This is a genomic window from Streptomyces sp. MUM 203J (genome assembly GCF_022414595.1).
In the GTDB taxonomy this organism is placed as follows: Bacteria; Actinomycetota; Actinomycetes; order Streptomycetales; family Streptomycetaceae; genus Streptomyces.
This window is the reverse complement of the sequence record NZ_JADWYO010000010.1, coordinates 57,185-114,582: the sequence shown is the minus strand read 5'-3', so window position 1 is coordinate 114,582 and position 57,398 is coordinate 57,185. Positions and strand designations below refer to the sequence as shown.

Here is a 57,398-nt window from a genome sequence, read left to right as displayed (position 1 = left end):
GGCCCCTTGAAGCAGCTGCTGACCAACAAGCAGTCGATGACCGGGCAGTACCTGGCCGGGAAGAGGTCCATCGCCCTGCCGGACGTGCGGCGGCCCGTGGACCCGTCCCGGAGGCTGACCGTCCACGGGGCGCGGGAGAACAACCTGCGGGACATCGACGTGTCGTTCCCGCTGGGGGTCCTCACGGCGGTCACGGGCGTCTCCGGCTCCGGCAAGTCGACACTGGTCAACGACATCCTCTACACGCACCTCGCACGCGAGCTGAACGGTGCGAAGTCCGTGCCCGGGCGGCACACGCGCGTGGCCGGGGACGACCTGGTCGACAAGGTCGTGCATGTCGACCAGTCGCCCATCGGCCGTACGCCGCGGTCCAACCCGGCGACGTACACCGGGGTCTTCGATCACGTCCGCAAGCTGTTCGCGGAGACGATGGAGGCGAAGGTCCGCGGGTACCTGCCGGGCCGGTTCTCCTTCAACGTGAAGGGCGGGCGCTGCGAGAACTGCTCCGGCGACGGCACCATCAAGATCGAGATGAACTTCCTCCCCGACGTGTACGTCCCGTGCGAGGTCTGTCACGGGGCGCGCTACAACCGGGAGACCCTGGAGGTCCACTACAAGGGCAAGTCCATCGCGGAGGTGCTGGACATGCCCATCGAGGAGGCCCTGCACTTCTTCGAGGCGGTGCCGACGATCTCCCGCCACCTGAAGACCCTCAACGAGGTGGGGCTCGGGTACGTGCGGCTCGGCCAGTCCGCGCCGACACTGTCGGGCGGTGAGGCGCAGCGGGTGAAGCTCGCGAGCGAGCTGCAGAAGCGGTCCACGGGGCGGACGGTGTACGTCCTGGACGAGCCGACGACGGGCCTGCACTTCGAGGACATCTCGAAGCTGATCAAGGTGCTGTCGAACCTGGTCGACAAGGGCAACACGGTGATCGTCATCGAGCACAACCTCGATGTCATCAAGACGGCGGACTGGATCGTCGACATGGGGCCCGAGGGCGGGAGCGGCGGCGGGCTCGTGGTGGCCGAGGGCACGCCGGAGCAGGTCGCGGGGGTGCCGACGAGTCACACGGGCAAGTTCCTGCGCGACATTCTGGACGCCGACCGCATCAGTGACGCCGCACCCGTGAAGGCCAGGCCCACCCGCCGCTCCCGCAAGTGAGGGCGGCCCCGGCGCCCGGGGTGCCGGTGGGTGCGGGGCGTTCGGGCCCCAGGGCCCGTTCCGCCGTGTCCACCGCCCCCGGGCTCTTGCGCTGCGTTCGAGCGGCAGGACCCCCATGGTCCTCGGCGGAACGCCGGCCCCGCGGCCCGGGATGCCCGCGCCTGCACCGGCGTGCGGCCGCCGGTCCGGCGGAAGGGGCGCGGAGGGAGCGGCCCCGGCGGCGGTGAGGGGAGCCGCCCGGGACATGGGCCCGCAGGAGCCTTCGTGAGGCGGTGAGCCCCCGGAACAGCCCGACTCGTCCACCCGGAAGGTGGCGCGCGGCCCGGGGTGGCGGCAGGCCGCACAGGGCGGAACGGAGTACGGCGCCAGGGGCGGCCGGGCACGTGTGGGTGGGACCTCCGGGCCTGGTCGGGCCGGAGGTCCCACCCGGGGGGAGCCGTGGCGGTCTGGGTGGGTATCGTCGGGGCCGGTTCACTTCCCCGCCTTTCGATGGAGCAGCTCATGTCCGGTCTGCCTGCCGCCCGCCGTACCGTGCTGAAGGGCGCCGCGCTCGCCGGAGTCGGCGGGCTCGGGGCCGCCGCCTGCTCCACCGACTCCAAGGTCGGCCACGCCCAGACCCCCACTCCCACCGCCCCCGTGGACCTCGGCGCCCCGGAGGGCATCCCCGTCGGCGGCGCGAAACTCTTCCGGGAGCAGCGGCTGCTCGTGCACCGCCCGGCCCAGGGCGAGTACAGGGCCTTCAGCGCCCAGTGCACCCACGCCGGGTGCGTACTCGACAAGATCGTGGAGAACGAGGGCAACTGCCCCTGCCACGGCAGCCGCTTCGACGTGACGACCGGCAAGTCCCTCAAGGGACCCGCCACGGTTCCGCTGCCCGAGGTGCCTGTACGTGTGGAGGGCGGGAAGCTGATCGCCGGTCCTGAGGCCTGAAGCCGGGGCGTTCCGCCTAGTCCCAGTCCCAGGCGATGCCCAGGATCCCGGGGCGTACCCCCTGCTCCACCAGGTGCACCGTGCGGTGCCGTCCGGTCAGCGTCAGGTCGCCCCGGGCCCCGCGCGGCGACCCCGCGGACGCCTGGGCGAAGCGGAGGCACCGCACCGGGAGGGCGTCCTCGTGGAACCCCACCTGGAGCACGTACTGCCCGCCCGCGAAGCTGAACCCGCGCACGTACTCCGTGCTCACCCCGCCCGTGCCGTCCTCGAACCCGTACCCGAAGACGTACGTGTCCCCGGAGCGGAGCCGGGTGTCGAAGAGCAGCTCGGCCACCACCACCCCGGTCTCCGGGTGGGTCCGCACCCGGCCGGTGCGGCAGTTGTCACCTGCCGGCACCGCGACCCGCGCCGGATCGCACCCGGGGTCCCCGTGGTGGATGGCCAGATAGCGGTCCACCCCGTCCCGGTGCGCCCGCACCACCTGGAGCGAGTCGCGCCTCAGCAGCCGGCGGTCGGCCCCGATCCGTACCCGCTCGTGGTGACCCACCGTGTGCAGCCCGCCGTCCGCGGGGGCGCCCAGCTCCGCGATCAGCCCCTCCACCGCGCCCGAGGCCGCGACCAGCGCCCGGTACGAGCGGGCCGGCGGGCGGTCGGCCCCGGTCCGGGCGCCGTCGCCGTTCCCGTACGGAGGGGTCTGCAGCAGCCGGATCAGTGAGCCGGACGGAAGCTGGAGCAGTTCCTCCAGCGCCCGCACCGCCCGCAGCGACTCCGGCCGCTGCGGCCGGCGCGCCCCCTGCTGCCAGTAGCACAGGCTCGTCACGCCCACGCTGATGCCGCGGTGCGCCAGATGGTGCCGGACCCTCTGCAGCGGCAGCCCGCGCAGCGCGAGGGCGGCACGGAGCGCCAGGTGGAAGGGGCCGGTGCGCAGCAGCTGCGCCAGATCGGCCTGGGCGTCGTGGTGCGCCACACGGGCTCCTCGGTGAACGTTCACGTACGGGAGGCGGGGCATCGCGCCGCCACGGCGGCGGGTGGCAGGTCGGGCAGGGGCGGTCGTTCACATGTCAACCGGTTCCGCTCACACCGCGATGTCATCCCGCATTCAAGCGTGTTGACCTGTCCCCGACAACAATTGATGCTTCGGTACACGCGTCCGGACGCGCTCCTCCCTCCCCACATCCCCACGGAGGAAACGCGATGCGCAACCCCATCACGTTCATCACGGCGGCCCTCTGCGCCGCCGTCCTCGCGGTCCCCGCCGCCGCCACCGCCACCGCCGCCCCACGCCACGACGAGCAGTCCGCGCTCGCCTACAAGCGACTCGGCATCACCATGCAGGCCCAGCAGAAGAGCAACTGGTGCTGGGCCGCCGCCGGGAACACGATCGCCACCTGGTACGGCCGCCGGTACAGCCAGAACCAGTTCTGCAACGCCGCCTTCAACCGGCGGCAGGGCTACGACTGCCCAAACTGGCAGGCCACGCTGGGCAACGTCCAGACCGGTCTGCGCTGGGCGGGGATCAGCCCCGGCTCGTACGTCAACGGCTGGCTGCGCTACTCGACCGTGCAGAGCGAGATCAACGCCGACCGGCCCGTCGAGACCCGCATCCAGTGGTCGAGCGGCGGCGGCCACATGCACGTGATCTACGGCTACGACGACTCGCGCAGCTGGGTGTACTGGGGCGACCCCTGGCCCTCCAGCGACCGCTACAACTGGGCGTCCCACGCCTGGTACGTCGACAACGGCTCCTTCTCCTGGACCCACTCGCTCTACCGGATCGGGGCGTGAGACGGATGACCCGCAGCATCTGGCCGCGAGCGGCCTTCACCGCCGCCCTGCTCCTCGCGCTGGGCGCGCCCACCGCCCTCGCCGCGCCCACCCCCGGCAGTGCGTCCGAGGACCCCGGCACCCTCGCCACGCTGTCCCGGTTCTTCGCGCGGGACGGCGCGGTCGGTGCGGCGGCAGCCGGGCCGCCCCGCATCGAGGGCGCTCCCGTTCCGGTCCGCGTCCTGTCGCCCGACTTCGTCGCGGGGCGGCCCGGCGCGCCCGTCGCGAGGGTCGAGTTCCACGCCGCCCGCGCGGTGTCCGCCGACGGGCGGAAGGCGTCCGTGTGGACCGCCCGGCAGAGTGACGGGAAGGGATGGCGGGTCGTGAACATCGCGACCGGCGACGACGAGATCCGGTACGCGGAGGAAGGCGCCCGGCTGCTGCCCGGCGGCACGGTGTTCCGTGAGCCGCAGATCGACGCCTGGTACGTCCGCGAGGGGGCGAGGGTACTGCCCCTGGACGAGGACGCGGTGCGCGCCGTCGGCGCGGACGGGACGACGCTGGAGGCGTACCGCGCCCGCGTGGCCGCCGCGTACGGGGACAAGCTGCCGGGGTCGGCGTACGCCCGGAAGGGCGCGGCCGGCGGCTACGGGCCCCCCTCGGAGGCCGGGCCCTCCGGTCCGGGGTCCGTCGGCCTCGGTGCCGGAGCGGCGCTGCTGGCGGGTGCGGGCGCGGTGACGGCGGTGCGGCTCCGCCGCCGTGGACGGCGGTAGAACCCCCACCGCGCTCTCCCGGAAGCGGGGGCTCCGCGATGATCCCCCCCTGGCCGCGGCTTCGCGACCGTTCGTCGTTGATAACCGGACGGGCTGAAACCGGCCCGTCCGGTGACCGGGTGGGTTGTCAGTGCCCGCAAGTAGGCTGTGGGTCATGGCAGACCCCTCCAGTTACCGACCCAAGCCGGGACAGATCCCCGACTCGCCGGGGGTCTACAAGTTCCGCGACGAGCACCGCCGGGTGATCTACGTCGGCAAGGCCAAGTCCCTGCGCCAGCGGCTCGCCAGCTACTTCCAGGACCTGGCGGGTCTGCATCCGCGTACCCGGACGATGGTCACCACGGCCGCGTCCGTGGAGTGGACGGTGGTGTCCACCGAGGTCGAGGCGCTCCAGCTCGAATACTCCTGGATCAAGGAGTTCGACCCCCGCTTCAACGTCAAGTACCGCGACGACAAGAGCTATCCCTACCTCGCCGTCACCCTCGGCGAGGAGTTCCCGCGCGTTCAGGTCATGCGCGGCCAGAAGCACAAGGGAACGCGGTACTTCGGGCCGTACGCGCACGCGTGGGCGATCCGCGAGACCGTCGACCTGCTGTTGCGTGTGTTCCCCGTCCGTACGTGCACCTCGGGCGTCTTCAGGAACGCGGCCCGCACCGGGCGGCCCTGCCTGCTCGGCTACATCGGAAAGTGCTCCGCCCCCTGCGTCGGCCGGATCAGCCCCGAGGGCCATCGCGAACTGGCCGAGGAGTTCTGCGACTTCATGGCCGGCCGCACCGGCACCTACATCCGCCGTCTCGAGAAGGACATGACGGCGGCGGCCGACGAGATGGAGTACGAGAGGGCGGCGCGGCTGCGCGACGACATAGAGGCCCTGCGCCGGGCCATGGAGAAGAACGCCGTCGTCCTCGCGGACGCCACCGACGCCGACCTCGTCGCCGTCGCGGAGGACGAGCTGGAGGCCGCCGTCCAGATCTTCCACGTCCGCGGCGGCCGGGTGCGCGGCCAGCGCGGCTGGGTCACGGACAAGGTCGAGGCCGTCGACACCGCCGGGCTCGTCGAGCACGCGCTCCAGCAGCTGTACGGCGAGGAGAGCGGCGACGCCGTCCCCAAGGAGGTCCTCGTACCGGCGCTCCCCGACGACCCGGAGGCCGTCAGCCAGTGGCTCGGTGACCGGCGCGGCTCCCAGGTGTCCCTGCGGGTGCCGCAGCGCGGCGACAAGAAGGCCCTGATGGAGACCGTGGGCCGGAACGCCCAGCAGTCCCTCGTCCTCCACAAGACCAAGCGCGCCAGCGACCTCACCACCCGCTCCCGGGCTCTGGAGGAGATCGCGGACGCCCTCGGGCTGGACGGGGCGCCGCTCCGTATCGAGTGCTTCGACATCTCCCACCTCCAGGGGGAGGACGTCGTCGCCTCCATGGTCGTCTTCGAGGACGGGCTGCCGAGGAAGAGTGAGTACCGGCGGTTCCAGATCAAGGGCTTCGAAGGGCAGGACGACGTCCGGTCCATGCACGAGGTCGTCAGCCGCCGCTTCCGCCGCTATCTCGCCGAGAAGGAGCGGACGGGGGAGTGGGTCGGCCGGAACGGGGAGGGCTCCGGGACTTCCGGCGACGCCGGGCCCGGGGACACCGTGCCCGCCGACGTGTCGCTCCCCGAGGACGAAGGGCGGCCCCGGAAGTTCGCCTACCCCCCGCAGCTCGTCGTCGTCGACGGCGGGCAGCCGCAGGTCGCCGCGGCCCGCCGGGCCCTGGACGAGCTGGGGATCGACGACGTGGCCGTCTGCGGCCTCGCCAAGCGGCTGGAGGAGGTCTGGCTGCCCGGCGAGGACGACCCCGTCGTCCTGCCCCGTACGAGTGAGGGCCTCTACCTGCTCCAGCGGGTCCGCGACACCGCCCACGACTTCGCGATCCGCTACCAGCGCAGCAAGCGCGCCAAGCGCCTCAAAGCCGGGCCCCTGGACACCGTCCCGGGGCTCGGGGAGGCCCGCAGGAAGGCGCTGATCAAGCATTTCGGCTCGGTGAAGCGGCTCCGGCAGGCGACAATCGAGCAGATCTGCGAGGTCCCGGGGTTCGGCCGCAAGACCGCCGAGGCCGTCGCCGCGGCCCTCGCCCAGGCCGCTCCGGCCGGTCCCGCCGTGAACACGGCCACAGGAGAGATCATTGAAGAGTGACAACGTGGGGGGACCACGCACGGACGGGGACCGGACATGAACGACCAGCCGCAGCAGCCAGACCGCAGAGAAGACGGAGCAGCACACGTGAGTACGGGCAGCAGTACGGGCACGCCGGCCGAGGCCGCGGCGGCAACCGAGACGGCGGCCATCCCCGAGCTGGTGATCATCTCCGGCATGTCCGGGGCCGGCCGCAGCACCGCGGCGAAGTGCCTGGAGGACCTCGGCTGGTTCGTCGTCGACAACCTGCCGCCCGCCCTCATCCCCACCATGGTGGAGCTGGGCGCCCGCTCGCAGGGCAACGTGGCCCGGATCGCCGTCGTCGTCGACGTGCGGGGCCGCCAGTTCTTCGACAATCTGCGGGAGTCCCTCGCCGACCTGGACGCCAAGCACGTCACGCGCCGGATCGTCTTCCTGGAGTCCTCCGACGACGCCCTCGTGCGGCGCTTCGAGTCGGTACGCCGCCCGCACCCGCTCCAGGGTGACGGCCGCATCGTCGACGGCATCGCCGCCGAGCGCGACCTGCTGCGTGAACTGCGCGGCGACGCCGACCTGGTGATCGACACGTCCAGCCTGAACGTGCACGAGCTGCGCGCCAAGATGGACGCCCAGTTCGCCGGGGACGAGGAGCCCGAGCTGCGGGCCACCGTGATGTCCTTCGGCTACAAGTACGGCCTGCCGGTCGACGCCGATCTGGTGGTGGACTGCCGCTTCCTGCCGAACCCCCACTGGGTGCCGGAGCTGCGCCCCTTCACCGGCCTCCACGACGAGGTGTCCGGTTACGTCTTCAACCAGCCGGGCGCCAAGGAGTTCCTGGACCGCTACACGGAACTCCTCCAGCTCATCGCCGCGGGCTACCGCCGTGAGGGCAAGCGGTATGTGACGATCGCCGTGGGCTGCACCGGCGGCAAGCACCGCTCGGTCGCCATGTCCGAGAAGCTCGCCGCGCGGCTCGCCTCGGAGGGCGTCGAGACGGTGGTCGTCCACCGGGACATGGGGCGCGAGTGAGGCGCCCGTACCGACGGCGTACGAGCACCCTCTCCGCCCGTGCGCTCCGCCGGCGCGGCGCCCAGCCCAAGGTCGTCGCCCTCGGGGGCGGCATGGGCCTGTCCGCGTCCCTCGCCGCGCTGCGCCGGATCACCGGCGACCTGACGGCGGTCGTGACCGTCGCGGACGACGGGGGCTCCAGCGGCCGGCTCCGCGAGGAGCTGGGCGTGCTGCCGCCCGGGGACCTCCGCAAGGCGCTGGCCGCGCTGTGCGGCGACGACGACTGGGGACAGACCTGGGCCAGGGTCATCCAGCACCGCTTCCAGTCCAAGGGCGACCTGCACGAGCACGCGGTCGGCAACCTGCTGATCGTCGCGCTGTGGGAGCAGCTCGGGGACCACGTCCAGGCCCTGGACCTGGTGGGCAGGCTGCTGGGCGCGCACGGCCGGGTGCTGCCCATGTCCGCCGTACCGCTGGAGCTCCAGGCCCTGGTCAGGGGGCACGATCCGGAGCGGCCGAAGGACGTGGACCTGGTGCGGGGCCAGGCGACCGTGGCGCTCACGCCCGGCGAGGTGCAGTCGGTTCACCTGGTGCCGAACGACCCGCCGGCCGTCCCGGAGGCGGTGGCCGCGGTACGGGACGCGGACTGGGTGGTGCTCGGGCCCGGCTCCTGGTTCTCGTCGGTGATCCCCCATCTGCTGGTGCCGGAGCTGCTGGAGGCGCTCACCGAGACCAAGGCCCGGCGGGTGCTGTCGCTGAACCTCGCTCCGCAGCCCGGGGAAACCGCCGGGTTCTCTCCGCAGCGTCATTTGGAGGTTTTGGGCCGACACGCCCCTAAACTCTCGCTGGACGTGGTGCTGGCCGACGAGGCCGCCGTGCCCGACCGCGAGTCGCTGTCCGATGCCGCGAAGCGGCTCGGCGCCGCGGTCGAGCTGGCGCCGGTGGCCAGGGAGGACGGGCTGCCCAGGCACGACCCGGAGCTGCTGGCCGCCGCGTACGACCGTATTTTTCGGATGCATGGAAGGATCGGCCCATGGCGATGACGGCAGCGGTGAAGGACGAGGTCTCCCGGCTTCCCGTCACCCGCACGTGCTGCAGAAAGGCGGAGGTCTCGTCGATGCTGCGGTTCGCCGGGGGCCTGCACCTGGTCAGCGGGCGGATCGTGATCGAGGCCGAGCTGGACACGGCGATGGCGGCGCGCCGCCTGAAGCGGGACATCGCGGAGATCTTCGGACACGGCTCCGAGCTGATCGTGATGGCCCCGGGCGGGCTGCGCCGGGGCTCCCGGTTCGTGGTGCGGGTCGTGGCGGGCGGCGACCAGCTGGCCCGGCAGACCGGGCTGGTCGACGGGCGGGGCCGTCCCATCCGGGGGCTGCCGCCGCAGGTGGTGTCCGGTGCCACCTGTGACGCGGAGGCGGCCTGGCGCGGGGCGTTCCTGGCGCACGGCTCGCTGACCGAGCCGGGGCGTTCCTCGTCCCTGGAGGTCACCTGTCCGGGCCCGGAGGCCGCGCTCGCCCTGGTGGGCGCCGCACGACGGCTGTCCATCGCCGCGAAGGCCCGCGAGGTGCGCGGCGTGGACCGGGTCGTCGTCCGGGACGGTGACGCGATCGGCGCGCTGCTGACCCGGCTCGGCGCGCACGAGTCGGTACTGGCCTGGGAGGAGCGGCGGATGCGGCGCGAGGTGCGCGCCACCGCCAACCGGCTGGCCAACTTCGACGACGCCAACCTGCGCCGCTCGGCCCGTGCGGCCGTCGCGGCCGGGGCCCGGGTGGCGCGCGCCTTGGAGATCCTCGGGGAGGACGTGCCCGAGCACCTCGCCGCGGCCGGTCGGCTGCGCATGGAGCACAAGCAGGCGTCGCTGGAGGAACTGGGCGCGCTCGCGGACCCGCCGCTCACGAAGGACGCGGTCGCGGGCCGGATCCGGCGGCTGCTGGCGATGGCCGACAAGCGCGCGGCGGACCTCGGCATCCCCGGCACGGAGTCCAACCTCACCGAGGAGATGGCCGACGGCCTGGTGGGCTGAGGCGGGAACGCCCGGGGCGCCGAAAAAATCACGGGCCGCATATGAGCGGGCCTCTTCACATACGTGCTTCGCATATGAGCTGGGGCGGGCGCATATGTGTTCAGCATATGTAATGCGAATATGTGCCCCGTCTCCGACGGGCGGGCGTTTCAAGCCTGTTGGGGGCGGGGGGTGAGGTGCTTCCGGGTGGGTCCGGGTCGACCCCTCGTCACCTCGGATGAGCGCTGAAATGCCCCTTTGTGCTACTCGCCGGTAGCTTGCGGGAAAGGGGGTTTTCCCGCTGCGCGCGGTGTCACTTCAGGGCTCTGGGAGAGGTAGGGTCATAGGCGGTCGGGGACATCCCAAATAATGCGTGCCGGGCGTCGAAACCCGGCGTACCTAACGAGGAGATCGGTTCGTGACGATCCGCGTAGGCATCAACGGCTTCGGCCGCATCGGTCGTAACTACTTCCGCGCGCTGCTGGAGCAGGGTGCTGACATCGAGATCGTGGCTGTCAACGACCTGGGCGACACCGCGACCACCGCTCACCTGCTGAAGTACGACTCCATCCTGGGCCGTCTGAAGGCCGAGGTCAGCCACACCGCCGACACCATCACCGTCGACGGCCACACCATCAAGGTGCTCTCCGAGCGCGACCCGGCCGACATCCCCTGGGGGCAGCTGGGCGTCGACATCGTCGTCGAGTCCACCGGCATCTTCACCAACCGCGACGACGCGGCCAAGCACCTCGCCGGCGGCGCGAAGAAGGTCCTCATCTCGGCCCCCGCCAAGAACGAGGACGTCACCATCGTGATGGGCGTCAACCAGGACAAGTACGACGCCGCCAACCACCACGTCATCTCCAACGCCTCCTGCACCACCAACTGCGTGGCGCCGATGGCCAAGGTGCTCGACGAGAGCTTCGGCATCGTCAAGGGCCTCATGACGACGGTCCACGCCTACACCAACGACCAGCGCATCCTGGACTTCCCGCACAAGGACCTGCGCCGCGCCCGCGCCGCCGCGGAGAACATCATCCCGACCTCCACGGGTGCCGCGAAGGCCACCGCGCTGGTCCTCCCGCAGCTCAAGGGCAAGCTGGACGGCATCGCCATGCGCGTCCCGGTCCCGACCGGCTCCGTCACCGACCTCGTCGTGGAACTGGACCGCGAGGTCACCAAGGACGAGATCAACAGCGCCTTCCAGAAGGCGGCCGAGGGCGAGCTGAAGGGCGTCCTCGAGTACACCGCCGACCCGATCGTCTCCTCCGACATCGTCAACTGGCCCGCGTCCTGCACCTTCGACTCGTCCCTGACGATGGCTCAGGGCAGGCAGGTGAAGATCGTCGGCTGGTACGACAACGAGTGGGGCTACTCCAACCGCCTCGTCGACCTGACCGTCTTCGTCGGCAACCAGCTCTGATCGGCGGCACCGCTACGATCAGCAGCAGGGCAGGCACCTCGATGTGAGCACAGGGCTCGGGCAGCGCAAGGCCGCGCTGCGCGGGCCCTGTCGCTTGCGCCGAACCCCGAGCCCCCGTCCCTCCCAAGGAGCACGAAACCGATGAAGACGATCGACGAACTTCTCGCCCAGGGTGTCCAGGGCAAGCGGGTCTTCGTCCGCGCCGACCTCAACGTCCCGCTGGACGGCACCACCATCACCGACGACGGCCGCATCCGCGCCGTTCTGCCCACCCTCAAGGCCCTGATCGCGGCCGGTGCCAAGGTCGTCGTGGCCTCGCACCTCGGCCGCCCCAAGGGCGAGCCCGACCCGAAGTTCTCGCTGCGCCCCGCCGCCGCGCGGCTCGCGGAGCTGCTGGGCCGGTCCGTGGCCTTCGCCGCCGACACCATCGGCAGCGAGGCCCACGACGCCGTGAACAGCCTGGAGCCCGGCGAGGTCGCGGTCATCGAGAACCTGCGCTTCCACCCCGGCGAGACCTCCAAGGACCCGGCCGCCCGCGCCGAACTGGCCGCCCGCCTCGAAGCGCTCGCAGACGTGTACGTCGGTGACGGCTTCGGCGCCGTCCACCGCCAGCACGCCTCCGTGTACGAGCTGCCGCGCCTCATGCCCTCCTACGCCGGGTACCTCATCGCCGGCGAGGTCGGCGTCCTGAAGAAGCTCACCGAGGACGTCAAGCGGCCGTATGCGGTCGTCCTCGGCGGCGCCAAGGTCTCCGACAAGCTGGGCGTCATCGACAACCTGCTGGAGAAGGCCGACCGCATCCTGATCGGCGGTGGCATGGCGTACACCTTCCTCAAGGCCAAGGGCCACGAGGTCGGCATCTCGCTGCTCCAGGAGGACCAGGTCCCGGTCTGCCTGGAGTACCTCGCCCGGGCCGAGAAGCGCGGCGTGGAGTTCGTCCTCCCCGTCGACGTCCTCATCTCGTCCGAGTTCCCCGACCTGAAGACCAAGGCGCCCACCAGCCCCGGCACCGTCGGCGCGGACGCCATCCCCGCCGACCAGGAGGGCCTGGACATCGGCCCGCGGACCCGGGAGCTGTACGCCGCGAAGCTCGCGGACGCCGGCACCGTCTTCTGGAACGGCCCCATGGGTGTCTTCGAACACCCCGACTACGCCGAGGGCACCAAGGCCGTCGCCCAGGCGCTCCTCGACTCCCCGGCATTCAGCGTCGTCGGCGGCGGGGACTCCGCCGCCGCCGTCCGCACCCTGGGCTTCGACGAGAACGCATTCGGCCACATCTCGACGGGCGGTGGAGCCAGCCTCGAATACCTCGAAGGCAAGACGCTTCCCGGCCTCGCCGCACTGGAGGACTGAACACCGTGAGCGCACGCACCCCGCTGATGGCGGGCAACTGGAAGATGAACCTCAACCACCTGGAGGCCATCGCCCACGTCCAGAAGCTCGCCTTCGCCCTGACCGACAAGGACTACGACGGCACCGAGGTCGCCGTTCTGGTGCCGTTCACCGACCTGCGGTCCGTCCAGACCCTCGTCGACGGCGACAAGCTGAAGATCAAGTACGGCGCCCAGGACCTGTCGGTGCACGACTCCGGCGCCTACACCGGTGAGATCTCCGGCGCCATGCTCGCCAAGCTGGCCTGTGCCTATGTCGCCGTGGGCCACTCCGAGCGCCGCCAGTACCACGGCGAGACCGACACCACCTGCAACGAGAAGGTGAAGGCCGCCTACCAGCACGGCCTGACCCCGATCCTCTGCGTCGGCGAAGGCCTCGACGTCCGCAGGGCAGGCGACCAGGTCGCATACACCCTCGCCCAGCTCGACGGCGCGCTGAAGAGCATCCCCGCCGAGCAGGCCGCGTCCATCGTGATCGCGTACGAGCCGGTGTGGGCCATCGGCACCGGCGAGGTCGCCACCCCCGAGGACGCCCAGGAGGTGTGCGGCGCGATCCGCGGGCGCCTCGCGGAGCTGTACTCGCAGGAGCTGGCCGACGGCGTCCGCATCCAGTACGGCGGCTCGGTCAAGGGCGGCAACATCGCCGCGATCATGGCTCAGCCCGACGTGGACGGCGCCCTGGTCGGCGGTGCCTCGCTGGACGTCGAGGAGTTCGTCAAGATCGTCCGCTTCCGCGACCAGTGACCCGAGGGGTCGGTTGACCGGTGAGTATGCGGTAGGGCGGATCCGTCGTACCCTTGCGGGGGTCCGGGCAGTGCGTCCCGGGCCCCCGTCGTCCAACCAGTCCGATGAGAATTGCCAGGAAGTAGGGTCCAGTCGTGATTATGGGGTTCTCGATCGCCCTGATCGTGCTCAGCCTGCTGCTGATGCTGCTGGTGCTGATGCACAAGGGGAAGGGCGGCGGTCTCTCCGACATGTTCGGTGGCGGCATGCAGTCCTCCGTCGGCGGCTCCTCGGTCGCCGAGCGCAACCTCGACCGCATCACCGTCGTGGTCGGCCTGCTCTGGGTCGCCTGCATCGTCGTCGTCGGCCTCCTCATCAAGATGGGATCCTGACCAGGCAGGGCCTTCGTCAGGCAGGGGCTTCGTCGGGGAGGGCCCCGGCCGAAGGGGTAACTCCGCTCACTGGACGCGCGTTGGGCCTTACGTAGACTGGGGCATCCGCGAGCACCATCACGCAGGGAGTGACGACCGTGGCAAGTGGCAACGCTATCCGGGGCAGCCGGGTGGGAGCGGGGCCGATGGGGGAGGCCGAGCGCGGTGAGTCCGCACCCCGGCTCCGCGTTTCCTTCTGGTGCTCCAACGGGCACGAGACACAGCCGAGCTTCGCCAGCGACGCGCAGGTCCCGGACACCTGGGACTGCCCGCGCTGCGGTTTCCCGGCCGGCCAGGACCGAGACAACCCGCCGGACCCGCCGCGCACCGAGCCTTACAAGACGCACCTCGCGTACGTGAGGGAACGGCGCAGCGACGCGGACGGCGAGGCCATCCTGGCCGAGGCGCTCGCCAAGCTGCGCGGCGAGATCTGAGCGCGGCGCCGACCGGCGCGACATGGGCCCTGCCCGCGAAAACCCCTTTCGCAGGCGGGGCTTCTTCGTGTCCGCTCCCCTTCACGCACGCACCTTCTCGGGCCTGTGGACAACTCCGCGCCAGCCGCCTGTGGACAAGTCCGGTGTGCACCCTCCGATCAATTAGGTTTGAGGGGCAGCGGGGCAAGCAGGCAGGTTCGAGAAGAAGTGGGCTGATGTATCAGTGAACGCACAAGGCCGTACGAGGCTCCACCAGACGCCCGAGTGGACCGCTCTCGGCAAGCACCGCGAGCAGCTCGGCGGAACGCATCTGCGCGAACTGTTCGCCGCCGACCCGCAGCGGGGCACCACCTGCACCCTGCGCGTCGGTGACCTCCACCTGGACTACTCCAAGCACCTCGTCACCGGCGAGACCCTCGCACTGCTGCGCGACCTGGCCGCCGCCACCGGTGTCGCGGAGCTGCGGGACGCCATGTTCCGCGGCGAGAAGATCAACACCACCGAGGACCGGGCCGTCCTCCACACCGCGCTGCGCGCCCCGCGCGACGCCGTCGTCGAGGTGGACGGCGAGAACGTGGTGCCGGGTGTGCACGCCGTCCTCGACAAGATGGCCGCCTTCTCCGAGCGGGTACGGTCCGGTGAGTGGACCGGGCACACCGGAAAGCCCATCAGGAACGTCGTCAACATCGGCATCGGAGGCTCCGACCTCGGCCCGGCGATGGCCTACGAGGCCCTCCGCTCCTACACCCGCCGTGACCTGACGGTCCGTTTCGTGTCGAACGTCGACGGCGCCGACCTGCACGAGGCGATCCGCGACCTGGACGCGCAGGAGACCCTCTTCGTCATCGCGTCCAAGACGTTCACCACCATCGAGACCATCACCAACGCCACCTCCGCGCGTGACTGGCTGCTCACCGGGCTGAAGGCCGGCCAGGAGGCCGTCGCCAAGCACTTCGTGGCCCTGTCGACGAACGCCGAGAAGGTCGAGGACTTCGGCATCGACACGGCCAACATGTTCGAGTTCTGGGACTGGGTCGGCGGCCGCTACTCGTACGACTCCGCGATCGGCCTCTCCCTGATGATCGCCATCGGTCCGGACCGCTTCCGCGAGATGCTCGACGGCTTCCGGCTGATGGACGAGCACTTCCGCACCGCCCCGCCGGAGGAGAACGCCCCGCTGCTGCTCGGCCTGCTCGGCGTCTGGTACGGCGCGTTCTTCGACGCCCAGTCCCACGCGGTGCTGCCGTACTCGCACTACCTGTCCAAGTTCACGGCGTACCTCCAGCAGCTCGACATGGAGTCCAACGGCAAGTCGGTGGACCGCGAAGGCGACCCCGTGGAGTGGCAGACCGGCCCCGTCGTGTGGGGAACCCCCGGCACCAACGGGCAGCACGCCTACTTCCAGCTCATCCACCAGGGCACCAAGGTCATCCCGGCCGACTTCATCGGCTTCGCCCGGCCGGTCGACGACCTGTCCCCGGGACTCGTCGCCCAGCACGACCTGCTGATGGCGAACTTCTTCGCCCAGACCCAGGCCCTCGCCTTCGGCAAGACCGCAGCCGAGGTCCGGGCCGAAGGCGTCGCGGAGGAGCTGGTGCCGCACAAGACGTTCCGCGGCAACCACCCGACGACCACGGTCCTCGCGGACGCGCTCACCCCGTCCGTGCTCGGCCAGCTCATCGCCCTGTACGAGCACAAGGTCTTCGTCCAGGGCGCCGTCTGGAACATCGACTCCTTCGACCAGTGGGGCGTCGAGCTGGGCAAGGTCCTCGCCAAGCGGATCGAACCCGTGCTCACCCAGGGCGTGGGCGGCGAGGGTCTCGACAGCTCCACCGCGGCGCTGGCCGCCGCCTACCGGGCGCTGCGGGCGCGGTGACGCCATGACGGGGGAGCGGGGGAACCCGGAGGAGCACGCACGATGACGGGGGAGAACACGGTGCAGGAGACGCGACAGGTGCGGCTGCGCCCGCCGGGCAACAGCCTCGACGAACGTGCGGTCACCTGGTGGCGCACCCAGTGGCTGCTGACCACGGCCGTCCTGGGGGCCGCTCTCGCCGTGCCGGGCTGGCTCTTCGAACCGGCCCGGCCCTGGCTGACGGCTGCCGCGGGAGCGGTGGCCGTCGCCGGGCTCGTCTGCAGCGTGCTTCTCCCCCGCTGGTGGTTCCGGATTCACCGCTGGGAGGTCACGGACGACGCCGTGTACGTCCGGACCGGTTACTTCTGGCAGGAGTGGCGGATCGCTCCGATGTCGCGCATCCAGACCGTGGACACCGTCCGCGGGCCTCTGGAACAGGCGTTCCGGCTCGCCACGGTCACAGTGACCACCGCGTCCGCCAAGGGCGCCCTCACCATCGCCGGGCTCGACCACGAACTGGCCGCCGACCTGGCGCAGCGCCTCACCCGCATCACCCAGGCCACCCCCGGGGACGCGACATGAGCACCCCGGCGGCGAGCGCCGACGGGTGGCGGCGGCTTGACGGGCGGGTCGTTCTGATCACCGCGCTGCTCGGTGCGGGCCTGACCATCGGCTCGTTCCTGCCCCTGGCCCTCATCCTGGTGGTCAGGAAGCCAGAGGCCGTGCCCTTCCTGCCGCTCTGGTTCGTGCTCCCTCTTCTCGGCGGGGCCGCCGCCGGATACGTCAAGTGGCGGCGCACCCGCTACCGGCTCGGGCCCGAGCGGGCCGAGCTGCGCTCCGGGCTGCTGCTGGTCAAACGGCGCTCCCTGCCCAGGGAACGCATCCGCAGCGTCGACCTGACAGCCCATCTGCTGCTGCGGGTCCTCGGACTGGTCAAGGTGCGCATCGGCACCGGAGAGCAGACCGGCGGCGGGGAGTCCACCCTGGAACTAGACCCCGTGACCCGCGCCGAGGGCGAGCGGCTGCGCCGGGAGCTGCTCGGCCGGCAGCCCGAGGCCGACACTGAGCCGGTGCCGGACGGCGAGCTGGCCGTCCTGGACCCCGCCTGGGTGCGGTATGCGCCTGTGTCGTTCCTCGCGCTGGTCCTCGGCGGGGTGGCCGTCGGCGGTGTACGGCAGGTGAGCGACTGGTTCGGCGTCCAGGACGAGGTCGTCCACCGGATAGGCGACCTGTACGGGCAGACGCCGCTCCTCTGGGTCGTCGTCAGTCTGGCCGTCGCCGTGCTGCTCGCCGGTGCGGTCGGCGCAGTCGCCCTCTGGGTCGAGAAGTGGTGGAACTACCGGCTGGAACGTGAGCCGGGCGGCACGCTGCGGGTGCGGCGCGGACTGTTCACCGCGCGCTCCGTGTCCATCGAGGAGCGGCGGCTGCGCGGTGTCGAACTCGTCGAACCGCTCGGCGTACGGCTGCTCCGGGCCGCCCGGGTCGACGCCGTCGCCACCGGCCTCGTCCAGGAGTCGGACGACCGGCAGGACACCCACAAGACGCTGCTGCCCGCTGCCCCCCGCGCGGTCGCGCAGTCCGTCGCCGCCGCGGTTCTGCGGGACCGTTCCGGCAGCTTCCTGAGCGCCCCGCTCACCCCGCATCCCCGGGCCGCCAGGGCCAGGCGGCTGCGCTGGGCCCTGGCGGCCGCTTCGGCCCCCGTCCTCGCGCTGCTGGTACTTGCGGCCGCCCTGGACGCACGAGCCCTCTGGTACGGGGCCGTGGGCGCCGCGCTCCTGCTGCCGCCGGCCGCGGTGGCGCTCGCCCTGGACGCGTACCGGAGCCTCGGTCACGGTCTCGGCGGCGGCCATCTGCTGGCCCGTTCCGGGACGGTGCGCCGGTCCACGGTCGCCCTCCAGCGCGGCGGGGTCGTCGGCTGGACGCTGAAGCAGTCGTACGCCCAGCGCCGCGCCGGACTGCTGACGCTCACCGCGACCACGGCGGCGGGCGACGGGGCCTACGACATCCGGGACGCCGACCAGCACGCGGCTCTGCGGTTCGCGGCTGAGGCGGTACCGGGGCTCCTGGAGCCGTTCCTCGAAGACCTGGGGCGGGGCGCAGACACTCCACGGTGATCATGTCGGAACGACGATGACCGACCGACGTACCGTCCTCACCGCCCTCGCCGGAGCCGCCGTCAGCGGCCCCCTCCCCGGCGGCCTCCTCACCGTGGCCCCGGCGCACCCGCCACCGCCGCGTCCGACATCTGCACGTCCAACACCGACCTCTGCACGAAGCCGGCGGGCAAGGAGCACACCGAGCACGCCCGCCGACACAGACGGCACGAGCTCTTCGACCAACAGCCACACCGGGACGTACCCGTGCAACCGCACCACCGTCCTGGCCATGCGCGGCGGCGGCATCGAGACGGGCACCTCCGGGCTGTGCCTCGGCACAGCCGGCGACGGCCGCGGCGTGCACGACTACTGGATGTCCAAGGGTTTGTGCGGCTCGAACAACCGCGAGCTGCACGTCACCGCCAAGCACAACGACGACCATGCATGCCTCTCGACGGTCCGCTCCAGCCTCAACGCACTCAGCCTGCACGGCTGTACCGCCGAGCAGGCGGGGACCGGCCCGGAGGCCGTGGTCGTCGGCGGGCTCGACGGGCGGTTCAAGGACCGGCTGAGGGCCGAGTTCACCAAGGTGGGCATCGCCCGGCGGGACTGCGACGAGCTGCCCGACCCGGCGGGTGTGAACCCGGACAACGCCTGCAACCGCACCATGCCGGCCAAGGGCGGCCGGATGGAGTTCACCACGGACCTGCCCGCCGCGATGTTCTCCGTCAACACGCGAGCCGGGCGCGCAGGAAGCACCACCCGCGAGTACGGGGACTCCTTCGGTGCCTGCCGTGCCGCCCTCCCAGCCCTGCACGAGGGCCCGGACCAGGTCGTCCTCCGAGTACGCGGAAGCCCGGTCCGTGAAGGTGAACGGACCGGGCTCCGATGACGTGCCGTCAGGCCTGGGACGCCGGGTACAGCGAGCGTGGCAGCTGCGACGCAGCCGCCGAGTCCAGCAGCCACAGCGTGCGGGACCGGCCGCGGGCCGCCGCCGCGGGGGCCTGAAGCTCCCCGGCGCCCGAGAGGGCGATGGCCGCGGCCGTCGCCTTGTCCTCACCGGCCGCCAGCAGCCACACCTCACGGGCCGACCGGATCGCCGGAAGGGTCAGCGAGATCCGGGTCGGCGGCGGCTTCGGCGCGCCGTGCACCCCCACCACCATGCGCTCGGTCTCCCGCACCGCCGGGTGCTCGGGGAACAGCGACGCCACATGGGTGTCCGGACCGACACCCAGCAGCAGCACGTCGAACGCGGGCACCGCCGCGTGGTTCTCCGGCCGCGCCGCCGCGGCCAGCTCGGCGGCGTAGGCGGCGGCTGCCGCGTCCGCGTCCGTGCCGTACACGCCGTCCGACACCGGCATCGGGTGCACCCGTGCCGGGTCCAGCGGCACGCTGTCCAGCAGCGCGGCCCTTGCCTGCGTGTCGTTGCGGTCCGAGTGCCCCGCGGGCAGGAACCGCTCGTCGCCCCACCACAGGTCGAGCCGCGACCAGTCGACCGCGTCCCGGGCGGGCGCCGAGGCCAGCGCGGCCAGCAGGCCGTTGCCGTTGCGGCCGCCGGTGAGAACCACCGAAGCCGAGCCCCGGGCGGCCTGCGCGTCCACGATCCGGGTGATGAGCCGGGCCGCGGCGGCCTGCGCCATCAGCTCCTTGTCGCGGTGCACGACGAGCTGGGGCGCGCTCACTTCGCCGCCGCCTTCTTCGACGGGGCCTTCTTGGCGGGAGCCTTCTTCGCGGGCTCGTCCGGACCGGTGGAGGGGTCGGACCCGCCGGACTCGTCCGGCGGGTCCGACGCGGCGGCGCCCCGCGGTGTCCCCGAGCCCTCGACCATGCCGTCGCTCAGCCGGTCCACCCCGAACCGGAGTGCCGACGCGTACGTGTCGTCCGGGTCCAGGCGCCGCAGCTCCTCCGCGATCAGCTCGGCCGTCTCGCGCCGCTTCAGCGCCACCGCGCGGTTCGGCTGGCCCTCTATGGAAAGGGTGGCCAGCGACCCGTCCGGGCGGTCCAGCACGATCGGCCCGCACGTGGTCGCCAGCCGTACGGCCGTCAGCCCCGGGCCCTTCGACGTTGAGCGCCGCACCGAGACGTTCAGGCGGTCCGCCAGCCACATGGCCAGCAGCTCCACGCTCGGGTTGAACTCCTCGCCCTCGACCTCCGCCGAGGTCACCTCGCACACGACCTGGTCCAGCGCCGCCGCCAGCATCGACCGCCACGGCGTGATCCTCGTCCAGGACAGATCCGTGTCGCCCGGCGTGTACGCGGCGGCGCGGGCCGTCAGCTCGGCGACCGGATCCTCGGCGTTGTAGGTGTCGGTGACCCGGCGCTGGCCCAGCGCGCCCAGCGGGTCGTGGGCCGGGTCGGTCGGCGCGTTCACCGGCCACCAGACCACCACCGGCGCGTCCGGCAGCAGCAGCGGCAGCACCACCGACTGGGCGTGGTCGATGACCTCGCCGTACAGCCGCAGGATCACCGTCTCGCCGGTGCCGGCGTCCACGCCCACCCGCACATCCGCGTCGAGCCGTGCCTTGGCCCGGTCGCGCGGGGTGCGCGCGACCCGCTTGATCACGACGAGGGTCCGCGACGGGTGCTCGCGGGACGCCTCGTTGGCGGCCTTGAGCGCGTCGTACGCGTTCTCCTCGTCCGTGACGATGACCAGGGTCAGCACCATGCCGACGGCCGGGGTTCCGATGGCCCGTCGACCCTCCACCAGCGCCTTGTTGATGTTGCTGGAGGTGGTGTCCGTCAGATCGATCTTCATGGCCGGCGCCAGCTCCGTCCGTCTCGTGCGAGCATCTCGTCCGCCTCGACCGGACCCCAGGTGCCCGCCTGGTACCGCGCGGGTGTGCCGTTCCTGTCCCAGTGCTCCTCGATCGGGTCGAGGATCCTCCAGGACAGCTCGACCTCCTCCGTGCGGGGGAAGAGGTTGGCGTCGCCCAGCAGCACATCGAGGATGAGCCGCTCGTACGCCTCCGGGCTGGACTCGGTGAACGACTCGCCGTACGCGAAGTCCATCGACACGTCCCGCACCTCCATCGAGGTGCCCGGGACCTTCGAGCCGAACCGCATGGTCACGCCCTCGTCCGGCTGGACGCGGATGACCAGCGCGTTCTGCCCCAGCTCCTCCGTCGCCGTGTGGTCGAACGGGGAGTGCGGGGCCCGCTGGAAGACGACCGCGATCTCGGTGACCCGGCGGCCCAGCCGCTTGCCCGTCCGCAGGTAGAACGGGACGCCCGCCCAGCGCCGGTTGTCGATGCCCAGCTTGATCGCGGCGTAGGTGTCGGTCTTGGAGGCCGGGTCGATGCCCTCCTCCTCCAGGTAGCCGACGACCCGCTCGCCGCCCTGCCAGGCGCCCGTGTACTGGCCGCGCACGGTCGACGCGCCGAGGTCCTTGGGCAGCCGGACCGCGCCCAGCACCTTCGTCTTCTCGGCGGCCAGCGCGTCCGCGTCGAACGACGCCGGCTCCTCCATCGCGGTCAGCGCGAGCAGCTGGAGCAGGTGGTTCTGGATGACGTCCCGGGCGGCGCCGATGCCGTCGTAGTACCCGGCACGGCCGCCGATGCCGATGTCCTCGGCCATCGTGATCTGGACGTGGTCGACATACGACCGGTTCCAGATCGGCTCGAACAGGGTGTTGGCGAACCGCAGCGCCAGGATGTTCTGGACCGTCTCCTTGCCCAGATAGTGGTCGATCCGGAACACCTGGTCCGGGGTGAACACCTCGTGGACGATGGAGTTCAGCTCCCGCGCCGACGACAGGTTGTGCCCGAACGGCTTCTCGATGACCGCGCGGCGCCAGGCACCCGGCTTCTGGTCGGCCAGCCCGTGCTTCTTGAGCTGCTGGACGACCTTCGGGAAGAACTTCGGCGGGACGGACAGGTAGAAGGCGAAATTGCCGCCCGTGCCCTGTGCCTTGTCCAGCTCCTCCATGGTGGCACTCAGCTGCCGGAACGCCTCGTCGTCGCCGAACTCGCCCTGGACGAACCGCATGCCCTGGAGCAGCTGCTGCCACACCTCCTCACGGAAGGGGGTGCGTGCGTGCTGCTTGACCGCGTCGTGGACGACCTGGGCGAAGTCCTCGTCCTCCCAGTCGCGACGGGCGAACCCGATCAGCGAGAAGCCCGGCGGCAGCAGACCCCGGTTCGCGAGGTCGTACACCGCGGGCATCAGCTTCTTGCGGGAAAGGTCGCCGGTGACACCGAAGATGACCAGGCCCGACGGCCCCGCGATACGCGGGAGCCGTCGGTCTGCGGCGTCACGCAGCGGATTGCTGCTGTGCGAGGGCAAGGTCCTACGCCTCCGTAGGAGCGAGGCGCTTCAGCTCCGCCTCGGTCGACTTCAGCAGGTCGTTCCAGGATGCCTCGAACTTCTCGACGCCCTCGTCCTCCAGGAGCTGGACCACGTCGTCGTAGCCGATGCCCAGCTTCTCCACGGCGTCCAGGTCGGCCCGCGCCTGCGCGTACGTACCCGCGATGGTGTTGCCGCGGATGTCACCGCGCGCGGCGGTGGCCTCCAGCGTCGCCTCCGGCATGGTGTTGACCGTGCCCGGCGCGACCAGCTCGTCCACGTACAGGGTGTCCTTGTACGCCGGGTCCTTCACGCCCGTCGACGCCCACAGCGGACGCTGCTTGTTGGCCTGCGCCCGGTCCAGCGCCGCCCAGCGGTCGGACCCGAAGACCTCCTCGTACGCCTCGTAGGCGAGGCGTGCGTTGGCCAGGGCGGCCTTGCCGCGCACGGCCTTCGCCTCGGGAGTGCCCAGGGCGTCCAGCCGCTTGTCGATCTCGGTGTCCACGCGGGACACGAAGAACGACGCCACCGAGTGGATCTTCGACAGGTCCAGGCCGCGCTCCTTGGCCTTCTCCAGACCGGCCAGGTAGGCGTCCATGACCTCGCGGTAGCGCTCCAGCGAGAAGATCAGCGTCACGTTCACGCTGATGCCCAGGCCGATCACCTCGGTGATCGCCGGGAGGCCCGCCTTGGTGGCGGGGATCTTGACGAGCGTGTTCGGCCGGTCGATCAGCCACGCCAGCTGCCTGGCCTCCGCGACCGTCGCCCGCGTGTTGTGCGCGAGCCGCGGGTCCACCTCGATGGACACCCGGCCGTCCTGGCCCTGCGTCGCGTCGTACACGGGGCGCAGGATGTCGGCGGCGTCCCGCACGTCCGCGGTGGTGATCATGCGGAGGGCCTCCTCCACCGTCACCTTGCGCGCGGCCAGGTCCTCCAGCTGACGGTCGTAGCCGTGACCCTCGGAGATCGCCTTCTGGAAGATCGACGGGTTGGTGGTGACCCCCACCACGTGCTGCTCGTCGATCAGCTCCTGCAGGTTCCCGGACGTGATCCGCTTGCGGGACAGGTCGTCCAGCCAGATCGCCACGCCTTCGTCGGAAAGGCGCTTGAGTGCGTCTGTCATGAGAGTTGCATCTCCTACTTCGCTTGTGGTGACGTCAGCGCGCGGCGGCGGTGATCGATTCCCGGGCGGCGGTGGCGACCGCCTCCGCGGTGAAGCCGTACTCGCGGAACAGCAGCTTGCCGTCCGCGGAGGCGCCGAAGTGCTCCAGCGACACGATGCGGCCCGCGTCGCCGACGTACCGGTGCCAGGTCAGCCCGATACCGGCCTCGACCGCCACCCGCGCCTTCACCGACGGCGGCAGCACCGAGTCCCGGTACCCCTGCTCCTGCTCCTCGAACCACTCGACGCACGGCATCGACACGACCCGGGTCGGCACACCCGCCGCCTGGAGCTGTTCCCGCGCCTCCACGGCGAGGTGCACCTCGGAGCCGGTCGCGATCAGCACCACCTGCGGCGCCGCGCTCCGTCCGTCGGACCCTTCGGCGTCGGCCAGCACGTAACCGCCCTTGGCGGTGTCCTCGTTCGGCTCGTACGTCGGCACACCCTGGCGGGTGAGCGCCAGACCGTGCGGGGCGCCCTTGCCGAACTCCTTCGTCCAGCGCCTGAGGATCTCGCGCCAGGCGATCGCGGTCTCGTTGGCGTCCGCCGGACGGACCACGTTCAGCCCCGGGATCGCCCGCAGCGACGCCAGGTGTTCCACCGGCTGGTGCGTCGGGCCGTCCTCACCCAGACCGATCGAGTCGTGCGTCCACACGTAGGTGACCGGCAGGTGCATCAGCGCCGACAGCCGGACGGCGTTGCGCATGTAGTCGGAGAACACCAGGAAGGTGCCGCCGAAGATCCGCGTGTTGCCGTGCAGCGCGATGCCGTTCATCTCGGCGGCCATCGCGTGCTCGCGGATACCGAAGTGGATCGTGCGGCCGTACGGGTCGGCCTCCGGCAGCGGGTTGCCCTTCGGCAGGAACGACGACGACTTGTCGATCGTCGTGTTGTTCGAGCCCGCCAGGTCCGCGGAGCCGCCCCACAGCTCGGGGACGACCGCGCCGAGCGCCTGGAGGACCTTGCCGGACGCGGCACGCGTGGCCACACCCTTGCCCGCCTCGAAGACCGGGAGCTTCTCCTCCCAGCCGGTCGGCAGCTCGCCCGCGGAGATCCGGTCGAACTCGGCCGCCCGCTCCGGGTTGGCGTCCCGCCACTCCTGGAGCTGCTTCTCCCAGGCGGTACGGGCCTCACGGCCCCGGTCGCCCAGCTCACGGGTGTGCCCGATGACCTCGTCGGTGACCTCGAAGGTCTGCTCCGGGTCGAAGCCCAGGACACGCTTGGTCGCCGCGACCTCCTCGTCGCCCAGCGCGGAGCCGTGCGAGGCCTCGGTGTTCTGGGCGTGCGGCGCCGGCCAGGCGATGATCGAACGCATCGCGATGAAGGACGGCTTGTCCGTGACCGCCTTGGCGGCCTGGACCGCCGCGTACAGCGCCTCGGGGTCGAGGTCGCCGTTCTCCTTCGGTTCGACGCGCTGCACGTGCCAGCCGTAGGCCTCGTACCGCTTCATCGTGTCCTCGGACACGGCGGTCTCGGTGTCGCCCTCGATCGAGATGTGGTTGTCGTCCCACAGCATGACCAGGTTGCCGAGCTTCTGGTGCCCGGCCGTCGAGGACGCCTCGGCCGCGATGCCCTCCTGGAGGCAGCCGTCACCGGCGATCACGTACACGAAGTGGTCGAACGGCGAGGTGCCGGCCGCCGCCTCCGGGTCGAACAGGCCGCGCTCGTAGCGGGCGGCCATCGCCATGCCCACGGCGTTGGCGACACCCTGGCCCAGCGGGCCGGTCGTCGTCTCGACGCCCTGGGTGTGGCCGTACTCCGGGTGGCCCGGCGTCTTGGAGCCCCAGGTGCGGAATGCCTTCAGGTCGTCCAGTTCAAGGCCGAACCCGCCCAGGAACAGCTGGGTGTACAGGGTCAGCGAGGAGTGGCCCGCGGACAGCACGAACCGGTCGCGGCCGGTCCAGTCCGGGGCGCTCGGGTCGTGGCGCATGACCTTCTGGAACAGCGTGTACGCCGCCGGGGCCAGGCTCATCGCCGTACCCGGATGGCCGTTGCCGACCTTCTGTACGGCGTCCGCGGCCAGGATACGGGCGGTGTCGACGGCACGCTGGTCCAGTGCGGTCCACTCGAAGTCTGTGGTGGTCGGCTTGGTGCTCACCCTCGGTCAGGGCTCCTCTCCACATTCCACATGTCAGTGCACGTGTCGCATGCCGATGACGTCGATCGCACCGGCCGCTGCCGAGCCTATCCCGTCATCAGGCCCGATTTTCCGGCCCGACGGCGGGTGCCGCCACCTGCGAAGGGGCCGCTTGCACCAGCTGAATACGGGCCCGCTCATCCGATCGCTCATCCGTCGGTGCTTTCCCTCCGGGGCGCTCATCCGAGCGCTCGTACGAGAGGGGGCGCCGCCCTTCTGAGGTCCGCCGTGGGGCGCTGCCCGGGTGGCCCAACACGACCGACCCCCGCGAAGATCGGCGTACGGGCAACGTCTAGAGTGGCGTGGTACGCGCGAGTCATCGCCGGTCCTTACATGCCACAGGGGCATGCCGCACAGACCGGGCTCGCTGGGATGTCTCTGTCAGGGGTGTGCGTGACGGCCGTCGAATCCCGTCCAGCGGGACTGCTGGGCACGAGCCCGGCCCATCGACCGTTCGGGGCCCGCGTCAAGGCCTTCGTGGCGCTGACCAAGCCGCGGATCATCGAACTGCTGCTGATCACGACGGTGCCGGTGATGTTCCTCGCCGAGCAGGGCGTCCCGGACCTGTGGCTGGTGGTGAACACCTGCTTCGCCGGCTATCTCTCGGCGGGCGGCGCCAACGCGCTCAACATGTACATCGACCGGGACATCGACGCATTGATGGACCGGACCTCCCAGCGCCCGCTGGTGACCGGCATGGTCTCGCCGCGCGAGGGCCTGGTGTTCGGTCTGGGTCTCGGGGTGGTCTCCACCCTGTGGTTCGGGATCTTCGTCAACTGGCTGTCCGCCTGGCTGGCCCTCGGCGCGCTCCTCTTCTACGTCGTCGTCTACACGATGATCCTCAAGCGCCGGACCGCGCAGAACATCGTGTGGGGCGGCATCGCCGGATGCATGCCGGTCCTGATCGGCTGGTCCTCGGTCACGAACTCCATGTCGTGGGCCGCCGTCATCCTCTTCCTCGTCATCTTCTTCTGGACGCCGCCGCACTACTGGCCGCTGTCGATGCGGGTGAAGGAGGACTACGCGCGCGTGGGCGTGCCGATGCTGCCCGTCGTCGCCTCCAACAAGGTCGTGGCCCGGCAGATCGTCCTCTACAGCTGGGTCATGGTCGGCGTCTCCCTGCTGCTCCAGCCGCTCGGCTACACCGGCTGGTTCTACACGGCGGTGGCCCTGGCCACCGGCGGCTGGTGGCTGTGGGAGGCGCACGCCCTGCAGAACCGCGCACGGGCGGGCGAGACCGGCGGCAGGCTGAAGGAGATGCGGCTCTTCCACTGGTCCATCACGTATGTGTCGCTGCTGTTCGTGGCGGTCGCGGTGGACCCGTTCGTGGGCTGAGCCTTCCGGATCGTCGTCGCGGGCGGGCGCGTGGCCAAGGCCACGTGGCCCGCCCGTCGCACGTTGATCTACCCGGCAGTAGCATCGGCCGCATGGCAGACACCACCAAGCAGGCCGGTAAGCACGCCGAGCGCACGGCGGCGAAGCTGGCCAAGCAGATCCAGGACTTCGTGCGCCGGCACGGCGGCGCCGAGGGCCAGCTCGCCTACATCGGCCAGGCCGGTACCCGCATCGTGCTGGTCGGCGCGGACGGCGGCTGGGGCGACCTGGTCGCACCCACCCACGACATCGCCCAGGCCGCGGCCGACAAGGCGGGGCTCACACTGCACGAGACCTTCGACGGCGAGTTCGCGGCGAAGGTCCGCACCGGACCGTACGAGTGGAGCCGCATGGCCGGTATCCAGCTCGGCGGCGAGTCCAACGGCTGAGACACTCCGTAACCGAGGAAACACCTGACCGGGCTTCACCCGTTAGGACGTGTGACAGGCGGCCACGTCCCGGCAGGGAGCCCTCGTGACGATCGACACCCCGACGCTGGTGGACCACTACGGCCAGGGGGTGCTGCTGACGGAGCTGGGCCTCGGCACCTTCGAGGCCCGGCTCGGCTCGTTCGACACCTGGACCGGCTTCGCGGTACGCCGCTGGTGCCCGCCGCTGCTGGACCTCGACCCGCACTGCCCGCCCGCCCGCTACCTGGCCCGCCGCCGTGAGCTGGGCGCACTGGAGGTGGCGCGGCGACTGCTGCGGGCCTCCGGGGTCGGTACGTTCCTCGTGGACACGGGCGAACCCGGCGACCGTCTGAGCCCGCAGGAGCTGGGCCGGGCCGCCGGGGCGGCCGCGTACGAGGTCGTCCGCCTCGAAACGCTCGCCCAGCGGGTCGCGGACAGCGCGGGCAGTGTCGACGGACTGCTGGCCGGACTCGCGGAGGCCGTACACAGGGCCGCGGCCTCGGCCGTCGCGTTCACCTCCGTCCGTGCTGTACGGCACGGACTGTCGCATGCCGCCGATCCGCCGGGGCCCGGTGAGGTGCGGGGCGCGGCCGGTCGATGGCTGGCCCGCCGGGACCCGGGCGGGGCGGTGGTGACGGACCCCGTCCTGCTGCGGCACCTGGTCTGGATCGCCGTCACCACAGGACGGCCCCTGCAACTGCACCTGGACGGCGGGGACCCTTCCCCGCTCGCGGACTTCGCCTCCGCCACCGGCGGGCTCGGCACCCCCGTGGTGCTCCTCGGCTGCTCCCCGCACCACCGGCAGGCCGGGCACCTCGCGGGACGGTTCCCGCATGTGTACGTGGACCTGGGCGCCGCCACGCCCGGCGTGCTGGCGGACGCGCTGGAGGCCACGCCCTTCGGCAGGCTGATGTTCTCCTGCGGGGCGCGCGGACTGGCCGAGCTGCAGGTGACGGGGGCGCGGGGCTTCACCGAGGCGCTGGGACGGGTGCTGGGCGGGTGGGTCCGGGACGGCGCCTGGTCCCGGGCGGACGCCGAGCGGGTCGCGGGGATGGTGGCGGCGGGAAACGCGCGGCGGGTGTACGGGCTGGTGTGAGTCCTGCCCTTTCCGTCAGTGACCTCGGCGGGAGTTGAGCCGGGCGGCCCGGCGCATCAGATGGTCGCGCTCGGCGGTGCTGGGCGCCTTCCGGGCCGCCTCGGCGTACAGCCTTGCCGCCGCCGTCAGGTCGCCGTCGCGCTCGTGGAGGTACGCCGCCGCGGCGGCGTGGCGGGGCAGGGAGGAGTCCAGCGCGGCGAGCGCCGCCAGTCCGGCGCGGGGTCCGTCGGCCTCACCGACGGCGACCGCGCGGTTGAGCAGGACGACCGGGCTGTCGGTCAGCCGCATCAGCTCGTCGTACCACTCGACGATCTGCACCCAGTCGGTCTCCCCGGCGGTGGGCGCGTCGGCGTGGAGCGCTGCGATGGCGGCCTGGGCCTGGAACTCGCCCAGCCGGTCGCGGGCGAGGGCCGCCTGCAGGATCCCGACGCCCTCGGTGATCGACTGGGTGTCCCACCGGCCGCGGTCCTGCTCCGCGAGCGGCACCAGGCTGCCGTCGGGCGCGGTCCGCGCACCGCGCCGGGCGTGGTGGAGCAGCATGAGGGCGAGCAGCCCCGCCACCTCGGGGTGGTCGATGACGGCCGCGAGCTGCCGGGTGAGCCGGATGGCCTCGGCGGCGAGGTCGACGTCGCCGGAGTAGCCCTCGTTGAAGACCAGGTACAGGACGCGCAGCACGGTGGCGACGTCCCCGGGCCGGTCGAACCGTGCGGAGGAGACCGTGCGCTTGGCCCTGCTGATCCGCTGCGCCATGGTCGCCTCGGGCACCAGATAGGCCCGCGCGATCTGGCGGGTGGTGAGCCCGCCGACGGCCCGCAGCGTGAGCGCGACCGCGGACGACGGTGTCAGCGACGGGTGAGCGCACAGGAAGTAGAGCCGGAGCGTGTCGTCCACCGCGGGCGCGGGCCCGGGCACCGGTTCCTCGCCGACGAGATCCTCCCGCCGGCGGCGTGCGGCGTCTGCCCGGGCCGCGTCCAGGAACCTGCGCCAGGCCACGGTGACCAGCCAGCCCTTCGGGTCCCGTGGAGGGCCGGCGGGCCAGACGCGGATCGCCTCGACCAGTGCGTCCTGTACGGCGTCCTCGGCCGCCGCGAAGTCGGCTCCGCGACGGACGAGGACGGCGAGCACGCCCGGAGTGAGGCTCCTCAGCAGCGCCTCATCCATGGCATTCGGTGATGGTGGGATTCGCTGCCAGGAACGGGCGCACCTCCAGCCACTCGTGGATCGGCTTCCCACCGGCCCCGGGGGCGGCCGACAGCTCCCCGGCCAGCTCGACGGCACGCTCGCGGCTGTCGACGTCGATCACCATCCACCCGGCGACGAGGTCCTTGGTCTCGGCGAACGGCCCGTCGGTGACAGGCGGGCGCCCCTCACCGTCGTACCGGACCCACATGCCTTCGGGTGCGAGCGCCTGCCCGTCGACGAACTCGCCGCTCTCCTCCAGCCGGGCCGCGAAGTCGTGCATGTACCGCATGTGCGCCGAGATCTCCTCCGGCGTCCACTGCTCCATGGGCACGTCGTTGACCGGAGCCGGGGCGCCGCGGTAGTGCTTGAGCAGCAGGTACTTGGCCATGATCTCTCTCCTCGGTGCTCGTGCGACCCATTGTGGTCGCGTTCACCCCGGGGACGGAGCAGGCCGCGCGTTCTCGACATGGCTGGCGGATCTTTCGGAGGGCAGATTGCTGGGACGGGATCCGGCCGTCCGTGATCAGGGCCTTGACCATCTGGCGAAGCTTCGTGCTGGAGACGTGCATCGTGTAGGTCAGGTAGACGACCTCGACGCCTACTGCGGCGAAGTCACGCTCCCACTGGGCTCCTCGCGGCGTGCACTTCCAGTCATCGCCCTTGAACAGGCGGTGGAATCCGACCTGTTCCCACGCCTCCATCTTCTCAAGTGTGGAGTCGACGACGGCCTCGTCCACGAAGTCCACGGCCTGGACGATCTCCAGCCATTCACGGAGTGGAACGACGGGTGCGTGGCCCTTGTGACAGGCGGCTTCGTCGGTGAGGACACCTGCGACCAGGTAGTCACACCTGGCCTTGGCGTGCCGCAGGAGGTTGAGGTGGCCTATGTGGAAGAGGTCGAAGACCCCGGAGGCGTATCCGATGACCTTGGACATGAGGGGGCTCCGCTTTGAACTGGATCTGAGTGGGGAGGGACGACGGCGGACGGCGGTGAGGGGAAGCCGCAGCGGCTTCCCCTCACCGCTCTTCGGAGTCAGCTGATGCGCTGGTATCCCGAGAAGTCGGTCGCCGCCACGCTGAACGTGGAGTCCGGCCTCGTGAAGTTGGTCAGGAAGCGCAGGTCACCCGAGTTCGGCCTGGTGAACCAGAAGCCGATCTTGCCGTTGCCGCTCGCCGCCGGTGCCGCGGTGATCAGCGGGGCCGTAGCGGTGCTCCAGTCGTACTGGGCGGCGTACTGGCCGCGGTGGGCGGGGTCGGCCATGCCGGCGCCGTCCTGGTCGCCGCCCCAGTAGATGAAGAGCTTGCCGATGCCGGGGTCGTCGAAGCGGACGCCCAGGTCGTTGCGGCCGTCGGAGTCGAAGTCGCCCACCGCCATAAGGGTGACCCCGTTCAGGGTCGTGGAGCCGGCGGCGATGGGGTCGTCCGGCCCGGCCAGCAGCAGCGGGTCGCGGCCGGAGTCCAGGCGGTTGTCCGGGGCTCCGTAGTAGAGCCACAGGTGGGTGCCGTCGTTGACCAGCAGGTCGGGGTAGCCCGGGATGTCCGGGGTCCCGTCGGCGTCGACGTCGAGGGGGCCGTCGAGGTCGCCGATGGCGAGGATCTGCCTGACGCCGTTCTCCCAGTGGTTGTTGCCGGGGTCGTAGACGGTCAGCTCCTGCCGGGGGTGGGCGGCGCAGTTCGTCGCGCAGACGCCGCCCGATCCGTCGTTCTCGTACAGCCACAGCCGGTGGCTGCCGGTCGCGGTGTCCTTCTGCAGCGCGATCAGGTCGACGAAGGCGTCGCCGGTCCAGTCGTCGTAGTGCGTGATGTGGGCGCCGGAGAAGTCGTCGGCGCTGGCGGGCGAGCTCGCCTTGGTGAGGCTGCCGTCGGTGGCTCCGAAGTGGCGGGTGAGCTGCCCGGAGGCGCTGATGGCCCACAGGTCGGCCCCGCCGCTGCCGTTGATGTCGCGTGGCTTGTCGGGCACGGTCGGGCCGTCGGCGTAGAACAGGTAGGTCTGCCGGTCGGAGAGGTTCCCGGCCTTGTCGTGGCTGACCACGTAGAGGCGATTGGAACCGACGACGGTCGGAGTGATGGTGACCGAGACACTGCCGCCGGCGGTGCTCGGCGTGACGAACCGGTGCGTGCCGTCGCTGTCGGACCAGTACTCGTACTTGGTGACGTCACTGACGCCGCCTGAGGTGAAGGTGAACGTTCCCTGGGTGCGCACGGCGGAGGTGTCGAGCGGCCAGCCGTCCGAACCGTCGGGGAACTGGGTGGAGCTCACACCGGGCGGGAGCGACGGCCGGGCGGAGTCGAACAGGAATCCGCAGGCGGTACCGGGAACCCACGCGGAGTAGGCACTGCCGTCGTACGTTCGCACCTTCCAGCGGAAGACACCCTTGGCGACCGCCTCCTTCGCGGCCAGGGTCGTCTTGGGAACCTTGACCTTGGCCACCGTGCCCGAGGTCGCGGAGACCGTCTGGTCGAAGATCGCGGCCGACGAGCCGAGGTCGTTGTTGCCCCAGGCGCGGAACTGGGCCTTGACCGTGCCGCCGTCGGCGTCGGACACCTTGGCGGTGAGGTAGACGTCCGTGTTCCCGATCAGCCCGTAGGGGGAGGTCGTCTTGCAGCCGGCGCTCGGGATGGTGTCCAGGCTGGTGGGAGCGTTCGGGGCGGTGTTGTACGTCGTGGACAGCACGGCCGTACGCGCGTCGAAGCGCTTGTAGGCGTACTTGTCACCCTCGCTGCTCAGCGGCACCCGGAGCCCCAGCGTGACGTTGTTCCAGCGGCTGGAGGCGGCGTTCTTCGCGGCGGAGGTGGCGTCGAAGGCGAGGTTTCCCGCGGGACAGGAGGAGCTGTAGCCCCGGGAGTCGTTCACCGTGGACACCCTGTTCTTCCAGGTTGGCTGGTTGTCCCAGGTGGTGGAGGAGCTGATGCTCCCCGTCAGCCAGAGTTCCACGGGCCGGTCGTTGCAGGAGTAGGAGTGGGTGTTCTTGATGCGGAACGTCGACTTGGAAATGATCTTGTTGGTGTTCCACAGGTTGTTGGAGTCCATGCGGAAGAACGACCGCGACAGGGTGTCGCCTGGCCACCCGACCCGGGCGTAGTCGGTCTTGGTGTCCCCGTCGCCGTCTCTCCAGCCGTTGCCGTTGTAGTAGGCCGTCTTGGGGTAGGCCTTGGTGACGATCGCCCACGCCTCGCGCGCCCCTGAGACGGCCGGGTCGATGTACACGGGGTAGGTGGTGTCCGGTCCCCTGAGGACCTCCGGGTCGGGAGTCAGGGACAGCTCGCCGCCGTCGACCCGGACGTCCATCGCGGCGTCGCGTGCGCCCAGAGGTGCCTCGAACTCGTTCGCGGGTGGCGGCGGGGGTGTGTCTCTGCTACTCGGCGCCGATGCTGCGTTCGTCTTTGCCGAGGCAGGGGTGCTGTCCCACATCATCGGCGTGGGGGCCGTGAAGACCTCCTGCCCGGCAGGGTTGACCGCACGCATGTTGCCGTGCGGGTCGGTCTTCACCGTCAGCCCGTTGGTCGTCAGCGGCAGCTTGATGGTGTTGAGGTCCGGGTGAGCGGCGGCCTTGGCCGAACGCACGATCAGGAGCTGACCGAAGCCTGCGGTGCCAGCCCTGAGCTTGAGGTCGACGTCCGGCAGGACGTTCGCATAGGTGACGCTGTCGCCGTCGACGGTCGGTTCGGGAAGAGGCTTGGGCCAGCTCCAGGCCATATTGCGGCCGTCCCGTTCGACCATGGCGAGGGGGCCGCTGCCGCCGCCGGAGAACGTGACCTTCACATCGGTGACCCGAGGAGAGAACGTCCCGTCGGCGTTGGACTTGAGTGACGTGTCGAACGGCATCAGCTTGCCGTCCTTGCGCACGAACTGCGCGGTCGCGTACGTGTCCTGGGTGAACGACCCGTCCGGGTTCGCGAAGGTCTGGGCTGTCTCGCTGCGCCGGGAGAGGACCTCGACCGGCTTGCCGTTCTCGGCCGCCGAGGCGAGCGCGAGCTTCTCTTCGGATTCCTGTTCGGCCACCGTCGTCGACTTGGACGGAGCCGTTGCCGCGGGGTGCGCGGCTATCAGCGGCGCGGTGAGCGCGGCCGCTGCGACGGCGGCTGTGGCCGCCCAGCGCGATCTTCGGCCCCGGCTCGGGACACGATGGTGAGAGCCCATCGACATTTCTTCCCCCTCGCAAATTCGGCTTCTCGGAGTTGCTCAGCACGCAACGGGGGGTGCCGATTCCGGAACCCCCGCCAGCGCCGCAATATCCCCCATCCCCTTGCTGGGATACAAGGCGGACACGCCCGGTTCGGAAATCACCCGAGTTCAAGGAGGGACTCAGGCAAACCGTTACCCGAAGCGGTCCTCGACATTAGTACGTGGCGCGGCCAGCTTCCCGACACGCCGCCCTCGGAACATCAATTGATATGGCTTGAATCGAGAAGGTCAAAACAGTCGCGGACGGGCGGATCGGTAGGGAGCAGTTCATTCCGCTGTCGAGGAATGGCCGAAACGGCGCCTCGGAAACCCGAGTGCCATGGATGAGCGCTGTTACCGTCCCTCCGCTGCAGTGATCTATGTCAACCAGAGTGGGGAGCTCTGTGCATGGTTAGGGGTAGGGGAATTCGTGCTGTCCGCGGCACGAGACGTGGAAGAGTCAGAGCGGTGGCCGTGCTCTTGGCCGGCCTCCTTTTCGCGGGTCTGCTGGGCGGGCCCGTGGCCGCGGCATCGCAATTGGCACTGTCGGCGCTGAATGAGCCCGATCCTGTGCCTGTCGAGCGGGTCAAGCCTGACAAGGCCGGACCGGTCGACCAGACGAAGAGCAAGGAATGGCGGGGCGCCCCCAAGGTGTCCTGGCCATCGGCCGCCACGGTGACCGTCCCGCTCGGGGCGTCGGGCGCCAAGTCGGCTGCCAAACAGTCGGCACCGGCCCGTACCACTGCCGACAACGCCCTGCCGGTTCGGGTGTCGAAGTCCGGCGGCAAGTCCGCCCCGGACGAGCGTGTGAGCGTCGCCGTCCTCGACCGGAGCGCCACCGAGGCGCTCGGCGTGGACGGCGTCGTCCTGTCCGTGCGGCCACACGGCAAGGCGAAGGGGAAGGTCGACGTCGAGGTCGACTACGACGGCTTCCGTCACGCCTACGGAGGCGACTGGGCGTCCCGGCTGCGGCTTCACGAGCTGCCGGCCTGCGCCCTGACCACCCCGGAGAAGAAGGACTGCGCCACCCCGCGCGAGCTGGCCACCACCAACGACGCCAAGGCCGGCACGCTTTCCGCCACTGTCGGGCTGGCGGCCGCGGACAGTGCCACGGTGCTCGCCGCCACCGCTTCGGCGGCCGGCGCCTCGGGCAGCTTCAAGGCGACCTCGCTCGCCCCGTCCTCTTCCTGGGCGGCAGGCGGCTCCAACGGTGGCTTCACCTGGAGCTACGACATCGCCACGCCGGACGTGCCTGGCGACGTCAGCCCGCAGCTGAAACTGGGCTACAGCTCGCAGTCCATCGACGGGCGTACCGCCGCAACGAACAACCAGGGCAGCATCATCGGTGACGGCTGGTCGATGGAGCCCGGTTACATCGAGCGCCAGTACATCCCCTGTACCGACGACAAGACGGGCAGCAACAACACCACCGCCAAGGTGGGCGACCTGTGCTGGAAGAAGGACAACGCCGTCCTCAACCTCGGTGGCCGCTCCAACCAGCTCATCCGGGATTCGGCCAGCGGCGAGTGGCATCTGGAGAGCGACGACGGTACGAAGATCGTCAAGCTCACGGGCAGCAACAACAACGGTGACAACAACGGCGAGTACTGGCAGGTCACCACGCCGGACGGCACCAGGTACTCCTTCGGCGTCAACCGCGCACCGGGCTGGTCCTCCGGCAAGGAGGAGACCAACTCGGTCTGGACTGTGCCGGTATTCGGCAACCACTCCGGCGAGCCCTGCTACAACGCCTCCTTCAAGGACGCCTGGTGCCAGCAGGCGTGGCGGTGGAACCTCGACGCGGTCGAGGACCCGCACGGTGACGCCATGACGTACTACTGGGCCAAGGAGAAGAACCACTACGGCCGGAACGTCGACCCGAACACCGGCAACTCCACCGCCACCCCCTACGACCGGGGTGGCTACCTCAAGCGCATCGACTACGGCCTGCGCGCCGGCGACCACCACGGACAGCCCACTGCCAAGGTCGAGTTCACCTACAGCGAACGCTGCCTGACCAACTGTGGAACCTTCGACAGCACCAACGCCAAGAACTGGCCGGACGTGCCGTTCGACCAGTACTGCGCTGCCGGAACGAACTGCAAGGACCGCTACTCGCCGTCCTACTGGACCCGGAAGCGGCTGACGAAGGTCGCCACCTCGGCGTGGAACGGCTCCGCCTTCAAGCCCGTCGACTCCTGGGCGCTCACCCACCAGTTCCCGTCCACCGGCGACGGCACCAGCCCGGCCCTCTGGCTGGCGTCGATCACCCGCAGCGGCCACACGGGCACCGGCACCGTCACCCTGCCGTCCGTGACGTTCAAGGGGCAGACCCTCCCCAACCGCGTCGAGGGCGCCACCACTGGTGGTTCCCCCGACCCGGTGCCGCCGATGTGGCGCTACCGCGTGTACGGCATCACCACCGAGACCGGCGGCACGATCGGCGTCACCTACTCGCCGCAGGACTGCAAGGCCGGGGACATACCGTCACCCTCGTCGAACACCCGCCGCTGCTACCCGGTGAAGTGGTCCCCGCCGGACTCGCCGGGCGACAACTACGAGCCGTACCTGGACTGGTTCCACAGCTACGTGGTCACCCAGGTCCTGGAGACGGACAACACCGGCGGCGCCCCCGCCAAGCAGACCGACTACACCTACCTCGACGGAATGGCGTGGGCCAAGTCGAAGGACGACGAGTTCACCAAGGCCGAGCACCTCACCTACGGCGACCGTAAGGGCTACAGCCGTGTCCAGGTCCGGACCGGAGCCGCCCCCGACAAGCGCACGCTGAAGGAGTACCGCTACTTCCGCGGCGTCGACGGGGCTGCGGTCAAGGACAGCGAGGGCATCGCCGTCAGCGACAAGGAGGCCTTCTCGGGCATGACCCGGGAGGAACTCACCTACAACGGCGACGGCGGCGGGCTGGAGTCCGCGACCAGCTACGAACCGTGGCTCTCGGCGGCCACGGCGACCGAGACCCGCTCCGGGGGCCTGCCGTCCCGCAAGGCGTACGCCACGGGCGGCAAGAGCGAGAAGACCCGCATCGCGGTCGGCACGGGCTGGCGCCGTACGCAGACCACCCGCACCTTCGACTCCACCGGCCATGTCCTCACCGAGTCGAGGCTCGGTGACACGGCCAAGTCTGGTGACGAGCAGTGCACGACCACCACCTACGCCCGCAACACAGGCAAGAACATCCTCGACCTGCCCGCCGAGATCAAGACCGTCGCCAAGCCGTGCGGCACCACGCCGAACCTGCCCACCGACCTGATCTCGACCGAGCGTCGCTACTACGACAACGCGACCTCGCTCACCACCGCGCCCGTCAAGGGTGACGTGACCCGCCTGGAGGAACAGAACGCGGCCGGCACCGGCTACCTCACCACGGCTCGCCACACGTACGACCAGCACGGCCGCGAGCTCACGGACACCGACGCGCTCGGCAACACCACGACCACGGCCTACACCCCGGCGGTCAACGCCCCGCCGACCAAGATGACCGAGACCAACGCCCTCGGCCACACCACGACCACGGTCTACGACCCTGTGCGCGGCATCGCCAACGCCGTCACCGACGCCAACGGCAAGCGCACGGACGCCGTCCACGACGGCCTCGGCCGCGTGCTGAAGGTGTGGGAGCCCGGCTGGCCCAAGGCCGACCACGCCACCCAGCCGTCCGCCCAGTACACGTACAAGATCTCCAAGACCCAGGCGAACGCCGTCACCGCCAAGGCGCTCCAGCAGGACGGCTCGTACCGCACCACCCACACGCTCTACGACGGCCTGCTGCGCGAGCGCCAGACCCAGGCACTCGCTCACGGCTCACCGCACAGCGTCATGACGGAGACCCACTACGACACCCGAGGCTGGGCCTGGCAGACCTACAGCCCCTACTACGCCGAGATCGCCCCGTCGACGACGTTGTACACGGCCAAGTCGGTCAACCAGATCCCGTCGGCCGCGCAGAACCTGTACGACGGTCTGGGCCGGGTCACCGACGCGCTGTCCCTGAAGAAGGGCGACGAGCAGTGGCGTACCCGATACGTGTACGGCGGTGACCGCACCACTGTGATCCCGCCCAAGGGCGGAACGGCCACGACCACGGTCATCGACGCCCGTGGCCGTGAGACGGAGCTGCGCGAGTACACCGACGCCGCCCGCACGGCCTACCAGGCCACGACGTACACGTACGGCAAGTACAGCGCGCCGACGAAGGTCACCGACCCGGCGGGCAACGCCTGGACGTACACCTTCGACCAGCGCGGCCAGCAGATCACGGCCGACGACCCGGACAAGGGAACGTCCCGCCTCACGTACGACGACGCGGGCCGCGTCACCGCCGTCGAGGACGCGCGCAAGGTGACCCTGACGACCGTCTACGACAAGCTCGGCCGCAAGACCGCCGTGAAGAACGGCACCGCCACGCTGGCGACCTGGACGTACGACACGCTCGCCAAGGGCTTGCCCACCAGCAGCACCCGTCAGTCGGGCGGCGCCGCGTACACCACGGCCGTCGGCGGCTACAACGACCGCTACCAGCCGACCAGGACCACACTCACCGTCCCGTCCGCGGCCGGTGGACTGGCAGGCACGTACAGCTGGAGTCACGGCTACGACGCGGAGACCGGCGCGCCGGAGTGGACCCTCCACCCGGCCGTGGGGAATGTGCCCTCCGAGCGGGTCACCACCGTGTACGCCGAGGGCCGCCTGCCCTACAAGACCACGGCCGGACCGATCACCCTGGTCAACTCCACGCAGTACGACACCTTCGACCGCCCCGTGCGCACCGAACTCGGACTGCTCGGCAAGCGGGTCTACAAGACCCGGGTCTACGACGAGCACACCGGCCGCCTGGTCCGGCAGACCACCGACCGCGACCTTGCGCCGCAGCGCGTCGACGACACCACCTACCGCTACGACCCGTCCGGCAACGTCACCGGCATCACCACAGTGAGCGGCCAGGACGCGTCGGCCTCCACCGATCGCCAGTGCTTCACCAACGACGCACTCGGCCGTCTCACCAAGGCATGGACCGCGAAGTCGGACTGCGCCACTGCTCCGTCCACGACGTCGGTCGGCGGTCCGGACGCGTACTGGCTGAGCTACGGCTACGACAAGCTCGGCAACCGCACGAGCGAGACCGACCAGCTGGCGGGCGCGACAACCACCTATACCCACCGAGCCGCCACCACTGGCCTCCCGCACGCTGTGCAGCAGGCCACCGTCACCGGTGGCGCCGCCAACGGCCGCGTCAGCAGCTTCCAGTACGACGAGGCCGGCAACACCACCAAGCGCACCATCGGTACCAAGGTCCAGGACCTGACCTGGGACAGCGAAGGCCACCTGGCCACCCTGTCTGAGTCCGGCAAGACCACGAGCTACCTGTACGACGCCGACGGCAACCGGCTGATCGCCAAGAACGCGGACGGCAGCAGTGTGCTGACCCTCCCGAGCGGCGACCAACTCCGCCTCGCGGCCAACGGCACCAAGACCGGCACCCGCTACTACACCCACGGCGGCGAAACGGTCGCGGTCCGCACCGGATCGGGGATCTCCTTCCTGATCAGTGACCACCAGGGCACGGCCATGACGGCCATCGCCTTCACAAGCCTCGCGGTCACCCGCCGGAAGCAGCTCCCGTTCGGCAAGCTCCGCACCGCCCAGTCGAGCGCCTTTGGCTTCCGAGGCTTCATAGGTGGCACCAACGACCCGACGGGGCTTACCCACTTGGGCGCCCGCGAGTACGATCCGACGCTAGGCCGATTCCTGTCGGTCGACCCCATCATCGACCACGGCGACCCGGCCCAGATGAACGCCTACAGCTACGCCCACAACAACCCGCTGACCAAGTCCGACCCGGACGGCCTCCGCCCGGATGGCCCGGTCGGCGGCAACGGCGTAGCCGACTACTACTGGGCGCAGGACCGCGGCATGACCACCGGCTCCTACACCAAGAAGAGCGGCAAGTGGGTCTGGAACCAGGCCCCGAAGAAGGACCCGGTCTCCCAGAAGAAGTACAAGGCCTACCGCGCGAACCCCGCGCACTACATGATCGACGACCACAACGCCCGCGCTCGCGCCGCGTCCCACACCAAGGCCCTGAACAAGGCACGAGCTGATGCCCAGGCCGCGGCCCGGGCCAAGGAGCAGGCGGAGCAACGCAGGAAGGACGGTATTTGGGGCAGCATCAAGAAGGGAAACCTTAGGGCGGCGTGGGATAACACGGTCCACAAGGCCTGGGACCAGAGGCTCGGTAATTCGGACTGGTGGAAGCATTACGGCGTGAGCAAGGTGATCACCTTCGCCGCTGCTGCAGGGACCTTCGCATGCATCGCCTCGGCGGTATGCGGTGCTGGCCTATTTATAGTGGGAGCCGGTGCCTTGTTTGTTGCTGGGTTGGGTGCACACATGGCTGTGGCCTCGCCGGAAGAACGCGAACGTGGTGCCTCCCAGTTTGTTGGAAAAACGGCCAAGTCCATAGGGGTGGGCGTGGTAGCTGGCGCCCTATGCGGGAGGGGGCCTGGTGGATGTTTTGTCCTTGGGCCGAAACCTGGTACACCGCTGGCGGGCGTTGGGCGTATGCGCCTAATACCCGAAGCTACGAGGATCGCTAATCAGAAAGTCAGAGAGTATCTCTTCTAGGTATGAGCTTGGATGGGGCCTCTCTAGACCTGGAGGGGTCCCATCCAAGGCGTAGAGGAGAAGTGAAAGGCTTGAGTCCGATCTGCATGAACCGGGGTGATGCAATGAGAGAAGATCAAGAAAATTCCCCCAGCGAGAGGAGGGAGTTGAGAGAAGCGATGCGCTCCGATGGTAAGGACGCGTTCCTCGGTGTCGTTGTAGCAGTGGTGGCGCTTGTTGTGATCGGCTTCTTCGCAGGGCTCTTCTGGAGCGCTGCGTCTGCTGGTGGCCTGCTGCTCGCCCTTGTGGTGATGTTCGTTTACTTCAGGGCGAGGGGAGTCTCTCGCGATAAGGCCTTGAAATGCGCATTCATTGCGGTATTCGGCTGGGGTCGCTGGGTCTGAGTTTTTGGCCGCTATGGATTATTGCTTCCAGGCTGTGATGTTATTGATGACAGGCTCTTGTGGTTCCCGGCGTCGAGTTGCTGACCTGAAGGGGCGAGTCGAGGTGGGCGGCCCCTTGAGCTTTTCATCTAACTCTCTCTGGAGGAAGCGTGACTGACCTCGCCAAGGAGCAGCTCTCGGTAGGTGGGCAACTGTTCTTGATCTTCAGCGTTGCGCTCCCCCTTCTCTTTGTAGGTGTCTGGTTCCTGGCTAATGCAAGAAAACCGGGCAAGATAAGCAAATTGCGTACATTGTCCGGGTTTTCTCCTCGTGGAGAGAAGGAGACGCAGATCCTTGCGCGCGTGCTGGGCGTGGGATTCACGGTCATAGGCGCCGCGGCGTTCATCGATGGTGTCGTCATCACATTCCGCTGAGAAGCGGTGTCGGGCGTAAGTCTCGGCATGTCTGGTCGATGCGGCCGGTTCCGGTGTCCCCGGAACCGGCCGCTCTCCGGTGACTGGGGCTTCTGCGGCTCCGGCGCTGTCCGGCCGCGCAGGCCAGGAGGCGTCCACAGCGTGCCTGCCGATATGCAGGCAACTGGGGAGGGAGTGACCAGGATGGGTGCTGGCGTTAGCGGCGGAGGGGAGGATGGCATGACACGGCGGAACATGGCGCCGGTCACGTTCGGCAGTGTCGGGCAGAGGATGGTCCTGGTCCTCGCGGGCCCGGCATTCTTCGGCCTCGGAGCGGGGATCCGCACCGACGATCCCACGATCCCCGGCATCGTCATCGGAGCCTCCGGCGGATGTATGGGGGCGGGTCGTCGCGGTCTGCGGGGCGCGGATCGGTGTTCGGGTAGACGAAGTCGGCATCACCCACCGCACTCTGCTACGCAAGGAAGTCGTGCCGTGGTGCCGGATCCGCGAGATCGCCGCAGGGTCGGGTGGCGGAAGCTCGCCGCTGCCGAACAGCGCTCCTGTACTGATACTGGACGACGACGGTGAGCAGGTCTTGATCGGCATGACTACGCCCAGGCCGGTGGGCGGATCGCCGTGGCGCCGAGCTACTGGAGGCCACGCCCTTCGGTGGGCTGCTGTTCTCCTGCGGGGCGCGCGGGCAGTCCAATCAGGTGCATCAGATTTCGTACGGATCGTCCCTCATGGTTGATTCGATCTCGTGCAGTGCCTCGCGGAGACTTCTGGGAGCACCAGGCAGATTCCTGCCTTGGTCGACTACTCGCTCCAAGATGTTGAGGGTCGCGACGCTGGCCATCTCTCTCACTGAGTGCATCAGCTTCAGAGTTTCCTGCTCCGCCGTCCACCAGTCCTCCACCTGGAGCAGGCTGTCCAGCAGCCGCACGCGGGCCACGTTGGCATAACCGACCCCCGCCCCGTCAGCCTCCATGGCCCGCTCCAAGAGGGGGATGGCCTTTGCATACCGCCCCGTCTCGTGGAGTATACGCCCTTGCTGCCTGTCGATCTCCTGATCCGAGACCCACCATGCCCAGGATGGCTCCGTACCCGGAGCGCTGTCCTGGAGTAGAGAGCGCGCCTTGTCGAAGACACGCTCGGCCTCTGTGGCTCGTCCCGAGCCTGCCAGACCCTGCCCCTCTCGCGCTCGGAACAAGGCCTCAACCCTTGGGCTCAGCCCCCCTTGATCAAGCACGGATCCGGCGATGGCCAGTTCTTCCCGGGCCCTGCCCGTCCACCCGGCCAGCATCCCGAGGTTCTGTAGCGTGATCAGCTCTGTGGAACGATCACCGGCAAGCTTCGCAAGGAAGATCGCTTCCTGGCCGTACCTACGGGACGCCTTGAAGTTCCCCTCATTGAAGAGTGCCCAGTTGGCGATTTCCGCGAGCTCGGCGGCGGCGGCCCGGATCTCGCGCTCGTACCGAGGCTCGTAATCACCCTCCCCAAGACGCCGGTGTACGGTCGCGAAGGCCCGGACGGCGCTCGCGGCGATGGGGAGACCGTGCAGTTCGTTGTCCAGGGCGATCAGCCGCTGGGAAATGCTTCGGATGCTCTGTGCGTAGTCGTCTCGGCGCTGTTCCCTCGTAGTGGGCAACAGCAGCGAGGCATCCGCTCCCTGCGCTCTCGTGAGAGCCGAAACCGGTACTCCGAGGGCCTTGGCAATGAACGGAAGCCACTCCCGTGGGGTCCGCTTGCCGGTTTCCCATCGGGACACCTCCTGGCGTCCTACGGGCTCCCCGACGACCCCGGAGGAACGACACACCTCGTATGCCAACCGTGTCTGCGACCAACCAAGTTGCCGACGAAGGCGCTTGATGTTGGCCCCGATGCTGCTGTGCATGGCTCAAGTCTGGCCTACAACTGGCCGACAGCAGGCCGCTACTCCTGGATCCGCTATAGGCGGACGCTGGCTGTCATGACCGAACCGACGCGCTACAGCACACGGCCCGTAGAGCTTCCCCTGCGCCTGACCGACCATGAGCCCGCCCCGGTGGACAGCTGTGCGGGATGTACCGAACTGGCCGAGGTCCGAGAACGTGCCCGAGCCGGGGGCGACATGACGACGGTCTCCGACTGCAACGTTCTCCTGCGCCGCCATCCGGAGGGGCACCAGTGACGGCGCCGCAGGCGAAGAGCACCTCCATGAACGCTGAACGTCCGCTGCTGACGATGCGCGTGTCCAGGGATTCTGGGAGGACCTGGGGGCCCACGAGGGTGATCCGCAGCACAGAGGACCTGGCGCCCATGTTCTCTTCAGCGTGGCCCCTCTGCCAGTGCCCCTGGAGTCCCGGGTGTGCCGCCAACACGACCACGTGACTCAAGCTCCGGCCGGGCACGTCGGGCGCATGACGGGCCCGGCCCGCTTCAGGGCTGTTCGGCGTGTGGGGGACACCATGGGGTGCCGAGAGGTGTGCCCCAGGCGCCGAGCGCTTGCCCCGCGTGGAGGCTCAAGCTGTGGTGGCTGGCTCCGTGGCCGCGGGCTGGGGCGGGACCGGGGCCGCCGGTCCCGACGGGCGTTCGCGCATCGCGAGGGCCAGCCGCAGGACCGCGATCCACAGGAGGGCCGAGCCGAGCATGTGGGTGCCGACCAGGAGTTCCGGGACGCCCGTGAAGTACTGGGCGTAGCCGATCCCGCCCTGGAGGAGGAGGACCAGCAGCAGGTCGCGGGCCCGGGCCCGGAGGTCGTCGGGGGCGTCCACCACGCGGAGGGCCAGGAACATCGCCACGGCCAGGGCGCAGACCAGCCACGCGAGCATCGCGTGGGCCTGGGCCACCGACGCGTAGTCGAAGGGCATGCGCGGGACGTCACTGCTGTCGCCCGCGTGCTTGCCGGAGCCGGTGACCCCCGTACCTGCGACGATCAGGACGCCTGCTGCCGCGACCAGCGCCCAGCCCAGTTTCCTCACCGGGCCCGGTACACGGGGTCGCGGGGTCGCGTCGCCCTCGCCGGCGCGGATCCAGGTGACGGTCGCCACCGTAAGCAGCGCGTTCGCGGCGATGAAGTGGCCCGCCACCGTCCAGGGGTTCAGGCCCATCCACACCGTGATGCCGCCGATGACCGCGTTGCTCAGCACGATCCAGAACTGGAGCCAGCCCAGGCGGCTGAGCCCCCGGCGCCACGGCTTCGTCGAGCGGGTCGCGATGATCGCCCAGCCGACCGCCGCCGACAGGACGTAGGTCAGCATGCGGTTGCCGAACTCGATCGCTCCGTGCAGGCCCTGCTCGGGCGTGGCGAACAGGCTGTCGTCCGTGCACTTGGGCCAGGTGTCGCAGCCGAGGCCGGAACCGGTCAGCCGGACGGCACCGCCGGTCACGATGATGACGACCGACATGACGACGGCGGCCAGCGTGGCTCGCCTGAGGGTGCGGGGGGACGGGGTCCAGCGCTGCGCGATGAGGGCGAGGGGGTTCAGCACGGGTTCATCGTAGGCGGGGGCTTGTGCATCCGTTCACGAGGGGGGTGCAAAGTGGACGCGCCTACTCCCAGCGGAAGAAGCGGGCCGCCGCGGTGAGCCCCGCCGCCGCCCAGGCCAGCAGGATGCCGAGCTGGCCCCACGGCACCCCGGCCCCTTCCTGGAGCACGTCCCGCAGTCCGCCCGACAGCGCCGAGATCGGCAGCAGTTCCAGCGCCGCCCGCGCCGCGTCCGGGAACTTGTCCAGCGGGACGACCACCCCGCCGCCCACGAGCAGCAGCAGGAAGACCAGGTTCGCCGCCGCCAGCGTCGCCTCGGCCTTGAGGGTGCCCGCCATCAGCAGGCCGAGGCCCGAGAACGCCGCCGTGCCCGCCACCAGGAGGAGGAGCACGGAGACCGGGCTGCCGTGCGGCGACCAGCCCAGTGCCAGGGCGATGGCTGTCAGCAGCACGATCTGGAGGATCTCCGTGACCAGCACCGACAGGGTCTTCGCCGTCATCAGCGCCCAGCGGGGGAGCGGCGACGCGGCCAGGCGCTTCAGCACCCCGTAGCGGCGCTCGAAGCCCGTGGCGATGGCCTGGCCGGTGAACGCCGTCGACATGACCGCCAGGGCGAGCACCCCTGGTGCCAGGAAGTCCACCGCCCTGCCCTCGCCGGTGTCGACGATGTCGACGGTCGAGAACAGCACCAGGAGGAGCGACGGGATGATCACCGTCAGGAGGAGCTGTTCCCCGTTGCGGAGCAGCATCCTCGTCTCCAGGGCCGCCTGCGCGGCGATCATCCGGCCCACGGGCGCGGCGCCCGGCCTGGGGGCATAGGTACCTGTGCTCATGCCCGAAGCTCCTTGCCCGTCAGTTCCAGGCTGTTCTTCTCCGGGGGACGACCCCCGGACCCCCGGCAGATGCGGTGCGTCATGCCCGAAGCTCCTTGCCCGTCAGTTCCAGGAACACGTCCTCCAGCGTGTGCCGCTCCACCGCGATGCGGTCCGGCATCACCCCGTGCTGGGCGCACCACGTGGTGACCGTGGCCAGCAGCTGCGGGTCGACCGTGCCGTGGATGCGGTACGCGCCGGGGGCGACCTCGGCGGCGGCCGTGCCGTCCGGGAGGGCCTTCAGCAGGGAGCCGAGGTCCAGGGCGGGGCGGCCGGAGAAGCGCAGGGAGTTCTCGGCGCCGCCCCGGCACAGCTCCTCGGGGCTTCCCTGGGCGACGACGCGGCCCGCGTCGATGATCGCCACGTCGTCCGCGAGCTGTTCGGCCTCGTCCATGAAGTGGGTGGTCAGGACGACGGTCACGCCGTCCGCGCGCAGCTCCCGCACCAGGTCCCAGGTCGATCGCCGCGCCTGCGGGTCGAGCCCGGCGGTCGGCTCGTCGAGGAAGACCAGCTCGGGGCGGCCCACCACGGCCATGGCCAGGGCCAGGCGCTGCTGCTGGCCGCCGGAGAGGCGGCGGTAGGCCGTGCGGCCGCAGGAGCCGAGGCCGAGGCGCTCGATCAGGGCGTCCACGTCCAGCGGGTGGGCGTGCAGTTTCGCCGTGTGGCGGAGCATCTCGTCGGCGCGGGCGCCCGAGTAGACACCGCCGGACTGGAGCATCACCCCGATGCGGGGGCGCAGCTCGGCTGCCTGCCGCCGGGGGTCGAGGCCCAGGACGGTCACCGTGCCGGCGTCCGGCCTCCGGTAGCCCTCGCAGGTCTCGATCGTGGTGGTCTTTCCGGCTCCGTTGGGGCCGAGAACGGCGGTGACGGTGCCCGCGCGGACGTCGAGGTCGAGCCCGTCCACCGCGGTTTTCGTCCCGTACCGCTTGACCAGGCCTCGGACCTGGACGGCGGACTCGTATCGCATGGGAAGGAAGTCTAAGGAGCCGCGCGGTGTGCGCGGCCCACGGGTCTCGGCCACACCCGGCCGGGGCGGCCCGGTGATCGTTTGCGCAGGTCAGGTTAGGTTTCCCTAAGTGATGCACGGCACCGTCGGGTGATCGGGGGGCGGCTTGTCACCCCCTCGGGAATTACGCAACAATGGCGTTGTGAAAAACGTCGGTGCGACCCCCGCAGCCTCCGGGGAGGAGTTCGCTACCGGGGAGCGCTCGACGCGCAACCGGGTCGCGCGGTCGATCCTGGACCACGGTCCGTCCACCGTGGCGGAACTCGCCCAGCGGCTCGGCCTCACCCAGGCCGCCGTCCGGCGGCACCTCGACGCACTCGTCGCCGACGACGTGGTCGCCCCGCGTGAGCAGCGTGTCTACGGGGCCCGTACCCGTGGCCGGCCCGCCAAGGTGTTCGCCCTGACCGACTGCGGCCGGGACGCCTTCGACCAGTCGTACGACACCCTGGCCGTCGACGCCCTGCGCTGGATCGAGCAGAACGCCGGAGGCGAGGCCGCGGTCGCGGCCTTCGCGCGCGACCGGGTCGAGGCCCAGGTCGAGACGTACCGGGAGGCCGTCGAGGCCGCACCGGCGGAGGCCCGCGCCGAGGCGCTGGCCAGGTGCCTGACCGCCGACGGGTACGCTGCCACGGCCCGCAAGGCCCCTGCCGGGCAGGTCGGCCAGCAGCTGTGCCAGCACCACTGCCCGGTCGCCCATGTGGCGGAGCGCTACCCGCAGCTCTGCGAGGCGGAGACGGAGATCTTCTCCCGGCTGCTCGGCACCCACGTCCAGCGCCTGGCCACCATCGCGCACGGCGACGGCGTCTGCACGACGTTCATCCCGCACGGCGCGCACGGCGACGACCCGGGACGCCGAAAACCGCGGAAGACCGCAGCCAGATCCGCAAAGACCCAGAAGACCCCTTCGACAGCATCCGTCAGTACGGCCGGGAGGAACCCCGCATGACCACCGAGATCAGCCACCCCGAGCTTGAGGGCCTGGGTCGGTACGAGTACGGCTGGGCCGACTCCGACGCGGCCGGCTCCGCCGCGAAGCGCGGACTCAACGAGGACGTCGTCCGAGACATCTCCGCGAAGAAGAACGAGCCGGAGTGGATGCTCAAGCTGCGGCTGAAGGGTCTGCGCCTCTTCGACAAGAAGCCCATGCCGACCTGGGGCTCCGACCTGTCCGGCATCGACTTCGACAACATCAAGTACTTCGTGCGGTCCACCGAGCGCCAGGCCGAGTCCTGGGAGGACCTGCCGGAGGACATCAAGAACACGTACGACAAGCTCGGCATCCCCGAGGCGGAGAAGCAGCGCCTCGTCGCCGGTGTCGCCGCCCAGTACGAGTCCGAGGTCGTCTACCACCAGATCCGCGAGGACCTGGAGTCGCAGGGCGTCATCTTCCTCGACACGGACACCGCGCTGAAGGAGCACCCGGAGCTCTTCAAGGAGTACTTCGGCACGGTCATCCCGGTCGGTGACAACAAGTTCGCCTCGCTGAACACCGCCGTGTGGTCCGGCGGCTCCTTCATCTACGTGCCGCCGGGCGTGCACGTGGACATCCCGCTGCAGGCCTACTTCCGGATCAACACCGAGAACATGGGCCAGTTCGAGCGGACGCTGATCATCGTCGACGAGGGCGCCTACGTGCACTACGTCGAGGGCTGCACCGCGCCGATCTACTCCTCCGACTCGCTGCACAGCGCCGTCGTCGAGATCATCGTCAAGAAGAACGCGCGCTGCCGGTACACGACCATCCAGAACTGGTCGAACAACGTCTACAACCTGGTCACCAAGCGGGCCGTGGCCTACGAGGGCGCGACCATGGAGTGGGTCGACGGCAACATCGGCTCCAAGGTCACCATGAAGTACCCGGCCGTCTACCTGATGGGCGAGCACGCCAAGGGCGAGACCCTGTCCATCGCCTTCGCCGGCGAGGGCCAGCACCAGGACGCGGGCGCCAAGATGGTCCACATGGCGCCGAACACCTCCTCCAACATCGTCTCCAAGTCGGTGGCGCGAGGCGGTGGCCGCACCTCCTACCGCGGTCTCATCGAGATCGGTGAGGGCGCCCCGGGGGCCAAGTCCAACGTGCTCTGCGACGCCCTGCTCGTCGACACGATCTCCCGCTCCGACACGTACCCGTACGTGGACGTGCGCGAGGACGACGTGTCCATGGGCCACGAGGCGACCGTCTCCAAGGTGTCCGAGGACCAGCTCTTCTACCTGATGAGCCGCGGCCTGTCCGAGGACGAGGCCATGGCCATGATCGTGCGCGGCTTCGTCGAGCCGATCGCCAAGGAGCTGCCCATGGAGTACGCCCTGGAGCTGAACCGGCTGATCGAGCTGCAGATGGAGGGCGCGGTCGGCTGACGGGCCCCCGTACCCCGCCGCACGGGCGCGGCCCCTTCGCGCCGCGCCCGCGCGGTCGCACGACTTGACGACGTACGCACGTAGGAAGAGAAACCACGACAGCCATGGCTGACAACATCCCGGTGGGCTCGACCACCGCCGGCTCCCTCGCGGTGGCCGCAGAGTCGACCGTCGCCACCCGCATGAGCGCCCCGCCGTCCTTCGATGTCGCGGACTTCCCGGTCCCGCACGGCCGCGAGGAGGAGTGGCGGTTCACCCCGCTGGAGCGCCTGCGCGGGCTGCACGACGGCACCGCCGTCGCCACCGGTGAGGGCGTGCGGGTCGAGGTGGCCGCGCCCGACGCCGTCACCGTCGAGACCGTCGGCCGCGACGACGCCCGGCTCGGCAGGGCCGGTACGCCGGTCGACCGGGTCGCCGCGCAGGCGTACTCCGGCTTCGAGAAGGCCACCGTCGTGACCGTGCCCAAGGAGGCGGTGCTCTCCGAGCCCGTCCGTATCGGCGTGCACGGCCAGGGCGGCACCTCCTTCGGGCACCTGGTCGTCGAGCTGGGCGCCTTCGCGGAGGCCGTCGTCGTCATCGACCACACCGGTGACGCCGTCCTCGCCGCCAACGTCGACTACATCCTGGGCGACGGCGCCAAGCTGACCGTCGTCTCGGTCCAGGACTGGGACGCGAAGGCCGTCCACGTCGCCCAGCACAACGCGCTCGTCGGCCGCGACGCCGCCTTCAAGTCCGTCGTCATCACCTTCGGCGGCGACCTCGTCCGGATCCACCCGCGCGTCGAGTACGCCGGGCCCGGCGGCGAGGCCGAGCTGTTCGGCCTGTACTTCACCGACGCCGCCCAGCACCAGGAGCACCGCCTCCTGGTCACCCACAACGTCCCGCACTGCAAGTCCAACGTCGCCTACAAGGGCGCGCTGCAGGGCGACGACGCCCACGCCGTGTGGATCGGCGACGTCCTGATCGAGGCCGCCGCCGAGGGCACCGACACCTACGAGCTGAACCGGAACCTCGTCCTCACCGACGGCGCCCGGGTCGACTCGGTGCCCAACCTGGAGATCGAGACCGGTGAGATCGCCGGCGCCGGACACGCCTCCGCCACCGGCCGCTTCGACGACGAGCAGCTCTTCTACCTGATGGCCCGCGGCATCCCGGAGACCGAGGCACGCCGCCTCGTCGTCCGCGGCTTCTTCGCGGAGCTGGTCCAGCAGATCGGCCTCGCCGACGTCGAGCAGCGGCTCATCGAGAAGATCGAGGCCGAACTGGAGGCGTCCGTCTGATGGCCTTCGTCCGCGTCTGCTCGACGAGCGAGCTGGAGGAGGACACCCCGAAGCGGGTGGAGGTCGACGGCACGCCGGTCTCCGTCGTCCGCACCGAGGGCGAGGTCTTCGCGATCAACGACATCTGCTCGCACGCGAACGTCTCCCTCTCCGAGGGCGAGGTCGAGGACTGCGCCATCGAGTGCTGGCTGCACGGCTCCAGCTTCGACCTCCGCACCGGCAAGCCGTCCGGCCTTCCCGCGACGCGCCCCGTCCCCGTGTACCCCGTAAAGATCGAAGGGGACGATGTGCTCGTCTCCGTCACCCAGGAGTCCTGAGTCACCCATGGCAACGCTTGAAATCCGCGACCTGCACGTCTCCGTCGAGGCCGACAACACCACGAAGGAGATCCTGAAGGGCGTCGACCTCACCGTCCGGCAGGGCGAGACCCACGCCATCATGGGCCCCAACGGCTCCGGCAAGTCGACCCTCGCCTACTCCCTCGCCGGCCACCCCAAGTACACGGTCACCGGCGGCACCGTCACCCTCGACGGCGAGGACGTCCTGGAGATGTCCGTCGACGAGCGGGCCCGCGCAGGCGTCTTCCTCGCCATGCAGTACCCGGTCGAGGTCCCCGGCGTCTCCGTCTCCAACTTCCTGCGCACCTCCGCCACCGCCGTCCGCGGCGAGGCCCCCAAGCTCCGTACCTGGGTCAAGGAGGTCAAGGAGGCCATGGAGCGCCTCAACATGGACCCCTCCTTCGCGGAGCGCAACGTCAACGAGGGCTTCTCCGGCGGTGAGAAGAAGCGCCACGAGATCCTCCAGCTGGAGCTGCTCAAGCCGAAGGTCGCGATCCTCGACGAGACCGACTCCGGCCTCGACGTCGACGCCCTGCGCATCGTCTCCGAGGGCGTCAACCGGGTCCGCGAGACCGGCGAGGTCGGCACCCTGCTCATCACCCACTACACGCGTATCCTCCGTTACATCAAGCCGGACCACGTCCACGTCTTCGCCGGTGGCCGCATCGTCGAGTCCGGCGGGCCCGAGCTGGCCGACAAGCTGGAGAACGAGGGCTACGAGGCGTACACGAAGGGCGGCGCATCCGAGTGACACAGCTTCCGGGCCTCCTCGACACAGAGGCGATCCGCAAGGACTTCCCGATCCTGGACCGCGTCCTCCACGACGGCAAGAAGCTCGTCTACCTGGACAACGCCGCCACCTCGCAGACGCCGCGCCAGGTTCTGGACGTGCTCAGCGAGTACTACGAGCAGCACAACGCCAACGTCCACCGTGGGGTGCACGTCCTGGCCGAGGAGGCCACGGAGCTGTACGAGGGCGCCCGCGACAAGGTCGCCGCGTTCATCAACGCGCCCAGCCGCGACGAGGTGATCTTCACCAAGAACGCCTCCGAGTCGCTGAACCTCGTGGCCAACATGCTCGGCTGGGCCGACGAGCCCTACCGGGTGGACTCCGACACCGAGATCGTCATCACGGAGATGGAGCACCACTCCAACATCGTCCCGTGGCAGCTGCTCGCGCAGCGCACCGGCGCGAAGCTGAAGTGGTTCGGGCTGACCGACGACGGCCGCCTCGACCTCTCCCGGATCGACGAGATCATCACGCCGAAGACGAAGATCGTCTCCTTCGTGCTGGTCTCCAACATCCTCGGCACCCTCAACCCGGTCGAGGAGATCGTGCGCCGCGCCCAGGAGGTCGGCGCGCTCGTCCTGATCGACGCCTCGCAGGCGGCCCCGCACATGGCCCTGGACGTCCAGGCGCTCCAGGCCGACTTCGTGGCCTTCACCGGCCACAAGATGTGCGGCCCGACCGGCATCGGCGTGCTGTGGGGCCGCGCGGGGCTGCTGGAGGACCTGCCGCCGTTCCTCGGCGGCGGCGAGATGATCGAGACCGTCTCGATGCACTCCTCCACCTACGCGCCCGCGCCGCACAAGTTCGAGGCCGGTACGCCGCCGATCGCCCAGGCCGTGGGCCTCGGCGCGGCGGTGGACTACCTGAACTCGATCGGCATGGACAAGATCGCCGCGCATGAGCACGCGCTCACCGAGTACGCGATCCAGCGCCTCCAGAAAGTCCCCGACCTGCGGATCATCGGCCCGGCCACGGCCGAGGACCGGGGCGCCGCGATCTCCTTCACGCTCGGCGACATCCACCCCCACGACGTGGGTCAGGTGCTCGACGAGCAGGGCATCGCGGTCCGGGTCGGCCACCACTGCGCACGGCCCGTCTGCCTGCGGTACGGAATTCCTGCGACCACGCGGGCGTCGTTCTATCTGTACTCCACGCCGGCCGAGGTCGACGCCCTGGTGGACGGCCTGGAGCACGTCCGCAACTTCTTCGGATAAGGGGCTGACCAAGGCGTGAAGCTTGATTCGATGTACCAGGACGTCATCCTGGACCACTACAAGCACCCGCACGGGCGGGGCTTGCGTGACGGTGACGCCGAGGTACACCACGTCAACCCGACCTGTGGTGACGAGATCACGCTCCGAGTGAAGTACGACGGCACGCGCATCGCGGACGTCTCGTACGAGGGCCAGGGCTGCTCCATCAGCCAGGCCTCCGCCTCCGTGCTGAACGACCTGCTCGTCGGCAAGGATCTGGACGAGGCACGGAAGATCCAGGGGACGTTCCTGGAGCTGATGCAGTCCAAGGGCCGCATCGAACCGGACGACGCGATGGAGGACCTGCTGGAGGACGCGGTCGCGTTCGCCGGGGTCTCCAAGTACCCGGCCCGGGTGAAGTGCGCGCTGCTGAGCTGGATGGCGTGGAAGGACGCGACGGCCCAGGCACTGGGCGAGGAGAAGACGGCATGAGTGACAACCCCACCCCCGCCGCGGAGATGAAGCCCGCCACCGAGGACGAGGTCCGCGAGGCGCTGTACGACGTCGTCGACCCCGAGCTGGGCATCGACGTCGTCAACCTCGGCCTCATCTACGGCATCCACATCGACGACTCCAACGTCGCGACTCTGGACATGACGCTCACCTCGGCGGCCTGTCCGCTGACCGACGTCATCGAGGACCAGGCGAAGTCCGCGACCGACGGCATCGTCAACGAACTGAAGATCAACTGGGTCTGGATGCCGCCGTGGGGCCCGGACAAGATCACGGACGACGGCCGCGAGCAGCTGCGCGCGCTGGGCTTCAACGTCTGACCGCTGGTCGTACGCGAACGGCCGTGCCCGCCTGGGGAAGCTCCCCGGCGGGCACGGCCGTTTCCGCGTGCGCGGCGCGTGTGCTGTCAGCCCATCGGCGGTTGCCCGTAGGGCGGAGCCGGGGGCTGGCCGTAGGGGTACGGCTGCGGGTGCGGCGGGACGCCCGCCGCTTCGGCCAGGGACGCCGCCAGGTTCTCCGTCCGGATACGACGGTCGACGTAGATCAGGCCGTTCACCAGGGACGGATACACCGACGACACGACCTGCGACAGCAGCACGCCCAGCGCGGACACGACCACCATCACGGCGATCGCCGGGACCTGCGCGTCCGAACCGGAACCCGACAGCGCGGCGGCCGGCAGGACGCCGACGAGCTGGAAGGCCATCTGGATCAGCCAGGCCATGACCGACGCGATCACCCCGCCGAGCAGCGAGATCCCGAACACCCGCCACCAGGAGCCCCTCACCAGCTGTGAGGAGCGGCGCATGGCCTGGACCGGCCCCAGGCCCTCCATCACCACGGCCGACGGGGCCAGGATGAACTTCACCCAGATCCAGACGGCCAGCACGAACACCGCCAGGCCGCCGAGCAGGCCGACGGGGATGCCCCAGAGAGGCGGTTCGAAACCGGAACCGGTGGACGCCGCGGAAAGGGCTCCGAAGATGAGGAACAAGCCCAGGAAGGCCAGGCCCCCCGTAGGCACCAGGGCGATCAGGTACGTCAGCAGGATCGTGCCGACCACCGCCCCCACGCGGGCCCAGGTCTGCCGCCACAGCATGCCGAACGTGACCTGTTGCCCCACCACCGCGGAACGCAGGGCCACCGGGCCCGCCGCCGTGATCAGGGCGTAGGCGAGGAAGAACGCGAGCACCGCGAGCACCCAGAGCGAGACGAGGCCGACGACCGCCAGCGGCGTGACGTCCTCCACGATCGTCGTCCTCGACCCGAAGGCGGGCGACGACGTCCGCTCGAACATCTCCGCCATGCTGGTGAAGGCGATGAAGACCAGCACGCCGGCCAGCACCGCCACGATGCCGAACACCGCCGCCGAGAGGCCCAGCAGTGCCTTCCACGCCCGGCCGAGCGTGCTGAACGCGCCACCCAGGATGTCGCCCACGCCCAGCGGGCCCAGCGGGATCACCCCCGGTTTCGGCGGTGCGAACGGGGCCCAGCCGCCCCCGTAACCGGGGCCGTACGGGCTGTAGGGGCCCGGGGCGCCCGGAGGGCCGGGAGGTGGCGGCGGTGGGGCTGTCATCGGTATGCGCTCCTGTGTTCGATGCCCGGATTGACCGGGACACGTTAACCGGGAACGGTCCGGGACGGGTGGGCGGGGGCGACGCGGGCCGGTGAGGCGTGGGCTGTGCCCGTCGGGGGGCGGACGGCGCAGGCGTGGGCGGTACGGGCGTGAGGACCGGAAGGGGTGGCCGGGAAGGCGCAGGAGGCGTGAGTTGCGAGCGGGGGGAGACATGAGCGGTTCGGGCCGCAGAGCGGGGCGGTCGCCAGGGTGGGCGGGGCGGAGGCCGGGCGGCGCGGGCCGGACGGGCGGGAGACCGGTGCCGTCAGAGTGTGGGGCCGGGAGTGTGCTGCGGGACGGGCCGGTGGGGGCGGTTCACGGGGGAGTCAGGGGTGCCGGGCCGCGCGGGCTGCGCGACCGGCACCTGAGACCGGTTCGCCCCCGGCCGGGCCCGCCGGTTAGGTTCGGTGTCATGACTGATGCACCCCGCACCACCGGAGCCGTCGCCGTCGGCCTCGCCACCATCGCCGGTGACGGCACCGTTCTCGACACCTGGTTCCCCGCCCCCGAGCTGGTCGAGCAGCCCGGGCCGGCCGGAACCGAGCGCCTCACCCCGGACGAGGCCGTCAAGGCCCTCGGTGACGGCGCCGCGAAGGCCCTCGGCGTCGACGCCCGCCGCGGCGTCGAGGTCGTCGCCGTCCGCACCGTGGCCGCCTCGCTCGACGACAAGCCGCTCGACGCGCACGACGCCTACCTGCGCCTGCACCTGCTGAGCCACCGGCTGGTGAAGCCGCACGGCCAGAACCTGGACGGGATCTTCGGCCTGCTCGCCAACGTCGCCTGGACCAGCCTCGGCCCGGTCGCCGTGGACGATCTGGAGAGGGTCCGGCTCAACGCCCGGGCCGAGGGACTGCACCTCCAGGTCACCAGTGTCGACAAGTTCCCGCGCATGACGGACTACGTGGCGCCCAAGGGCGTGCGCATCGCGGACGCCGACCGCGTCCGGCTCGGCGCGCACCTCGCCTCCGGCACGACCGTCATGCACGAGGGCTTCGTCAACTTCAACGCGGGCACCCTCGGCACCTCCATGGTCGAGGGCCGGATCTCCGCGGGTGTCGTCATCGGCGACGGCTCCGACATCGGCGGCGGCGCCTCCACCATGGGCACCCTGTCCGGCGGCGGCAACGTGATCATCTCTGTCGGGGAGCGCTGCCTGGTCGGTGCCGAGGCGGGCGTCGGCATCGCGCTCGGCGACGAGTGCGTGGTCGAGGCCGGTCTGTACGTGACGGCCGGGACGCGCGTGACGATGCCCGACGGCCAGGTCGTCAAGGCCCGCGAGCTGTCCGGCGCCTCGAACATCCTCTTCCGCCGCAACTCGGTCACCGGCACCGTCGAGGCCCGCCCGAACAACGCCGTCTGGGGCGGCCTGAACGACATCCTGCACAGCCACAACTGACCGGCCCGCCCGTCATCGTTCGTGTGACCCCGCGTGACCCGCGGCCCCGCCGGGCCGATGAGCAGACCGACGCAGGGTCACATGAAACGGTGAGGTGAGAAGTGGGCACGAGGACCGGCAGGATGGTCGCGGTCTGCGCGGGGGCGGTCGCGCTGGCGGCACTCCCGTGCGGAGCCGCGTCGGCCGACGAGGACAACCGGCAGTCGCACAACGGGCCCCGGGTGGGCCTGATCAACGCCGGACAGATCGACGACCCCATGGAGGACGTGCTGGAGCATGTCGCCGTCCTGGGGCGGAACCTCATCGCGGACTGAGGGCCGTCAGCTCCTCGTACGCCCGGCGCAGCCCGTCGGCCGTCTCCCGGCCGGCGGGCTGCAGCGGTTCCCGTACCGGGCCCGCGTCCAGCAGGGCCTTGGCGGTGACCGTGCCCGGCAGGCCCGCGGCCATCATCAGCTCGACCAGCGGGAGCAGCCGCCGGTTCAGCCGGGCAGCCTCCTCCGTGTCCCCCGCGTCGAACGCGTCCAGCACCGCCCGCACCGCGCCCGGCGCCACGTTCGCGGCCGTGCTGATGCAGCCCGCGCCGCCCACCGCGTACAGCGGCAGGTTCATCTCCTCGGCGCCCGAGTAGTAGGCGAGCGAGGTGCGGCCGATGACCTTGGTGGAGCCCAGCAGGTCGTACGCGCAGTCCTTCACCGCGACGATCCGCGGGTGCTCGGCCAGCCTCAGCATGGTCTGCGGCTCGACCCGGGTGCCGGTACGGCCGGGGATGTCGTACACGGCGAGCGGCAGACCCGTCGCGTCCGCCACCCGGCGGAAGTGCGCCTCCACGGAGGTCTGCGGCGGGCGGCTGTAGTACGGCGGGACGACCAGGAGTCCGTCGGCGCCCGACTCCTCCGCCTGCCGGGCCAGCGCCACGGTGTGCGCGGTGTCGGCCGTGCCGACCCCGGCGACCAGGACGGCCGAGCCGCCGACCGCCTCCCTGACCGCCCGGATCAGGGTGCTCTTCTCGGCGTCGGTGGTCGTCGGGGACTCCCCGGTGGTGCCGTTCAGGACGAGCCCGTCGCAGCCGCCCGCGAGCAGGTCCGTCGCGAGATTCGCGGCCCGGTCCAGGTCCAGGGACTCACCCGCAGGGGTGAACGGGGTGACCATCGCGCACAGGACGCGGCCGAAGGGCGGCAGGAGGCGGTTCGCGGTGCCGGTGCTGTGG

The 57,398-nt window shown here is 70.3% G+C and carries 49 protein-coding genes and 1 pseudogene (2 of these 50 running past the window's edge); 34 read left to right on the top strand and 16 right to left on the bottom strand.

What is annotated here, in order from left to right:
• Positions 1-1,161 carry the 3' portion of an excinuclease ABC subunit UvrA gene (gene uvrA, locus I3F58_RS08785; protein WP_240107706.1) on the top strand. 1,740 nt of this gene lie to the left of the window's left edge, so the window shows 1,161 of its 2,901 coding nt (coding positions 1,741-2,901); its start codon lies off the left edge, out of view; the stop codon is at positions 1,159-1,161.
• 501 nt (positions 1,162-1,662) lie between these two features.
• On the top strand, positions 1,663-2,091 hold the full coding sequence (locus I3F58_RS08780) for a Rieske (2Fe-2S) protein (RefSeq protein WP_240107705.1): 429 nt from the start codon (positions 1,663-1,665) through the stop codon (positions 2,089-2,091).
• Positions 2,092-2,107: 16 nt separating this feature from the next.
• Here the strand turns inward: I3F58_RS08780 and I3F58_RS08775 are convergent, their stop codons facing one another.
• Positions 2,108-3,100, bottom strand: a complete 993-nt coding sequence (locus I3F58_RS08775) for a hypothetical protein (protein WP_240107704.1) — start codon at positions 3,098-3,100, stop codon at positions 2,108-2,110.
• 185 nt (positions 3,101-3,285) lie between these two features.
• On the opposite strand from I3F58_RS08775, the gene I3F58_RS08770 reads away from it, so the two are divergent.
• The 15 genes from I3F58_RS08770 (at position 3,286) to I3F58_RS08700 (ending at position 19,029) form a co-directional block, all read left to right on the top strand.
• A complete protein-coding gene (locus tag I3F58_RS08770) occupies positions 3,286-3,876 on the top strand; it encodes a papain-like cysteine protease family protein (protein ID WP_240107703.1) in 591 nt (196 codons plus the stop codon).
• A 5-nt stretch (positions 3,877-3,881) separates the two neighbouring features.
• The gene (locus tag I3F58_RS08765; RefSeq protein WP_240107702.1) at positions 3,882-4,628 is read left to right on the top strand and encodes a hypothetical protein; all 747 of its coding nucleotides are present in this window, start codon (positions 3,882-3,884) and stop codon (positions 4,626-4,628) included.
• A 154-nt stretch (positions 4,629-4,782) separates the two neighbouring features.
• Positions 4,783-6,795, top strand: a complete 2,013-nt coding sequence (gene uvrC, locus I3F58_RS08760) for an excinuclease ABC subunit UvrC (RefSeq protein WP_240107701.1) — start codon at positions 4,783-4,785, stop codon at positions 6,793-6,795.
• Positions 6,796-6,831: 36 nt separating this feature from the next.
• On the top strand, positions 6,832-7,803 hold the full coding sequence (gene rapZ / locus I3F58_RS08755; RefSeq protein WP_240107700.1) for an RNase adapter RapZ: 972 nt from the start codon (positions 6,832-6,834) through the stop codon (positions 7,801-7,803).
• Positions 7,800-8,825, top strand: coding sequence for a uridine diphosphate-N-acetylglucosamine-binding protein YvcK (yvcK, locus tag I3F58_RS08750; protein WP_240107699.1), 1,026 nt, complete (start codon positions 7,800-7,802; stop codon positions 8,823-8,825). The genes rapZ and yvcK overlap by 4 nt, the downstream gene beginning before the upstream one ends.
• Entirely contained in the window at positions 8,816-9,805 is a 990-nt protein-coding gene (whiA, locus tag I3F58_RS08745) for a DNA-binding protein WhiA (protein WP_240107698.1), read from the top strand. The genes yvcK and whiA overlap by 10 nt, the downstream gene beginning before the upstream one ends.
• A gap of 397 nt (positions 9,806-10,202) precedes the next feature.
• Complete coding sequence (gap, locus tag I3F58_RS08740) at positions 10,203-11,207, top strand: type I glyceraldehyde-3-phosphate dehydrogenase (protein ID WP_240107697.1); 1,005 nt, start codon at positions 10,203-10,205, stop codon at positions 11,205-11,207.
• Positions 11,208-11,348: 141 nt separating this feature from the next.
• Complete coding sequence (pgk, locus tag I3F58_RS08735; RefSeq protein ID WP_240107696.1) at positions 11,349-12,560, top strand: phosphoglycerate kinase; 1,212 nt, start codon at positions 11,349-11,351, stop codon at positions 12,558-12,560.
• Positions 12,561-12,565: 5 nt separating this feature from the next.
• A complete protein-coding gene (gene tpiA / locus I3F58_RS08730; RefSeq protein ID WP_240107695.1) occupies positions 12,566-13,342 on the top strand; it encodes a triose-phosphate isomerase in 777 nt (258 codons plus the stop codon).
• 134 nt (positions 13,343-13,476) lie between these two features.
• Entirely contained in the window at positions 13,477-13,713 is a 237-nt protein-coding gene (secG, locus tag I3F58_RS08725) for a preprotein translocase subunit SecG (protein ID WP_240107694.1), read from the top strand.
• 137 nt (positions 13,714-13,850) lie between these two features.
• Entirely contained in the window at positions 13,851-14,186 is a 336-nt protein-coding gene (locus I3F58_RS08720; protein ID WP_078066843.1) for an RNA polymerase-binding protein RbpA, read from the top strand.
• 223 nt (positions 14,187-14,409) lie between these two features.
• The gene (pgi, locus tag I3F58_RS08715; protein WP_240107693.1) at positions 14,410-16,062 is read left to right on the top strand and encodes a glucose-6-phosphate isomerase; all 1,653 of its coding nucleotides are present in this window, start codon (positions 14,410-14,412) and stop codon (positions 16,060-16,062) included.
• A gap of 42 nt (positions 16,063-16,104) precedes the next feature.
• Complete coding sequence (locus I3F58_RS08710; RefSeq protein ID WP_240107692.1) at positions 16,105-16,623, top strand: PH domain-containing protein; 519 nt, start codon at positions 16,105-16,107, stop codon at positions 16,621-16,623.
• On the top strand, positions 16,620-18,155 hold the full coding sequence (locus I3F58_RS08705) for a PH domain-containing protein (RefSeq protein ID WP_240107691.1): 1,536 nt from the start codon (positions 16,620-16,622) through the stop codon (positions 18,153-18,155). The genes I3F58_RS08710 and I3F58_RS08705 overlap by 4 nt, the downstream gene beginning before the upstream one ends.
• 16 nt (positions 18,156-18,171) lie before the next feature.
• On the top strand, positions 18,172-19,029 hold the full coding sequence (locus I3F58_RS08700) for a poly-gamma-glutamate hydrolase family protein (protein ID WP_275678301.1): 858 nt from the start codon (positions 18,172-18,174) through the stop codon (positions 19,027-19,029).
• Positions 19,030-19,036: 7 nt separating this feature from the next.
• On the opposite strand, the gene pgl is transcribed toward I3F58_RS08700, so the two are convergent.
• Genes pgl through tkt form a run of 5 tightly spaced genes read right to left on the bottom strand, consistent with a single transcriptional unit; the run spans position 19,037 to position 25,678 of the window.
• Positions 19,037-19,819 carry a 6-phosphogluconolactonase gene (pgl, locus tag I3F58_RS08695; RefSeq protein ID WP_240107689.1) on the bottom strand — a complete coding sequence of 261 codons (783 nt, stop codon included), beginning with the start codon at positions 19,817-19,819 and terminating at the stop codon, positions 19,037-19,039.
• Entirely contained in the window at positions 19,816-20,892 is a 1,077-nt protein-coding gene (opcA, locus tag I3F58_RS08690) for a glucose-6-phosphate dehydrogenase assembly protein OpcA (protein WP_240107688.1), read from the bottom strand. The genes pgl and opcA overlap by 4 nt, the downstream gene beginning before the upstream one ends.
• Complete coding sequence (zwf, locus tag I3F58_RS08685; RefSeq protein WP_240107687.1) at positions 20,889-22,418, bottom strand: glucose-6-phosphate dehydrogenase; 1,530 nt, start codon at positions 22,416-22,418, stop codon at positions 20,889-20,891. The genes opcA and zwf overlap by 4 nt, the downstream gene beginning before the upstream one ends.
• A 4-nt stretch (positions 22,419-22,422) precedes the next feature.
• Positions 22,423-23,541 (bottom strand): transaldolase, encoded by a 1,119-nt coding sequence (gene tal, locus I3F58_RS08680; protein WP_240107686.1) that lies wholly within the window; start codon positions 23,539-23,541, stop codon positions 22,423-22,425.
• 34 nt (positions 23,542-23,575) lie between these two features.
• A complete protein-coding gene (gene tkt / locus I3F58_RS08675; RefSeq protein WP_240107685.1) occupies positions 23,576-25,678 on the bottom strand; it encodes a transketolase in 2,103 nt (700 codons plus the stop codon).
• 411 nt (positions 25,679-26,089) lie between these two features.
• Here tkt and I3F58_RS08670 point away from each other — a divergent pair, with 411 nt between their 5' ends.
• The 3 genes from I3F58_RS08670 (at position 26,090) to I3F58_RS08660 (ending at position 28,597) form a co-directional block, all read left to right on the top strand.
• The gene (locus I3F58_RS08670; RefSeq protein ID WP_240107684.1) at positions 26,090-27,052 is read left to right on the top strand and encodes a heme o synthase; all 963 of its coding nucleotides are present in this window, start codon (positions 26,090-26,092) and stop codon (positions 27,050-27,052) included.
• A gap of 92 nt (positions 27,053-27,144) precedes the next feature.
• Positions 27,145-27,480 carry a hypothetical protein gene (locus tag I3F58_RS08665; protein ID WP_240107683.1) on the top strand — a complete coding sequence of 112 codons (336 nt, stop codon included), beginning with the start codon at positions 27,145-27,147 and terminating at the stop codon, positions 27,478-27,480.
• Between the two features lie 85 nt (positions 27,481-27,565).
• Positions 27,566-28,597, top strand: coding sequence for an amidohydrolase (locus I3F58_RS08660; RefSeq protein WP_240107682.1), 1,032 nt, complete (start codon positions 27,566-27,568; stop codon positions 28,595-28,597).
• 15 nt (positions 28,598-28,612) lie between these two features.
• Here the strand turns inward: I3F58_RS08660 and I3F58_RS08655 are convergent, their stop codons facing one another.
• From I3F58_RS08655 to I3F58_RS08640, 4 genes and pseudogenes are all read right to left on the bottom strand, one after another.
• The gene (locus I3F58_RS08655; RefSeq protein WP_240107681.1) at positions 28,613-29,758 is read right to left on the bottom strand and encodes an RNA polymerase sigma factor; all 1,146 of its coding nucleotides are present in this window, start codon (positions 29,756-29,758) and stop codon (positions 28,613-28,615) included.
• Entirely contained in the window at positions 29,751-30,167 is a 417-nt protein-coding gene (locus I3F58_RS08650; RefSeq protein ID WP_240107680.1) for a YciI family protein, read from the bottom strand. The genes I3F58_RS08655 and I3F58_RS08650 overlap by 8 nt, the downstream gene beginning before the upstream one ends.
• Before the next feature lie 130 nt (positions 30,168-30,297).
• Positions 30,298-30,714: pseudogene (locus tag I3F58_RS08645) on the bottom strand (adenylyltransferase/cytidyltransferase family protein); the annotation flags it as partial.
• A 98-nt stretch (positions 30,715-30,812) separates the two neighbouring features.
• A complete protein-coding gene (locus tag I3F58_RS08640) occupies positions 30,813-33,920 on the bottom strand; it encodes a VCBS repeat-containing protein (RefSeq protein WP_240107679.1) in 3,108 nt (1,035 codons plus the stop codon).
• 594 nt (positions 33,921-34,514) lie between these two features.
• Between I3F58_RS08640 and I3F58_RS29310 the strand changes: the two genes are divergently transcribed.
• From I3F58_RS29310 to I3F58_RS08620, 3 genes are all read left to right on the top strand, one after another.
• On the top strand, positions 34,515-40,586 hold the full coding sequence (locus I3F58_RS29310; RefSeq protein WP_308354970.1) for an RHS repeat-associated core domain-containing protein: 6,072 nt from the start codon (positions 34,515-34,517) through the stop codon (positions 40,584-40,586).
• A gap of 2 nt (positions 40,587-40,588) precedes the next feature.
• Positions 40,589-40,969 (top strand): hypothetical protein, encoded by a 381-nt coding sequence (locus I3F58_RS08625; protein WP_240107678.1) that lies wholly within the window; start codon positions 40,589-40,591, stop codon positions 40,967-40,969.
• 149 nt (positions 40,970-41,118) lie between these two features.
• Positions 41,119-41,382 carry a hypothetical protein gene (locus I3F58_RS08620; protein WP_240107677.1) on the top strand — a complete coding sequence of 88 codons (264 nt, stop codon included), beginning with the start codon at positions 41,119-41,121 and terminating at the stop codon, positions 41,380-41,382.
• A gap of 700 nt (positions 41,383-42,082) precedes the next feature.
• Here I3F58_RS08620 and I3F58_RS08615 read toward each other — a convergent pair.
• Positions 42,083-43,258 (bottom strand): helix-turn-helix transcriptional regulator, encoded by a 1,176-nt coding sequence (locus tag I3F58_RS08615; RefSeq protein WP_240107676.1) that lies wholly within the window; start codon positions 43,256-43,258, stop codon positions 42,083-42,085.
• A 75-nt stretch (positions 43,259-43,333) separates the two neighbouring features.
• Here I3F58_RS08615 and I3F58_RS08610 point away from each other — a divergent pair, with 75 nt between their 5' ends.
• Positions 43,334-43,534, top strand: coding sequence for a hypothetical protein (locus I3F58_RS08610; protein ID WP_240107675.1), 201 nt, complete (start codon positions 43,334-43,336; stop codon positions 43,532-43,534).
• Positions 43,535-43,865: 331 nt separating this feature from the next.
• On the opposite strand, the gene I3F58_RS08605 is transcribed toward I3F58_RS08610, so the two are convergent.
• The 3 genes from I3F58_RS08605 to I3F58_RS08595 form a co-directional block, all read right to left on the bottom strand.
• Complete coding sequence (locus I3F58_RS08605; RefSeq protein ID WP_240107674.1) at positions 43,866-44,834, bottom strand: heme A synthase; 969 nt, start codon at positions 44,832-44,834, stop codon at positions 43,866-43,868.
• Between the two features lie 61 nt (positions 44,835-44,895).
• Positions 44,896-45,663, bottom strand: a complete 768-nt coding sequence (locus tag I3F58_RS08600; protein WP_240107673.1) for an ABC transporter permease — start codon at positions 45,661-45,663, stop codon at positions 44,896-44,898.
• Positions 45,664-45,742: 79 nt separating this feature from the next.
• Positions 45,743-46,669 carry an ABC transporter ATP-binding protein gene (locus I3F58_RS08595; protein ID WP_240107672.1) on the bottom strand — a complete coding sequence of 309 codons (927 nt, stop codon included), beginning with the start codon at positions 46,667-46,669 and terminating at the stop codon, positions 45,743-45,745.
• 181 nt (positions 46,670-46,850) lie between these two features.
• Between I3F58_RS08595 and I3F58_RS08590 the strand changes: the two genes are divergently transcribed.
• The 8 genes from I3F58_RS08590 to I3F58_RS08555 all read left to right on the top strand — a co-directional run bounded on the left by I3F58_RS08590 (position 46,851) and on the right by I3F58_RS08555 (position 53,500).
• Positions 46,851-47,654 (top strand): metalloregulator ArsR/SmtB family transcription factor, encoded by an 804-nt coding sequence (locus I3F58_RS08590; RefSeq protein ID WP_240107671.1) that lies wholly within the window; start codon positions 46,851-46,853, stop codon positions 47,652-47,654.
• Entirely contained in the window at positions 47,651-49,066 is a 1,416-nt protein-coding gene (gene sufB / locus I3F58_RS08585) for a Fe-S cluster assembly protein SufB (RefSeq protein ID WP_240107670.1), read from the top strand. The genes I3F58_RS08590 and sufB overlap by 4 nt, the downstream gene beginning before the upstream one ends.
• Positions 49,067-49,170: 104 nt before the next feature.
• On the top strand, positions 49,171-50,346 hold the full coding sequence (gene sufD / locus I3F58_RS08580) for a Fe-S cluster assembly protein SufD (protein WP_240107669.1): 1,176 nt from the start codon (positions 49,171-49,173) through the stop codon (positions 50,344-50,346).
• Entirely contained in the window at positions 50,346-50,663 is a 318-nt protein-coding gene (locus I3F58_RS08575; RefSeq protein WP_240107668.1) for a bifunctional 3-phenylpropionate/cinnamic acid dioxygenase ferredoxin subunit, read from the top strand. Before sufD ends, I3F58_RS08575 begins: the two co-directional genes overlap by 1 nt.
• A gap of 7 nt (positions 50,664-50,670) precedes the next feature.
• Positions 50,671-51,435: a Fe-S cluster assembly ATPase SufC gene (sufC, locus tag I3F58_RS08570; RefSeq protein ID WP_240107667.1), complete on the top strand. Its 765-nt coding sequence runs from the start codon at positions 50,671-50,673 to the stop codon at positions 51,433-51,435.
• Positions 51,432-52,688, top strand: coding sequence for a cysteine desulfurase (locus tag I3F58_RS08565; RefSeq protein WP_240107666.1), 1,257 nt, complete (start codon positions 51,432-51,434; stop codon positions 52,686-52,688). Before sufC ends, I3F58_RS08565 begins: the two co-directional genes overlap by 4 nt.
• 15 nt (positions 52,689-52,703) lie before the next feature.
• Entirely contained in the window at positions 52,704-53,159 is a 456-nt protein-coding gene (gene sufU, locus I3F58_RS08560; RefSeq protein ID WP_240107665.1) for a Fe-S cluster assembly sulfur transfer protein SufU, read from the top strand.
• Positions 53,156-53,500 carry a metal-sulfur cluster assembly factor gene (locus I3F58_RS08555; RefSeq protein ID WP_240107664.1) on the top strand — a complete coding sequence of 115 codons (345 nt, stop codon included), beginning with the start codon at positions 53,156-53,158 and terminating at the stop codon, positions 53,498-53,500. Before sufU ends, I3F58_RS08555 begins: the two co-directional genes overlap by 4 nt.
• An 86-nt stretch (positions 53,501-53,586) precedes the next feature.
• Here I3F58_RS08555 and I3F58_RS08550 read toward each other — a convergent pair whose 3' ends face one another.
• The gene (locus I3F58_RS08550; RefSeq protein WP_240107663.1) at positions 53,587-54,756 is read right to left on the bottom strand and encodes a hypothetical protein; all 1,170 of its coding nucleotides are present in this window, start codon (positions 54,754-54,756) and stop codon (positions 53,587-53,589) included.
• Between the two features lie 451 nt (positions 54,757-55,207).
• On the opposite strand from I3F58_RS08550, the gene dapD reads away from it, so the two are divergent.
• Both dapD and I3F58_RS08540 read left to right on the top strand, forming a co-directional pair.
• A complete protein-coding gene (gene dapD, locus I3F58_RS08545; RefSeq protein ID WP_240107662.1) occupies positions 55,208-56,191 on the top strand; it encodes a 2,3,4,5-tetrahydropyridine-2,6-dicarboxylate N-succinyltransferase in 984 nt (327 codons plus the stop codon).
• Between the two features lie 122 nt (positions 56,192-56,313).
• The gene (locus tag I3F58_RS08540; protein WP_240107718.1) at positions 56,314-56,505 is read left to right on the top strand and encodes a hypothetical protein; all 192 of its coding nucleotides are present in this window, start codon (positions 56,314-56,316) and stop codon (positions 56,503-56,505) included.
• On the opposite strand, the gene dapA is transcribed toward I3F58_RS08540, so the two are convergent.
• Positions 56,492-57,398, bottom strand: partial view of a 4-hydroxy-tetrahydrodipicolinate synthase gene (gene dapA / locus I3F58_RS08535; protein WP_240107661.1) — the 3' portion only. The gene runs 11 nt beyond the window's last position; only the last 907 of its 918 coding nucleotides appear in the window; its start codon lies beyond the right edge, outside the window; it ends in the stop codon at positions 56,492-56,494. The two genes, I3F58_RS08540 and dapA, sit on opposite strands and share 14 nt — an antisense overlap.

What these genes read in the sequence shown, in the direction of transcription:
- I3F58_RS08665 (WP_240107683.1), top strand. Translation starts at nt 27,145, where the DNA reads ATGGCAGACACCACCAAGCAGGCCGGTAAGCACGCCGAGCGCACGGCG.
- pgk (WP_240107696.1), top strand. Translation starts at nt 11,349, where the DNA reads ATGAAGACGATCGACGAACTTCTCGCCCAGGGTGTCCAGGGCAAGCGG.
- I3F58_RS08550 (WP_240107663.1), bottom strand. Translation starts at nt 54,756, where the DNA reads ATGACAGCCCCACCGCCGCCACCTCCCGGCCCTCCGGGCGCCCCGGGC.
- I3F58_RS08600 (WP_240107673.1), bottom strand. Translation starts at nt 45,663, where the DNA reads ATGAGCACAGGTACCTATGCCCCCAGGCCGGGCGCCGCGCCCGTGGGC.
- I3F58_RS08775 (WP_240107704.1), bottom strand. Translation starts at nt 3,100, where the DNA reads ATGCCCCGCCTCCCGTACGTGAACGTTCACCGAGGAGCCCGTGTGGCG.
- tal (WP_240107686.1), bottom strand. Translation starts at nt 23,541, where the DNA reads ATGACAGACGCACTCAAGCGCCTTTCCGACGAAGGCGTGGCGATCTGG.
- I3F58_RS08770 (WP_240107703.1), top strand. Translation starts at nt 3,286, where the DNA reads ATGCGCAACCCCATCACGTTCATCACGGCGGCCCTCTGCGCCGCCGTC.
- sufB (WP_240107670.1), top strand. Translation starts at nt 47,651, where the DNA reads ATGACCACCGAGATCAGCCACCCCGAGCTTGAGGGCCTGGGTCGGTAC.
- I3F58_RS08625 (WP_240107678.1), top strand. Translation starts at nt 40,589, where the DNA reads ATGAGCTTGGATGGGGCCTCTCTAGACCTGGAGGGGTCCCATCCAAGG.
- I3F58_RS08640 (WP_240107679.1), bottom strand. Translation starts at nt 33,920, where the DNA reads ATGGGCTCTCACCATCGTGTCCCGAGCCGGGGCCGAAGATCGCGCTGG.
- uvrC (WP_240107701.1), top strand. Translation starts at nt 4,783, where the DNA reads ATGGCAGACCCCTCCAGTTACCGACCCAAGCCGGGACAGATCCCCGAC.
- I3F58_RS08705 (WP_240107691.1), top strand. Translation starts at nt 16,620, where the DNA reads ATGAGCACCCCGGCGGCGAGCGCCGACGGGTGGCGGCGGCTTGACGGG.
- I3F58_RS08710 (WP_240107692.1), top strand. Translation starts at nt 16,105, where the DNA reads ATGACGGGGGAGAACACGGTGCAGGAGACGCGACAGGTGCGGCTGCGC.
- I3F58_RS08575 (WP_240107668.1), top strand. Translation starts at nt 50,346, where the DNA reads ATGGCCTTCGTCCGCGTCTGCTCGACGAGCGAGCTGGAGGAGGACACC.
- I3F58_RS08655 (WP_240107681.1), bottom strand. Translation starts at nt 29,758, where the DNA reads ATGGATGAGGCGCTGCTGAGGAGCCTCACTCCGGGCGTGCTCGCCGTC.
- I3F58_RS08540 (WP_240107718.1), top strand. Translation starts at nt 56,314, where the DNA reads ATGGTCGCGGTCTGCGCGGGGGCGGTCGCGCTGGCGGCACTCCCGTGC.
- sufD (WP_240107669.1), top strand. Translation starts at nt 49,171, where the DNA reads ATGGCTGACAACATCCCGGTGGGCTCGACCACCGCCGGCTCCCTCGCG.
- I3F58_RS08700 (WP_275678301.1), top strand. Translation starts at nt 18,172, where the DNA reads ATGACCGACCGACGTACCGTCCTCACCGCCCTCGCCGGAGCCGCCGTC.
- I3F58_RS08555 (WP_240107664.1), top strand. Translation starts at nt 53,156, where the DNA reads ATGAGTGACAACCCCACCCCCGCCGCGGAGATGAAGCCCGCCACCGAG.
- I3F58_RS08780 (WP_240107705.1), top strand. Translation starts at nt 1,663, where the DNA reads ATGTCCGGTCTGCCTGCCGCCCGCCGTACCGTGCTGAAGGGCGCCGCG.
- I3F58_RS08595 (WP_240107672.1), bottom strand. Translation starts at nt 46,669, where the DNA reads ATGCGATACGAGTCCGCCGTCCAGGTCCGAGGCCTGGTCAAGCGGTAC.
- whiA (WP_240107698.1), top strand. Translation starts at nt 8,816, where the DNA reads ATGGCGATGACGGCAGCGGTGAAGGACGAGGTCTCCCGGCTTCCCGTC.
- dapD (WP_240107662.1), top strand. Translation starts at nt 55,208, where the DNA reads ATGACTGATGCACCCCGCACCACCGGAGCCGTCGCCGTCGGCCTCGCC.
- opcA (WP_240107688.1), bottom strand. Translation starts at nt 20,892, where the DNA reads ATGAAGATCGATCTGACGGACACCACCTCCAGCAACATCAACAAGGCG.
- I3F58_RS08650 (WP_240107680.1), bottom strand. Translation starts at nt 30,167, where the DNA reads ATGGCCAAGTACCTGCTGCTCAAGCACTACCGCGGCGCCCCGGCTCCG.
- rapZ (WP_240107700.1), top strand. Translation starts at nt 6,832, where the DNA reads ATGAACGACCAGCCGCAGCAGCCAGACCGCAGAGAAGACGGAGCAGCA.
- I3F58_RS08615 (WP_240107676.1), bottom strand. Translation starts at nt 43,258, where the DNA reads ATGCACAGCAGCATCGGGGCCAACATCAAGCGCCTTCGTCGGCAACTT.
- I3F58_RS08765 (WP_240107702.1), top strand. Translation starts at nt 3,882, where the DNA reads ATGACCCGCAGCATCTGGCCGCGAGCGGCCTTCACCGCCGCCCTGCTC.
- sufC (WP_240107667.1), top strand. Translation starts at nt 50,671, where the DNA reads ATGGCAACGCTTGAAATCCGCGACCTGCACGTCTCCGTCGAGGCCGAC.
- I3F58_RS08610 (WP_240107675.1), top strand. Translation starts at nt 43,334, where the DNA reads ATGACCGAACCGACGCGCTACAGCACACGGCCCGTAGAGCTTCCCCTG.
- I3F58_RS08670 (WP_240107684.1), top strand. Translation starts at nt 26,090, where the DNA reads ATGTCTCTGTCAGGGGTGTGCGTGACGGCCGTCGAATCCCGTCCAGCG.